Below are 57,671 nucleotides of genomic sequence, written 5' to 3'. Positions count from 1 at the left end.
GGAACTGTTGAATCGATTTCGGAGATCACGGCGGATCACCTGTACGAGTGCTACAATACGTTTTACCACCCATCCAACATGCTCCTGTTCGCCGTCGGTTCGGTCGATCCCGAGGAAATGATGGAGTTTATCCGCAAGAATCAGGCGTCGAAGACATTCGACAAGCCTGAGCGCATCGTCCGGCAGTTCCCTCAGGAAAAGATGGAATCTGCAGTGAAGGAAGGCAGTTTGGAGATGGATGTCTCCAAGCCGAAGGTCCACGTCGGCATTAAACTTCCGGCATTGTCGGAAGAGGGGCTGCAGGGGCTGAAGGAGGAACTGGCTTATCAGATTCTGATCGACCTTCTGTTCGGCAAAACCTCGAAGTTCTATACAGAAGCGTATGAGGAAGGTCTGATCGATGAATCGTTCTCCACAGATTTCACCGCCGAAGAAGGGTTCGCCTTTTCGGTGATCGGCTCAGATAGCGCCAAGCCTGAAGAGCTGACCCGGAAAATCTATGACACGCTGCAGCGGGCATCAGATAAATTTCCATTTGGACAGGACGACCTGGAACGCCAGCGCAGGAGAAGGATCGGCTTCTTCATGCGCGCCTTGAACTCTGTCGAATACATCGCCAATCAGTTTACCCGATATGCATTCAACGGCATGAATCTGTTTGACACCGTAACCGCGTTGGAGGCGCTGGAAGTTAAGGATCTCCAGACAGTTCTCGCTCCGCTTGCCGATGAGCAGGCGCGCACCGTCTTTACCGTAAAACCTCCGGCGAATGGCGGGTGAGCCCGCTCAGGACTGCGGCTGTACTCGGTGCATCCGGAGGCATCGGTACGGCTGTCGCTGAACGGCTTGCCGCCTCAGGGTGGTCGCTATACCTTCATTACAACGCTTCCCGTGAGCCGGCTGAGGCATTGCAGAGCCGGCTAACAGAAGCATTTCCGGACCAAAGATTCGTGGCAGTGCAGGCGGACTTTGCCGTTCCGGACGGAGGAGAGCGCCTGGCCGCGGCTACAGGCGGCCTTCAGGCGGTTGTCTCCTGTACCGGGCAGGGAATGGCCAAGCTGATGTCGGATACGGATATGGATGACCTGGATGCACTTTGGCGTGTGCATGTTGCCAATCCTATGCGGTATATCGGCCTGGTTTCAGAAAAACTCAGGCGCCATCCCGTTTCCCATGTGGTCATGATCGGTTCGATCTGGGGAGACACGGGTGCTGCCGGCGAGGTGGCCTATTCTGCTGTCAAGGGTGCGGTCCACGCATTCGTCAAGGCATATGCCAAGGAAGCAGCCGCCTCCAATTTGCTTGTGAACGCGATCTCGCCAGGTTGGATCGAAACGGAAATGAACAGTCACCTTGATGAAGAAGAGCGGCGGATGGCTTTCGGAGAAATTCCCCTGATGCGTCCCGGTTCTCCGGAGGATGTGGCCGGTGCCGTAGATTTCCTGCTTGGAGAACAGGCGAGGTACATCACCGGGGAAATCATCCGGGTCAATGGCGGCTGGTATATCTGAAAGATGGCGGCAGACTGGAGCAACCGGCTCCGGTCCGCCGCCTTTTGTTGCGAAAACCGCCCGGCTATCTCTTTTCTTCAATAGGCAAATCCGATATGATAGAACTACATTGCGCATCCGGCGCCGATGGAGGCGACCCAAGTTGAGTGAATGGTACATGGAATATGAAATCGAAGTAAACCGGCCGGGGCTTCTGGGGGAAATTTCCTCACTTCTCGGCCTGCTCCGCGTCAATATCGTGACGATCAACGGAGTGGACCAGGGCAGGAGGGGCATGCTGCTCCGGACGGAAAATGATGATGCCATCGAACGGTTTGAGCTGATCGCTTCCACGATGGACATGATTAATGTCAGGAAACTGCGTCATCCCAAGCTCCGCGATATCCTGGCCGTCCGTCACGGCCGATACATTCAGCGGGATGCAGATGATAAGAAGACATTCCGTTTCGTGCGGGATGAGCTCGGCATCCTCGTCGATTTCATGGCGGAGATCTTCAAACAGGAGGGCCACAAGCTGATCGGAGTACGCGGCATGCCGCGGGTTGGCAAGACGGAATCGGTTGTGGCGGCGAGTGTAAGCGCGAATAAGAAATGGATCTTCCTTTCTTCGACGATGCTCCGGCAGACTGTCAGGAGCCAGCTTGCCGGTGATGAATTCTCCCCGGATAATGTCTTTATCCTGGACGGGATTGTAACCCGGAAAGCGTCGGACGAACGGCATATGCAGCTCGTCCGCGAGATTATGCGCCTTCCGGCAATCAAAGTAGTGGAACATCCCGATATGTTCGTGCGTCTTTCCGAATACACGATGGAGGACTTCGATTACATCATTGAGATCCGTCGTGACGAAGATGAAGAGATCACCTATGAGAAGCTGGAAGAGAACGACAGGATGTCGAGCCGGAGCGGGATGGATTTCGGATTCAATATTTGATAGGCAGGTGTTTCGGTTGTCCGAATTGGGCGCTCGGCTAAAACAGGCGAGGCTGGAAAAAGGCTACTCGCTTGAAGATTTACAGGAAATTACAAAGATACAGAAACGCTATCTTGCCGCCATCGAGGAAGGCAAGTTCGGCATCATGCCCGGCACATTCTACGTCCGGGCATTTATCAAGCAATATGCTGAGGCGGTTGGCCTCGACGCGGATGAAATGCTTGCCATGTATAAGGCGGAAGCACCGGAACCGCCTCTGACAAGTGAAGCATCGGGCATGACGGCCCCTGCAATGAGGCGGACCTCCATGAGACGTGCCGGCAAAACAGCCGAAGCGATGCCAAAAGTCATTCTGGCGCTGTTTATTGTCGTGGCAATCGGCATCGTCTGGTTCCTGAAGGCTAACCAGGCTTCAAACACTGAACCGGCTGAGGAAATTGCCGAGACGGAGAGCACGGTGCAGGTCCAGCAGGTGGGTCCTGAGGAAAACGGAGAAGGCGCACCAACGGAAGACGGGGAAGCGGATAAAGAGGAGCCGGCAGAAAAAGAGGCGGAAAAAGAAACAGAAAAAGCCGAACAGCCGGAAGAACCGGAAGCACCCAAGGCCACTCTCGCGGTTGACAGGTCGGAAGGGGAAAACACCTTCTATAACCTCGCCGGTACTGACAAGGCGACCGTAACGCTTACGGGGAAAGGGCGTTCCTGGATTACTGTTACAGACAATACCGGTAAGCAGTACTTCAGCAAAAGCCTCGAAACCGGACAGACAGAGACAATTGAGGCACAAGGGGTCCAATGGCTCCGATTCCGTATCGGTTATGTGCCTGGCGTGGAAATCGCTGTGAACGGCAATCCGCTCACCTATGCAATTCCCGGGGCGGAGCGGGTGACCCAGAACATCATTATCCAGATTGGATCTGTACAATAGTCATCTTCAGGGATGACTTATTTTTTTTGAAAGGCGGAATCATACATGAATTTACCGAATAAAATCACCGTGGCCAGGATTCTGCTGATCCCGGTGTTTATCCTCTTCATGCTTGCCGACTTCGGGATGGGCACCATCAGCGCCGGCGGAGTGGATCTCCCGATTGAGCATCTGATCGGTGGAGTAATCTTCATCATTGCTGCACTGACAGACTGGTTTGACGGCCATCTTGCGCGCAAATACAACCTCGTCACGAATATGGGAAAATTCCTCGACCCTCTGGCTGACAAGCTTCTTGTCTCGTCGGCACTCATCATCCTTGTGGAAATGGGCTTTGCGCCATCTTGGGTTGTCATTCTCATCATCAGCCGCGAATTTGCGGTGACCGGACTTCGCCTGATCCTTGCCGGCGGAGGTGAAGTCGTGGCGGCGAATATGCTCGGGAAGATCAAGACGACCACACAGCTGATCGCCACCATCTTCCTTCTGCTCCATAATGTCTTCTTTGAAGCTGTGGGCATCCCGTTCGGCACGATCATGCTATATATCGCACTCTTCTTCACGGTTTGGTCAGGTGCAGATTACTTCTATAAAAACCGCCGTGTACTGCTGGAATCCATGTAAGGGGGAGTCGTCATGAAAGCGGAAATCATTGCTGTCGGTTCTGAATTGCTTCTTGGGCAGATCAGTAACACGAATGCCCGTCATATTTCGGCAGGCCTTGCCGAAATCGGAATCAGTGTTCATTACCATACTGTGGTCGGTGACAACGCGGATCGGCTTGGCCAAGCCATCCGGATCGCCGAGTCCCGCTCGGATCTGCTGATCTTCACCGGGGGGCTCGGCCCGACAAAAGATGACCTGACGAAAGAAACCATTGCCCGCCATGCCGGAACCCAACTGGTGTATGACGATGAAGCACTCGTCTCGATCCGGGCCTGGTTCGACCGTATGGGGCGCGAGATGACGGAGAACAACAAGAAACAGGCACTGATCCTCGAAGGGTCAACGGTGCTGCAGAATCACCATGGCATGGCTCCCGGTATGCTGTTTTCCGCGGACGGTCATCATTATCTTCTCCTGCCGGGACCGCCCAAGGAAATGGAGCCGATGTTCACCGTTCTGGCGAAACCGCTTCTAGCCCGGCTTGCCGGCTTCTCGGGGCCGATCGCATCAAGAGTTTTCCGTTTTTACGGAATCGGAGAGGCTGAACTGGAACACCGGATGGCCGACTTGCTGGACAACCAGTCCAACCCTACACTGGCACCCCTCGCGTCCGATGGTGAAGTGACGATCAGGGCGACCGCAAAAGCGGCAACGCGGGAAGAAGCGGAGAAGCTGCTGGATGGTTCTGAAACTGAAATCCGCAAGATTGCAGGCAAGCACCTGTATGGCTATGACGATGAGACACTCGTGTCGAAAGCGGCAAGCCTTCTGATCGGAAACGGCCTGACGATATCCGCCGCGGAAAGCCTGACGGCCGGACTGTTTATGTCGGAACTTGCGGAACAGCCCGGCATCAGTGCCGCGTTGGCGGGTGGCGTGGTGACTTATACTGCACAAGCAAAACAAGAACAGCTCGGACTTCCGGAATCCCTTCTGGAGGAGAAGGGGGCAGTCAGTGAGGAGACTGCCACTGCAATGGCGGTGGCAGTAAGAGGGAAGTTCGGCACCGATTTCGGCGTCGGGCTGACCGGGGCAGCGGGACCGGACCCTCATGACGGCAAGCCCGGCGGCACCGTCTGGATTGCCATCGCTTCCGGAGAAGGTATCCGGACACGCCGTCTTCTCCTATCCGGCATGCGCAACACAAATCGGATCCGAGCCGTAAAAGCTGCAATGCATATGCTGATCAATATTATCAGCGAAACGTCTGCCCGCTCTGAATAAAAAAGAAAAATGAGGCGCCGCGAATTTCAATTTCGGCGCCTTTTCTGATGCTGAAATTGAAAAACCGCCTTTTCTAAAGCCTTGAATTTAAAATACGGCATGCATAAAAGTCGAATGGATGTTCGCTTTTTTCTTGTGTTTTTCTCAATAACCGAGTATAGTAGAGACAGTAAGAAAACCAGCATATACCCATGAGGAGGAACAAGTTTGAGCGATCGCAAAGCTGCATTGGATATGGCACTAAAACAGATTGAGAAACAATTCGGGAAGGGTTCCATCATGAAACTCGGCGAGCAGACAGACCGCGAGATTTCCACATCCCCGAGCGGCTCGCTCACACTCGACGCCGCACTCGGCGTAGGCGGGTACCCGCGGGGCCGGGTTGTCGAGATCTATGGACCGGAAAGCTCCGGTAAGACGACGGTTGCCCTGCACGCCATCGCGGAAGCACAGGCGGCAGGAGGCACGGCCGCCTTCATCGACGCGGAACACGCTCTCGATCCGGTCTATGCACAAAAGCTGGGCGTTAACATTGACGAACTACTTCTGTCCCAGCCGGATACGGGGGAACAGGCACTGGAAATCGCAGAAGCGCTCGTACGCAGCGGCGCGATCGACATCCTTGTCGTTGACTCCGTTGCGGCGCTTGTGCCGAAAGCGGAAATCGAAGGCGAGATGGGCGATGCCCACGTAGGCCTCCAGGCCCGCCTCATGTCCCAGGCGCTCCGGAAACTCTCCGGCGCGATCAATAAATCGAAGACCATCGCGATCTTCATCAACCAGATCCGTGAAAAGGTCGGCGTCATGTTCGGTAACCCGGAAACCACACCGGGTGGCCGTGCGCTTAAATTCTACAGTTCTGTCCGGCTTGAAGTCCGCCGTGCGGAAGCGATCAAGCAAGGCAACGACTTCGTCGGTAACCGCACCCGGATCAAGGTCGTCAAAAACAAAGTGGCTCCACCGTTCCGCACAGCGGAAGTTGACATCATGTACGGTGAGGGGATTTCCCGTGAAGGGGAGATCATCGACCTTGGCGCGGAAGAAGATGTCATCCAGAAAAGCGGTTCTTGGTATTCATACAATGGCGAACGCCTTGGACAGGGCCGCGAGAATTCCAAGCAGTTCCTGAAGGAGCATCCTGAAATCCGTAAAGAGATTGCAGGGAAGATCCGTGAAGCCTACGGCTTGAACGGCCCTCAGATTGCTGCACCTGAAGAAGAAGAGTCCGAAGATGAAATCTTTGACCTGCTCGTGGATGACGAAAAGTAAGAAACTGTCCGGTTTCCGACCGGATCCTGCCGGCAGCGGCGCCCGTTCTTTCTGAAGAACTGCGGCCCCGCTGCCGGTTTTTTATAGGGAAGAGCACCATCGCGGAAAAGGACTTCACCCCGGAAGGGAAATGCCCTGAAACAGCATTCGCCCGACCTTGACAGCGCTTTTAACCGCCGGTACAATTGAAGATGGATAGATTTATCCAATGACCATCATGACAGAATTTATGCAAGACCGGCATGAACAGCATGAATGCCCGGCATGACGCCGGACAGGTTTGAACAGACGAATGAAAGCAGGGGGAGGTGACCTCAATGGTTGAAGTGATCATCTCCGCTTTGCTCGGACTCATCGTCGGTGCAGTTGTTGGCTATTTTGCCTTGAAACAAGTGAACGATTCTAAAATGACCGGTGCGAAGCAGTCTGCCGAATCCATCGTGGAAGACGGCAGGCGCGAAGCGGAGGCACTGAAAAAAGAAGCGCTACTTGAAGCGAAAGATGAAACTCACAAACTACGGACAGAAGCCGAATCGGAAATCCGGGAACGCCGTGCGGAACTTCAGCGGCAGGAGAGCCGGCTGTTGCAGAAGGAAGAGAATCTTGACCGCAAGGAGGATGCGCTGAACAAACGTGAAGCGGGTCTGGAGCGCAAGGAAGACGCTTTGGCCGAACGACAACAGCATATCGCACAGATGGAGAGCAAAGCGGAACAGCTCATGAGCGAACAGCAGACTGAGCTTGAACGCGTATCGGCACTTACCAGGGACGAGGCACGGCAGATGATCCTATCGGAAGTGGAAACTGAGCTTTCGACGGATATCGCCGTCATGACCAGGGAAGCCGAACTGCGGGCGAAAGAAGACTCCGATAAAAAAGCCCGCGAGATTCTGTCACTGGCACTGCAGCGTTTTGCTGCCGACCACGTGGCTGAAACGACAGTATCGGTGGTCAACCTGCCGAATGATGAGATGAAGGGCCGGATCATCGGACGAGAGGGCCGGAATATCCGAACTCTCGAAACGCTAACCGGCATTGACCTCATTATCGACGACACACCGGAAGCGGTTATCTTGTCTGGCTTTGATCCGATCCGCCGCGAAATTGCACGGTTGGCATTGGAGAAGCTGGTACAGGATGGACGGATCCACCCGGCCCGCATCGAAGAGATGGTGGAAAAATCCCGCAAAGAGGTCGACGAGCAGATCCGCGAAGCGGGCGAGCAGACGACATTCGATCTGGGAATCCACAATCTCCACCCGGATCTCATCAAGATCATCGGCCGGCTAAAATACCGGACAAGCTATGGCCAGAACGTCCTGAAGCACTCAAAGGAAGTGGCCTATCTTTCTGGTCTGCTTGCAGCGGAGCTCGGATTCAAGGATTCCGACATTGCGCTAGCACGCCGTGCCGGATTGCTGCATGATATCGGGAAAGCGATTGACCACGAGGTGGAAGGCAGCCACGTCGAAATCGGTGTAGAACTTGGCTCGAAGTACAAAGAGCATCCGGTTGTCATCAACAGCATCGCGTCCCACCACGGGGATACCGAGCCGACTTCGGTGATCGCAATTCTCGTGGCGGCAGCCGACGCTCTGTCGGCCGCACGCCCGGGCGCGCGGAGCGAGACGCTGGAGAACTATATCCGCCGTCTTGAAAAGCTCGAGGAAATCGCTGAAGACTATGATGGTGTCGAGAAGTCCTATGCCATCCAGGCAGGGCGTGAAGTTCGCATCATCGTACGTCCGGATCAGGTGGACGACATTACCGCCCACCGGCTCGCAAGGGATATCCGGAAAAGGATCGAAAGCGAACTCGATTATCCGGGTCACATCAAAGTGACTGTCATCCGGGAAACCCGGGCAGTCGAATACGCAAAATAACAGCACGCAAAGGCTTCCCGGGAAAGTCCGGGAAGCCTTTTTCATTGCTGAAACGGAAAGGGGAGAGAACGAATGAAAATATTGTTTATCGGAGATATTGTCGGCGAACCCGGTATGGACATGGTCCGGCGTACATTGCCTGGACTGCGGAGGAAATATTCACCGGATGTGGTCATTGCCAACGGAGAAAATGCGGCATCGGGCAAGGGGCTGCGGCGCCAGGATTATGACGACCTCATCTTCGGAGGGGTGGACGTCATTACGATGGGGAACCACACTTGGGATAAAAAAGAGATTTTTGACTTCATTGACGGGACGGATGCGCTGATCCGGCCGGCAAACTTTTCGGCGGAAGCACCGGGACGGGGAATGACGACTGTCACGAAGGAAGCTGGCCTGCTGACGGTCATCAACCTTCATGGACGGGCGTTCATGCCGCCCCACAATGATCCTTTCGAAGTGGCGGATGAGCTGATCGTTCAAGCCAAAGCCGAGTCGCCGCTTGTGTTCGTAGACTTCCACGCGGAAGCGACAAGCGAGAAGATTGCGATGGGGTGGCATCTGGACGGCCGGGTGACGGCTATGGTAGGAACCCATACCCATGTCCAGACCGCGGACGAGCGGATCCTTCCGGGAGGCACGGCTTATCTTACAGATGCAGGGATGACCGGTCCGTATGACGGAATTCTTGGCATGAGAAAAGAAGAAGTTCTGTACCGCTTCCGCACCAACCTGCCTGCGCGTTTCGAGGTTCCCCAAAAAGGCCGTACCCAATTGGGTGGCTTTTTCGTCGAAGCCGACCCGAAATCCGGAAAGGCCGTCCGGTGTGAAAGAATCCTGATCAACGACGATCATCCGCTAAAAGGGTGAGCAGGCCATTTTGGCCGTCTGTTCATGCGCTATCCGGCAACCGCATACAATATGGCATGGAAGAGTCCGGTTCCATAAGAGCGGAAAAACAGGAGGGATAGGCATGGACTCATTGAAAGTATCCTCACGATCCAATCCGAATTCTGTCGCAGGAGCACTGGTCGCGGTTATCCGGGAGAAAGGATATGCTGAAATGCAGGCTGTCGGGGCCGGAGCACTGAACCAGGCAGTCAAGGCTGTCGCCATCGCACGGGGATTTGTCGCTCCGAGCGGCAATGACCTGACCTGCTCGCCGGCCTTCACAGATATCCTGATTGCCGGAGAGGAACGGACAGCCATGAAACTGCTTGTTGAAAAGAGAAAACGGTGAACTGTCGGCCTCCCGATCCGGGAGGCCGTTCGGTTTGAAACGCGCCCGTCCAGATGTGTCAATGTGCCGACATTCGGACGCCCGGCTTGTCGCATGCATGCCCCGTCTCGTATAATGAGGGAAACCATCCGGTCAACGGCCGGTGAAATTTGTCCGATTGCCGCCCCGGCAAACTGCGGACGGCAGAAAAGGTGGATATGATGGAAAAAACATACACGAAACACGAAATTATCGAGAAGGCGAAAGAACTGGCCGGAATGATCGCCCAAACCGAAGAAGTGGACTTCTTCAAGCGTGCGGAGGCGCAGATCAACGATAACCAAAAGATCCGGGAAAAAATTGCCAGCCTGAAGAGTCTCCAGAAACAGGCGGTCAATTTCCAACAGTACGGCAAGGAGCGCGCACTCGGCCTTGTCGAGAACAAAATCGAACAGATCGAGAAAGAGATTGACGAAGTCCCGATCGTCCAGGAGTTCAAACATTCCCAGATCGAAGTGAACCAATTGCTCCAACTCGTGTCCAATACGATTGCGAATGACGTGACCAACCGCATCATCGAGTCAACCGGAGGAGACGTTCTTCGCGGTGAAACCGGCTCTATGGTACGCAACGCTCCCGGCGGCAAACAATAACCGAAAGTCCGAAGGAAGAATTTCCTTCGGGCTTTTTTCACTTCCTGGGCGAATGATGCATAGGATGGAAGTGAACCGAAGAAGGAGGGTTGACCCTGAAAAACTTGCGGCAGATCGTCACGAAAGCGGTAGTCGCCAAAGGAAAGAAGAGATCGGAGTCGACGGAGGTGCTGCGGCCGCCAAATAAGCCGTCGGGTATCCTGGGCTGCTGGATCATCAACCACACCCATCAGTCCAAGAAGTACGGCAAGTATGTGGAAGTGTCCGGCAAGTTCGACATCAACGTCTGGTACTCCCACCATGATCACTCGAAGACGTCGGTTTACACGGAAACAATCAGCTACCGGGACAGAGTCCGGCTCCATTACCGGGACGGTGCGACCGGCGGACACGAAGAAGTGTACATCAAGGTCATCCAGCAGCCGAACTGCACAGAGGCGGTCATCACCAAGTGCGGAGAGAAATTCAGCGTTTCGGTCGAGCGCGAACTCCTTGCAGAGGTGGTCGGAGAGACGAAGGTATGCGTTCAGGTACATCCGGATGACTTTGAGGAAGAATGGCGTTTTGATGATGAGAGTTCGTCATCTTCTGACGGACATGGGGAAGGAAAAGATTATACAAAAGGATTTGGTCACGAGAAGGGCGAGTCCGACAAGGATTCCAGCTCACTCTAAAAGCCGGGGAGCTTCCCCGGTTTTTTTCTGTTGTCCGGGTCTCTGATATAATTGAAGGAATACTGAGGTTTACGGGAGTTGTGCAACGATGACAGTAAAAACATTGACACCGATGATGAGGCAATACCTCGAGATCAAAGAGGACTACAAGGACGCTTTCCTGTTTTTCAGGCTGGGCGACTTTTATGAAATGTTCTTCGAGGACGCGCTCAAGGCGTCGCAGATTCTTGAAATCACATTGACTGCAAGAGACGGGGGACAATCGGGGAAGATCCCGATGTGCGGCGTGCCGTATCATTCTTCCGCCGGCTATATCGAAACGCTTGTCCGCAAAGGCTATAAGGTCGCGATCTGCGAGCAGACAGAGGACCCTGCGCTTGCCAAGGGGATCGTCAGGCGGGAAGTCATCCAGCTGATCACACCAGGGACCCTCACGGAAGGAAGGACAGTCGGTGAGAAGTCCAACGTATATATCGGATCAGCGGGAAGGACACGGAAAGGCGAATACGCACTGGTGCGCATTGATCTGTCGACTGGAGAAGGAACTGCAACCTATGCAGGCCACGATCCAAAATCGCTTATTTCCGAAGCGGAGGCGCTCCAGATCCGGGAAATTGTCGTTCCGGATGAACTGTACCTGGATCTGCACGAGCAGGCCCAGGCGCGCTCGATCCTGCTTTCTATCGAAAACGACGAATCAGAACAGGAAGGTGAGGCAGTGCTCACCGCCGCATGCCCGGAACCGATCCGGCCTTCTGCGGTGCGTTTGCTCCGGTATCTGGACCGCACACAAAAACGGTCGCTGTCCCATCTCCGCCCGGTTGTTTACCGTGAGCGGAAGTCCGTTTTATCCATAGATCCAAACTCCAGAAGGAACCTCGAACTCGTCCGGTCGATCAGGGGAGGCGGAGAAAAAGGCTCGCTGTTCTGGCTGCTGGACGAAACAGTGACAGCGATGGGCGGGAGAAAGCTTAAACAGTGGATCCATGAGCCGCTGGCCGAGAAGCGCGCTATCCTGGACCGGACAGATGCTGTGGAGGAGCTGATCGGTGATTTCTTTGTCCGGGGCGAAATCCGCGAGCTCCTGAAGGGTGTCTATGATATCGAACGGCTGGCGGGAAAGATTGCACTAGGGAATGCCACCGGCCGGGAACTGGCCCAGCTCCGCAGATCCCTCTCACAGGCCGGGCCGATCCGGAGTGCACTCGGGTCTTCCGGAGGAGATAAGCTGAAGGGAATGGGAGGAGCGATCGATCCATGTACCGCTGTTCTCGGAATTCTGGAAAAGTCCATCACTGATGATCCCCCTCTCAGCAATAAGGAGGGCGGCGTGATCCGTGAAGGTTATCATGAACGGCTGGATGAGCTGCGCGATGCCTCAAGGAACGGGAAGGACTGGATTGCCGCTCTGGAAGCGGAAGAGCGCAGAAAGACCGGCATCAAATCGCTTAAGATCGGCTACAACAGGGTATTCGGGTACTATCTCGAGGTCACCAAGTCGAATGTCCACCTCGTAGATCAGGAGCGCTATGACCGGAAGCAGACGCTGGCCAATGCGGAAAGGTATATCACCCCTGAACTCAAGCAGAAGGAAGCGATCATCCTCAACGCAGAAGAAGAAGCGCTTCTTTTGGAGGCGGAGCTGTTCCAGGCAGTCAGGGAAGAGGTGAAGCAGCATATCCCTCAGATTCAGGGCCTTGCCGACCGCCTCAGCACCCTGGATGTCCTGACCGCTTTTGCGGAAGTATCGGAAAAGTACCGGTTTGCGAAGCCCGCCTTCCACGCCGGCCGTAAGATGAAAATCACTGGAGGCCGCCATCCGGTAGTCGAGAAGATGCTTGATGACGGAACGTACGTGCCTAACGACTGCATCCTGGATGAAGGGGCGAATATGCTTCTTATCACGGGTCCGAATATGTCAGGTAAAAGTACATACATGCGGCAGGTTGCGCTGACTGTCATTATGGCGCAGATCGGCTGCTTCGTTCCTGCAGACCATGCCGAGCTGCCGGTGACCGACCAGATATTCACGCGCATCGGCGCTGCGGACGATCTGGCCGGAGGGCAGAGCACATTCATGGTCGAGATGATGGAATCACGGCTGGCCCTTGCGAATGCGACACCGGACAGCCTGCTGCTTTTCGACGAGATCGGGCGGGGCACCTCCACTTATGACGGGATGGCCCTTGCCCAGGCGATGATGGAATACATTCATGATGAGATCGGTGCGAATACACTCTTCTCCACCCACTATCATGAATTGACCGGCCTTTCCGAGACGCTCGGCCGTCTGCAAAACGTTCATGTGGCAGCAGCCGAACAAAACGGGCGGGTCATTTTCCTTCATAAGGTGAAGGAAGGGGCTGCGGATAAAAGTTACGGGATCCAGGTGGCGGAGCTTGCCGGACTTCCGGAAAGTGTTATCCGCCGTGCTGACGAATTGCTTGGGGAATTCGAAGCCGATCGGCCGGCGAATCCTCCACAGACAGAACCTGCAGGCCAGATGTCATTATTCGATGAGGTCGAGGAAGAAGCCGTGCAGAACGCCAAAGGGCCGGTATCTGACCTGTCGGATGAAATTGAACGGCTGGACCTTCTCCGTATGACTCCGATGGATGCTTTCCAATGGCTGCACGGCATGCAGGAACGACTGAGACAGAACGGAAGGTGATCTGATGGGACATATTGTTCTGATGGATGAGCCGCTCTCCAATAAAATCGCAGCAGGCGAAGTGGTGGAGCGGCCGGCATCTGTCGTGAAAGAACTTGTTGAGAATGCAATAGATGCCGGCGGCAATTCAATCGAGGTGAGGCTGGAGGAAGCAGGACTCACCTCCATCCGGGTGACCGACAATGGAAAAGGGATGGACGCGGAAGACGCCCTGCTCTGCTTTTCCAGACATGCAACAAGCAAAATAGGCAATGAGCATGATCTGTTCAGGATCCGGACGCTCGGTTTCCGGGGGGAGGCGCTGGCCAGTATCGCGGCGGTTTCCAAGGTGGACATGAAGACCTCAGACGGCGAATCCGGCGGATGCCGGATCCGCATCGAAGGCACCCGCATTATCGGTCAGGAACCGGCCGCCTACCGGAAGGGAACAGATATCACCGTTTCCCAACTTTTCTTCAATACACCGGCCAGACTGAAATACATGAAGACGATCCAGACCGAGCTCGGACATTCCATCGACTACATGAACCGGGCCGCACTTAGCCATCCCGGGATCGCATTCCGGCTAATCCATAACGGACAGGAGCATCTGAGGACTTCCGGCAGCGGCAATCTGCTCAAGGTCATCTCGGATATCTATGGTGCCGGGACAGCGAGGAAAATGCTCTCATTCAGTGGAGAGTCTGCCGATTACGAGGTCTCCGGTTATTGCGCGCTTCCTGATATCACGCGGGCTTCGAAAAATTATATGACCGTTTTGGTGAACGGTAGGTGGGTCAAGAGTTTTGCAGTGACGAAAGCTGTAATCGATGCTTATCACACATACCTGCCGATCGGCCGCTATCCGATTGCTGTCATCGACATTAAGGGCGATCCTTATCTGACGGATGTGAATGTACACCCTGCAAAACAGCAGATCCGCCTGAGCAAGGAGCCGGAACTATGCGCACTGATCCGTGATGCGGTGAGGCGGGCAGTTGCCGGTTCCATCGGCGCGCCTGCCGCAAAGCCTCCAAAAGAAGCACGGCCGAAAACAGAGCAGACTTCCCTTTGGCATCAGCAGCAAGAGAATCGGGTTATGCCGGAGGCTGGAAAAACCATTTACCATCCCGTGTCCCCGATATCGGATATTCCCAGGCCGGATCACCCCATATCCGAACCCGAAACTTCTGCAAAGACATTCGGAAGCGGCCTGCAGCTTTCGGTTCAGGAAAGCAATCCAAATAAAGAAGCATCCAAGTTTCCATCGGATGTCCAGATAATCGCCGAACCTTCTGCCCGCACAGAAACAGAGGATCACACGGAACCTGCTTCTGATTTTGTCCGGGATGCCCACGGAACGGACGAGCATTCCAGGAAAGTCCCGTTCGGCGAGCTCGAGGTGGTCGGCCAGATTCACGGCACATATATTGTCGCACAGAGCACGGACGGGTTTTATCTGGTGGACCAGCATGCCGCCCAGGAACGGATCAAATACGAGTATTTCCGTGAAAAAGTAAAGAGGGCGGACGGCAATGAACGCCAGACGCTGATGATCCCGATGACCTTCCATTATCCGCCGGATGACATGGAAAGGATCCGTGAACAGCGCGAGACATTGGCATCGGTCGGAGTGGATATGCAGGAGTTTGGAAACAGGACGTTCGTCGTGCGTGAACACCCTTCCTGGTTCCCTGCAGGATCGGAAGAGGAAATCATTGATGCCCTCGTGGAACAGGCGATGGAAGAACGCAGTGCCGATATCGGCAAATTGCTTGAGGAAACTGCGATTCTGATGAGCTGCAAACGTTCGATCAAGGCCAATCACTATCTGACCCGCGCGGACATGGAGCAGCTTCTTCATGATCTGGGCCAGGCGGAAAGTCCCTATACATGCCCGCATGGCAGGCCGGTCATCATCCATTTCTCCACGTATGAAATAGAAAAGATGTTCAAGCGCGTCATGTAGGACGAAAGGGGAGAGCTGTATGGAAACTTACATTCTTTCAATCGATCAGGGAACAACCAGTTCCCGCGCCATCCTGTTTGACCGTGAGGGCCGGGTGGTCCACTCCGCACAGCAGGAGTTCAGGCAGTATTTCCCGCAGCCAGGATGGGTGGAGCATGATGCCAATGAAATCTGGGGATCAGTCCTGTCCTGCATCGCGGCGGTCATGACCGAAAGCGGCACTTCCCATGATCAGATCGGGGCGATCGGCATCACGAACCAGCGTGAGACTACAGTCGTCTGGGACAGGAAAACCGGACGCCCTGTCCACCGCGCCATCGTCTGGCAATCGCGCCAGACGCAGCCCATCATTAATGAACTGAAGGATGCCGGGCACGAGCGCCTGTTCAGGGAAAAGACGGGTCTGGTGATGGACCCTTACTTTTCCGGGACGAAGGTGAAGTGGGTTCTCGACAAGGTAGAGGGGGCGAGGGAAAAGGCAGAGTCGGGTGATCTTCTGTTCGGCACGATCGACAGTTTCCTGATCTACAAGCTGTCGGGGGGAGCTGTCCATGTGACCGATGTGACAAACGCTTCGCGCACGCTTCTGTTCAACATCCACGATATGAGGTGGGACGAGGAACTGTGCGGCATTCTCGATATTCCAATGAAGATGCTTCCTGATGTTCGGCCTTCATCCGAGGTGTATGCCCACACCGATCCGTCCGTTTTCTTCGGCGGCAAAGTGCCGGTTGCCGGTGCGGCGGGTGATCAGCAGGCAGCACTTTTCGGCCAGGCCTGTTTCGAGAAAGGCATGGCGAAAAACACATACGGTACTGGCTGCTTCATGCTGATGAATACGGGCAAACAGCCGACGGAATCACGTCATGGACTCCTGACGACCGTCGCCTGGGATATCGGTGACGGGCCGGTGTATGCTTTGGAAGGCAGTGTGTTTGTAGCAGGTTCCGCGATCCAGTGGCTTCGTGACGGGCTCCGCATGCTCAGAAAGGCCGGGGACAGCGAGCAGTATGCAGCAAGGGTCAGTTCTGCAGACGGTGTCTATGTAGTGCCGGCTTTCGTCGGCCTCGGGACGCCTTACTGGGATCCGGATGCCCGCGGCGCGATTTTCGGCCTCACACGCGGCACGGAGAAGGAACATTTTATCCGTGCCACACTCGAGTCGCTCGCCTACCAGACAAAAGACGTCCTGGATGCCATGGAGAAGGATGCCGGGATTCCCGTCAAGCGCCTCCGGGCGGACGGCGGAGCCGTCGATAACAGCTTCCTCATGCAGTTCCAAAGTGACATGCTTCAGTCCGAAGTGGAACTGTCCGAGCTAAAAGAGACGACCGCGCTCGGAGCCGCCTATCTGGCGGGGCTGTCAACCGGCTTTTATAAGGACTGCGACGAAATCACATCCATGTGGCGGTCCAGACAAGTGTACGCTCCGGAGATGGATCCCGGGGAGCGGGACCGTCTTTACGGAGGTTGGCAGAAAGCGGTGGAAGCAACGCGTTCGTTTAGAATGTGAGAGGAGTGGCGACCATGTTTTCAACATTGCTCAGGCCGAAGATGAAACAGCATGCTTCCAAATTTCAATTTGATCTTCTGGTCATCGGAGGAGGGATCACGGGTGCCGGTATTGCACTGGATGCCGTGACAAGGGGGATGTCCGTTCTGCTCGTTGACATGCAGGACTTCGCGGAAGGCACGTCCAGCCGGTCTACAAAACTCATCCATGGCGGACTCCGGTACTTGAAGCAGATGGAGCTGAAGATCGTCGCCGAAACCGGACGGGAGCGGAAGATCGTCTATGAAAATGCCCCCCATGTCACCGAGCCGGAACGGATGCTGCTGCCTTTCCACAAGGGCGGCACATTCGGACCGTTTATGACATCCGCCGGACTGGCCATGTATGACCGTCTGGCCGGAGTGGAGAAAAGCGAGCGCAGGACGATGCTTTCGCCGGAGGAAACGCTCCGGCTTGAACCGCTTCTGAACAGGGAGGGTCTGCTCGGGGGCGGCCATTACGTGGAATACCGCACGGATGACGCACGACTGACGTTAGAGGTCCTGAAAAAAGCTGCTGAAAAAGGGGCCCTCTGCCTGAACCACTGCAAGGCAGAAGCATTCATCTATGACAGAGAAGGCAAAGTCGTTGGCGCTCACGTCCGGGACAAGTTGGACAATAGCCGCTTTCGAGCGGAAGCGGAGCATGTGGTCAACGCGGCAGGACCATGGGTGGATGAAGTGAGGGAACTGGATGACGTCAGCAACGGCAAACATCTCCGCCTCTCAAAGGGTGTTCATATTGTCATCAGCCAGTCCCGCTTCCCGCTCAGGCAGGCTGTTTATTTCGACAGTCCTGACGGCAGGATGATTTTCGCCATCCCGAGGGACGGCAAGGCCTATGTCGGCACGACCGATACGTTCTATGATGGTGATCCTGCAAAAGCAGCAGCAACCGAAGAAGATGTTGAGTACCTTCTAAAGGCCGCCAACAGTATGTTTCCGGGAGTCCGGCTGGTCAGGAATGATGTGGAGTCCACTTGGGCGGGAGTCCGGCCTCTGATCCATGCGGAAGGAAAGAACCCTTCGGAAATTTCGCGGAAAGACGAAATCTGGGAATCTCCATCGGGACTCCTTACCATGGCCGGAGGCAAGCTGACCGGGTACAGAAAAATGGCTGAGGATGCCGTCGACCGGATTGTCCGGCGATACAATGGCGGTACGTTCGGTCCGTGCATTACAAGAAACTTGCGCCTGTCCGGCGGAGATTTTGACGATCCGGACCATCTGGAAAACTTCATCAGGGGCAAAGCGAATGAGGCGGAACTATACGGCCTTACGTATGAAGATGGGCTCGAAATTGCCGGTTTCTACGGCACGAATGCCGATCTGGTCTTTCGTTTTGCCCATGCTGCAGGTGACGGTGCTGGTCTCAGTGCCACTGTCAGGGGGCGCATCCTCTATGCGATCCATGCGGAGATGGCCGCAACACCGGCCGATTTCCTCGTACGAAGAACGGGCTGGATGTTTTTTGATGCCGGCCGTGTACAGGAGGAAGGAAGCAAGGTTGCAGCATACATGGCGGACCTGCTATCCCTGAGCTCGGAGGAAAAAGTAAAGATGCTTGATGAGCTTGACCTTGCCATCGGACAGACGGCAGGTCTGCAAGGAGGATGACCGAGTGGAGAGATTGACCATCCAAACGACTGACGGCCATATGGTCAGTGCGTTTGTAGCTGAGCCGGAAGGGCGGCCAAAGGGCCATATACACCTGCTACATGGAATGGCCGAACACATCGGCAGATACGAAGAGTTTGGAGAAGAGTTAAGGAAGGCCGGCTTCATTGTCAGCGGTCATGACCACCGCGGCCACGGGAGGACGGAACGGCTAAACGGCATCAGGGGGTATTTCGCTGAGGAAGACGGATTTGAACGGGTTGTGCAGGACGTCTATGAAGTCGTTTCCCTGATCCGCCAAAACCGGCCATCCCCCGTCTTCACGATATTCGGGCATAGCATGGGTTCTTTTGTGGCAAGGCGCTATACACAGCGCTACGGGGATACTTTGGACCGGGCCGTCTTCATGGGCTCGGGCGATCATCCCGGCCCTGCCATCATGGCGGGGCGACTGGTTGCGAGGGCATTCAGTGCCGCGGGAATGGAAAAAGAGCCGAACCAGTTATTGAACTCTTTGACGTTCGGTGGCTATAACCTTCAGTTTCCCGATGCGGAGACGCCATTTGACTGGCTGACGGATGATGCCGAGGAAGTCAGGGCATACTTGGACGATGAAGAATCCGGATTTGTCTCGACTACGGGATTTTTTTCAGATTTGTTCGACGGACTTGATCTGATCCACAAAGACCGTGAAGTTGCCAGAACACCTGCCGGCTTGCCGATCCTGCTGATTTCAGGATCACAGGATCCCGTCGGCAAAAGCGGGGCGGGTATCTGGAATGTCGCCCGCCAGTATTCGGAGAACGGGATCAAAAACGTCACCGTTTATCTTGTGGATGATGGCCGCCATGAGATTCTGCATTCACCGAAAAAAGGCCGCGTCACCGAATTTATCAGGGAGTGGATCTTGCAATGACCGGAATCTTGTACCCGGAAGTGGTGGCGATCGTAGGACCGACGGCATCGGGAAAAACCGCATTAAGTGTCAGTCTTGCGGAAGCGGCAGGCGGCGAAGTCATTAACGGTGACGCGTTCCAGGTCTACCGCGGCCTGGATATCGGCACGGCAAAAATCACTCCTGATGAGATGCACGGCGTCCCGCACCATCTGTTTGATATCTTGGGCCCGGGTGACGATTTTTCAGTGGCGGACTACCAGAGGCTTGTCCGTGAGAAAATTGCGGAAATCCGTTCAAGAGGTAAGCTTCCGATCATCGCAGGCGGCACGGGCCTCTACATCCAGTCAGTCCTGTTCGATTTCCGGTTCACCGAGCAAAAACACGATCCGGTTCTTAGGGAGCGGCTGGAGGACATCCTGCAGGAACAAGGGCCCGGCCGGCTTCATGAGCTCCTTAAGGAACAGGACCCTGCCGCTGCAAAGGAAATCCATCCAAACAATACGCGCCGTGTATTGCGCGCCATCGAGATTGCATCCCTCACCGGCAAGTCGAAAAAAGAGGCGGAAGGAAGCAAAGGCTCGGAGCCGCTTTACGACCATCTGATCATCGGCCTGGCAATGGACCGGGACATCTTATACGAGCGGATCAACCAACGGGTTGACCTCATGATCCGGGAAGGCTGGACAGAGGAAGTCCTGCGACTCTTGAATGCAGGGTTCGGCGACAGCCAGTCCATGAAGGCAATCGGATATGGCGAGATTGCATCCTATCTGAATGGCGAGACGGATCTGGAGCAGGCACTTGACCTGACAAAACGCAATACGAGGCGCTATGCAAAGCGCCAGCTCACCTACTTCAGGAACAAGCTGGACGTGCACTGGCTTGAGGCATCGGACGGTACACGGCAGAATACGGAAAAAATACTTACAATGATGAAGGATTTCGGGTCGGTGAAAAGGAATACATAAGACAAGGCCCATGCCAACATAAAGAGAGAGCGGAGGAATAGGTGCAATGAAGTCAGCAAACATCCAGGATACGTTCCTGAACCAGATCCGCAAAAACGGGATTTTCGTAACCGTGTTCCTGACCAATGGTTTTCAGCTAAAAGGGCAAGTGAAGTCCTATGACAACTTCACAGTGCTGCTGGAGACGGACGGAAAACAGCAGCTGATCTACAAGCATGCGATCTCCACGTTCGTCCCCGCCCGTCCGGTCAATCTGGCGCCAAAGGAAGAATCAGCAGAAACGGTGTGAACAATGACGGGCTTCCGGGAAGCAGATGTGCGATGCTTCCCGGAAGCCTGTCTGCTGTTTTTACCGGAAAGCCGATGCCTCGTCTTTATCCGCAGCAGTCCGGCAATGCGGTATACTGGTGGATGACTATGCACCAGAGAGGAAAGAGGACGTTTGAACAACATCATGGACATCACAGGACAAATCGGTACTTGGAAAAAGGATGCCGAGCAAAAAATTACCCCCTTCCTGAAGAAGGCGGATGACATCGCGCTCTTTAACCAGGCAAAAGTACTTGCTGCTTTTAGGGAGAATCGGGTTTCCGACCATCATATGAACCCATCGACGGGCTATGGATACGATGACGAGGGGCGCGAGGTACTGGAGCGGGTGTATGCCTCAACTTTCGGTTCGGAATCGGCACTTGTCCGCAACCAGATCATTTCGGGCACCCACGCCATTTCCATCGCCCTATTCGGGGTGCTCCGACCCGGAGATGAACTGTTGTATATCACGGGTGAACCTTATGATACACTTGCCTCGATCGTTTCGGGACCGGAAGGGAAAGACACGGGCTCGCTCCGTGATTATGGGATCTCCTACCGCCATATCGACCTGAAACCGGACGGAACTGTCGATTTCGATGCCGTCAGTGATGCCGTAACCGAAAAGACGGCAATGATTGCCATCCAGCGTTCGAAAGGATATTCCCTGCGTCCGAGTTTTACAGTCGGCCAGATCGGAGAGATGGTGCAGAAGGTCCGGGAGATTGCGCCAAAAGCGATCATTTTCACTGATAACTGCTACGGAGAATTTGTCGAGACTGCAGAACCGACCGAGGTGGGGGTCGACCTGATGGCAGGCTCCCTTATCAAAAATCCCGGCGGAGGTCTCGCCAAAACCGGCGGCTATTTGGCTGGACGTACAGATCTTATTGAAAAATGTGCTTATCGGATGACTTCTCCGGGTATAGGAGCAGAGGCGGGTGCGTCGCTTGGTACGCTCCCCGACATGTATCAGGGCTTCTTCCTCGCTCCTCATGTGACGGCACAGGCCGTCAAGGGTGCGATTTTCACATCGGCGATGCTGGAAGCGGCGGGCATGTCTACTTCCCCGCACTATACTTCGGACCGGACGGACCTCATCCAGTCGGTGTCTTTCAATGATGCTGAACAGATGATCCGTTTCTGCCGGGAAATTCAGGCACATTCACCTGTTAATGCCCACTTTGCACCGGAACCGTCGTACATGCCGGGCTACGAGGATGATGTCATCATGGCGGCCGGCACCTTCGTGCAGGGCTCGAGCATCGAATTGACAGCGGACGGCCCGATCCGCCCGCCCTATACCGCTTATATCCAAGGCGGTCTTACATACGAACATGTACAGATCGCGATTCTTGGCGCGCTTGATGCGCTGATGAAAGAAAACCTGCTTAAAAATTGAAAGGATGGTAACGTGGCTAAAATTACTAAGGAAGATATTAAAAGCGACATACAAAAACAGAATGTGAATTTTATCCGACTGCAGTTCACTGATATCCTGGGGACTATTAAGAACGTGGAGATTCCGGTTTCCCAGATCGACAAGGCGCTGGACAACAAGATGATGTTTGACGGGTCGTCGATTGAAGGGTTCGTAAGGATCGAGGAGTCGGATATGTTCCTGGTTCCCGACATGGACACGTGGACGGTATTCCAGTGGGATACGGGATCCGGAAAAGTCGCCCGGCTCATCTGCGATGTTCACCGCGCAGACGGATCGCCATTCGAAGGGGATCCCCGAAGCAATCTGAAGCGGGTGCTTAAAGAAATGGAAAAACTGGGCTTTACCAAGTTCAATATCGGGCCTGAGCCGGAATTCTTCCTTTTCAAATTGGATATGAACGGCGAACCAAGCCTGGAACTGAACGACTATGGCGGCTACTTCGACCTTGCACCTACCGATCTGGGCGAAAATTGCCGCAGGGACATCGTACTTGAGCTTGAGGCGCTAGGCTTCGAGATTGAGGCATCGCACCATGAGAACGCCCCGGGCCAGCATGAGATCGATTTTAAATACGCAGACGCCATCCGGGCATGCGACAACATCCAGACATTCAAGCTTGTAGTCAAGACGATCGCCCGAAAACATGGACTTCATGCCACGTTCATGCCTAAGCCGCTGTTCGGCGTGGCAGGTTCCGGGATGCATGTCAACATGTCGCTATTCAAAGAAAGCGAGAACGTTTTCGAAGATCCTGAAGGAGAAGAGGGCCTGAGCCAAACCGCTTACCAGTTTATGGCCGGCCTGCTGCAGCATGCGCATGGCTTTACAGCCATCGCGAATCCTACCGTCAACTCTTACAAGCGTCTGGTGCCGGGCTATGAAGCACCTGTATACGTCGCGTGGTCGGGCACGAACCGCAGTCCGCTTATCCGGATTCCGACCTCGAGGGGATTGAGCACACGGGTCGAAGTGCGTTCGGTCGACCCTACAGCCAATCCGTACATGGCGATGGCTGTCCTTCTCGGAGCCGGGCTCGAAGGAATCCGCAACGGCATGGAGCCTCCGGAATCCGTCGACCAGAACATCTATGAGATGAGCCTCCGTGAACGCCGGAGCATGGGCATCGAAGACCTTCCGGCAAGCCTGAAAGAGGCGCTGGGCGCCCTTGCAGACGACAAGGTCATCCAAAATGCCCTCGGCAGCCATATCTACAAGAATTTCATGGACACAAAAGAAGCGGAATGGAACATGTTCCGCACAACAGTCCACCCGTGGGAGCGGGAGCAGTACATGAAGATGTACTGACTGCACGCAGATAAAAAGGGAGCGCAGCCTAATCGGTTGCGCTCCCTTTTCTGTTTAAAGTTGTTCTATGGCTTCCCTGACCGGCGTGTCGCCTGAAACTAGGTCGAAGGAAAGGTTGCGGGTATTCTCCTTGTCCAGCGCTTCAAAGACGGCATGGGCGACATCTTCCCGTGGAATGCCGCCCGGCTCCAGATGTTCTGAAGCGGATACCCGGCCTGTTCCGGGTTCATCCAGCAGCAGGCCGGGACGGACGATCGTATAGTCCAGGCCACTCGCTCGGAGGATGTTGTCGGCGTGGTGCTTTGCCACGTAGTACGGACGGATGGCGTCAGACCAGCGTTCCCTGTCCTCGGCACCGATTGCGCTCACCATCAGGAAACGACCGACTCCCTTTTGTCCGGCGGCTTCGATTGCCTTAGCGGCTCCATCCAGGTCGATCAGCAAGGTTTTGTCAGGGCCGGTATGCCCGCCGCTTCCCGCAGTAAACACAACAGCATCCATATCTGCCATTATCGAAGACAGATCTGCAGTGCTGCCTTCAAGATCGGCAACGACGGTACGTGCTCCCATATTTTCGAAAACTGCCTGCTGCTCTTTTTTTCTGATCATGGCGGTCGGTGTATGCTCACCGCTCTCAACGAGAAGCTTCACCAGCATCTTGCCGATCTTGCCGTTTGCTCCGATGACAAGTACGTTCAAAATGATCCATCTCCCCTCTCATGCTAATGAGTCCACTATATCGGAACGGAGGGGCAGGGGACAATGGAAAGACGTCGGGCTGCAGACATGAAAAAAGCCGGCAGCGCGTCTCCGGAGGATTTCCGGAAAGCGGTGCCGACTGAATGATGAACCGACCCTGCAGGATCTTACTGGATATGGCGGTAGACGCCCACAACTTTACCGAGGATGGATACCTGGTCGACGATGATGGGATCCATCGACGGGTTTTCTGGCTGGAGGCGGAAATGCCCGCTTTCTTTGAAGAAGCGCTTGACTGTCGCTTCATCCTCTTCAGTCATTGCGACAACGATTTCACCGTTATTCGCGGTGCTCTGCTGGCGCACGACGACATAGTCGCCGTTCAGGATGCCGGCCTCAATCATGGATTCCCCCATGATTTCCAGCATGAACAGCTGGTCGTCCGAGCTGCCGTACTGATCGGGAAGAGGGAAATATTCTTCGATGTTTTCGACTGCAGTAATTGGCTGGCCGGCTGTAACCTTCCCGACGACCGGGACCTGAAGAACATCCGCTTTAGGGATGGCGTCGCCGGTTTCAAGAATTTCAATAGCGCGGGGTTTGGTCGGGTCACGGCGGATGAGGCCCTTGTTCTCCAGGCGGGCCAGATGGCCGTGGACCGTCGAACTGGAAGCGAGCCCGACAGCCTCGCCTATTTCACGGACGGAAGGCGGATAGCCTTTCGACCTGACCTCTTCCTTGATGAAAGTCAGGATGGCTTCCTGCCTTTTCGACATTTTCTTCAAACGGATTCACCTCTTCTTTTCACGTATTAGCTTGTTCCAAGTATATCAGCCGTCTCAATGAAATGCAAACATAGGTTCGAGAAAACCGCTTGACAAAAACATCTGTTCGCATTACGATGGGGTTATTATACGAACAAGCATTCGAATTCCTGTTAGGAGGGGCCATTTATGAACCTGATCCGCAATTATTCTTACATTGTATTCTTATTTCTGATCGCCATTGTTTCAGTCGCTATGCTGCCGGGACAGGAAGAGCCGGAGCGTGCCATGACCGCCGAAATCCGCGTGAATGCCGGCGATACACTGTTCGCCCTTCATCAGAAAGCGGAAACTTCGCTTCCCGCTGAATTATGGATAGAGGAAGTGCTCAAGATGAACGGCAAACATGATTCGACCATCCTTGCCGGCGAGACGCTTCTCGTGCCCTCTAAAGTGATGTATTCCGATGATATACAGCTGGCCGGTGAGGGAGAGTGAAGCGGGCCCGGACATGTGCTGTATATTGCCGGGTGAGCACTGAGAAAGAGTCCCAGGACATGTCTCTTGAGCGTCAGGAAGAAGAGCTGCGGGCATTTGCAGAAGAGCTTGACTTTGCGGTGACTTCGGTTTTTAAAGACCGGCACAGCGGCTACGATATGGACAGGGACGGTCTACTGGATCTGATCGACCACGTGCGGGAGGGCGAAGCTGACATCGTCCTTGTCCAGGATGAGACCCGTCTCGGACGCGGCAATGCCCGTGTGGCGGTCCTGCACCTCCTGCAGAAGGCAGGGGCATCCACTTATACATACACGGACAAAGGTCCTGCAGCGTTGGATGAGATGGACACGATGCTGCTTGAGATCCTGGCCATCGTAGAGGAATATCAGAGGAAAATGCATAATGCGAAAATCCGCAGGGGCATGCGCAGGGCGGTGGAAAAGGGGTACCGCCCAGAGCAGAATCTGAAAAAGCGGGGCAATCCCGAAGGCCGCGAACGAATTGACGTCCCGCTTGGGGAAATTGTCAGCCTCAGACAGAAAGGCCTGACATTCGAAGAGATTGCTTCTACACTGAGAGGGCTCGGCCATGATGTCAGCAAAGCGACGGTACATCGCCGCTATAGAGAATATATCGAGGAAGAACAGACGAGCGAATGAGTTGCGCTCGTCTGTTTTTTTACTTATGTTTAGGACAAATGGAAAGGGGAGATTTCATGCTTTCACCCGAAAAGCTCGCCCGTATCAATGAATTGGCGAATAAGAAAAAGACTGTCGGACTGACGATGGAAGAAGCGAAGGAACAGACTTTACTCCGCAAGGAATATTTGGGGGTTTTCCGTTCCAATATGAAGCAGACAATCGAAAACGTAACTGTCATTGACCCGGAGGGCAACGACATTACGCCGGACAAAGTAAAACAGCTCAGAAACAACAAATTTCCGAACTGACATCGCCTTCGCCTGAATCAGGTTGTAAAGACCGCCGGGCTCGTCTAAACTTAAAAAGATTCAACTACTTGTTCGTGAAAGGATGTCGAAAGATGGCGAATCATGCCGATGCACTTGCAATCACCACGATCCGGACTCTGTCCATCGATGCGATCGAGAAAGCGAATTCCGGTCACCCGGGACTTCCGATGGGCGCCGCTCCAATGGCGTACACACTGTGGACCAAACATATGAAGCACAATCCTTCGAACCCGCAGTGGTTCAACCGGGACCGCTTTGTCCTCTCCGCAGGACACGGTTCGATGCTTTTGTATTCCCTTCTTCATCTCGGCGGCTACGATCTGCCGATGGAAGAGATCAAGAATTTCCGTCAATGGGGTTCCAAGACTCCTGGCCACCCCGAATACGGTCACACTGATGGAGTGGAAGCGACCACGGGCCCTCTCGGCCAGGGAATCGGCATGGCAGTAGGCATGGCGATGGCGGAACGCCATCTTGCCGCGACGTACAACAAGGACGGCCATGAGATTGTTGACCATCATACCTTCGCACTTTGCGGGGATGGGGACCTTATGGAAGGGGTAGCCTCCGAGGCGATCTCCCTTGCAGGCCACTTGAAGCTGGACAAGCTGATTGTGCTGTACGACAGCAACGACATCTCCCTTGACGGGGAACTCGACATGAGCTTTTCCGAGGATGTCCGCAAGCGCTTCGAGTCGTATGGATGGAATTATCTTCGTGTCGGAGACGGCAACGACATCGATGCAGTTTCCAGTGCCATTGAAGAGGCGAAGGGGAACACGGGCGGACCGACCCTCATCGAAGTAAAGACGATCATCGGTTACGGTTCTCCGAACAAATCCGGTAAAGCGGATGTCCACGGTGCGCCTCTCGGCGAAGACGAAATGAAGCTCGTCAAGGAATACTACAAGTGGACATTCGAGGAAGACTTCCATGTGCCGGAAGAAGTGTATGACACTTTCCGCAAAGCGGCGGAACAGCAAGGCGAGCAGGCGGAAAAACAATGGAACGAGCGCTTTGCATCCTATGAGGAAGCTTATCCCGAAGAAGCGGCTCAGCTGAAGGCTGCGCTGGAAGGCAAGCTTCCTGAAGGATTTGAGGAAAACCTGCCGGCTTATGAGGCCGGTAAATCGGTTGCAACACGCAGCGCTTCAGGCGATATGATCAATGCCCTCGCTGCAGCCGTTCCTTCCCTGTTCGGCGGAAGCGCGGACCTGGCAGGTTCGAACAAGACGATGATCAAGGGTGCAGGAGATTTCTTGCCCGAAAATTACCGCGGCCGCAACATCTGGTTCGGCGTCCGTGAATTCGCGATGGGTGCAGCACTTAATGGTATGGCCCTTCACGGCGGACTCCGCGTATTCGGAGGCACATTCTTCGTGTTCAGCGATTATGTGCGTCCTGCGGTCCGGTTGTCGGCACTGATGGGTGTCCCGGTCACTTACGTATTCACACATGACAGCATTGCTGTCGGTGAAGACGGACCGACCCATGAGCCGGTTGAACACCTTGCTTCACTTCGCGCAATGCCGGGTCTTTCTGTAATCCGTCCGGCTGACGGAAACGAAACGGCCGCCGCTTGGAAACTTGCGGTTTCATCCGAAAACAAGCCGACGGTTCTCGTGCTTTCCCGCCAGAATCTGCCGGTCCTCGAACACTCGGCAGAGCGTGCGATGGAAGGTGTCAGAAAAGGTGCCTATATCGTATCCGAGGCGCAGGGAGGCAAGCTTGACGGAATCCTTCTCGCAACAGGTTCGGAGGTCAGCCTTGCGGTTGAAGCGCAGAAGCAACTCCTGGAAGAGGGCGTTCATGTACGGGTCGTTTCGATGCCTTCATGGGACCGCTTCGAAGAACAGGAAGCTTCCTACAAGGAAGAGGTGCTTCCGAAATCCGTGACGAAGCGTCTTGCAATCGAGATGGGTGCTTCCCTCGGATGGCACAAGTACACCGGATTTGAAGGCGATGTGCTTGCCATCGATACATTCGGTGCGAGCGCACCGGGCGGCACGGTCATGAAAGAATATGGCTTTACGCCTGAAAACGTAACATCCCGCTTTAAACAGCTTTGATAAAAAGGAGGGCATCCGTTTTGGATGTCCTCCTTTTTGTCGGTTCTATCATACGCCCAACTCCGGACAATTCGACAAAACTAGAGGGGTTCTTCTCCGCACTCTGACATCTTTTTTCCGCATACCGGGATATGATGTTGAAAAAGGGGTGGCAGTCATGCGCGAATACATTATTTATGAAGTAAAAAACGCCCACCAGCCATTTGTATTGGGAAGGGAACGGATGCTGGAGGAACTTCTGGCGGTGGAAGGAGAAGAAAGTCCGGAAGTCCGCTTTCTTTGCCATGAGGTGGATCCCGACCGGGTCATGCTCCAGTTAAAGCACCGGATGGGGAGGAGGTTTCCCGAGGTGGGGCGGGAGGGGGGCCTGCTCCGCCTCCATCATCCGGTAAAAGGGACGATCCGGATCGGTTTCGGCGATTACAGCCTGACTGCCCGCTGCGAGGGAACCAGAATGCTTGATCTTGACCTGTTCGCAGGGTTGTCAGGTCTCAGCGGGGGGTATTTTGCAGTCCGTGGGGGAAGCGGGGAGTGCGGCTGGCTGAAGCCGGTGAAATTCTGGGAAAATGGTGTCGGAACGAGCCGTCAATTGTGCGGAAATAGTAGTATCTGATTCCGGAATGTTGTATACTTCTCCTTGGTGCACATTCCGTGAAACTGATGGCACGAAGGAGGAACCACAATGGCGACCGTTTGGTGGATCGTTCTGCTCATCGTCGCGTTGCTCGCCGGGGTGGCTCTCGGCTTTTTCATCGCTCGCAGATATATGATGAATTACCTGAAAGAGAACCCGCCGATCAACGAACAGATGCTCCGCATGCTGATGATGCAAATGGGAATGAAACCTTCCCAGAAGAAAATCAATCAAATGCTGGCACAGATGAACAAAATGAGCGACAAATAATGACAGCGTCCTTTCCTTTAGGAAGGGCGTTTTTATTAATGAAAAAAGAGAAATGAGCGTCACAGAGAAATTTCTGTGACGCTCATTTTTTTCAGGAATCGCAAAAGAATATGCTCCGGTGAAACATCATTAACAGAGCGTGAGCGTGGACATCTCAAGCGCCGAACGGCAGCGGGAGTGCCACCTCAGCAGGACATTCGCGAAAGTACACCAAGACGCCGCGAAAGTACACTATCGAGTGCCGAAAGTACACTATCGAGTGCCGAAAGTACACTATGCTGCCGGGAAAGTACACCAAACTCCCGAGAAAGTACACCATCCCGAGGCCGCCGCCGTTCAGGCAATCCCCGGCCGGCTGTCGGCACTGTAAGGAAAGAGCCCGTGTTCTTCGAGGAATGCTCTGACAGTCTGTTCATATTCCTCTGTGTTTTCATTAAAGGACTGGGCATGCGCCCCTTTTTCAAACAGCCGGATCGATTTGGGCTCCGGCTTCAGTTCGTAGAGTTCCTTCGTCATCTCCGGCAGGATAAAATCGTCTTCCAGACTGTGGATGAAAAGCACGGGTCTATGGATGCTGGCGACTGACTGCCTCGGGGAGACGAGGTCCAGCGTATAGCCGTCCCGCACTTTCAGGAACACATTGGCAAGCCGGATGGCGAAACCGGTCCGCAGCGGCGTAGATCGTCTCAAGATATGGAGGACCTGCTCGGTAAAGTCAGAAAATGGGCAATCGGCTATGTAGAAGTCAGCTTCATCTCCGACACCGCCCGCGTATAGGAGAGATGTCGCCGCCCCCATGGATTCCCCATGAACGCCGATGATCGCCTCTTGTCCCACAAAATTCCGGAGCTCATCGATGACGGCACCAAGATCTGTCTTTTCATAATGTCCGAAACTGGTCGTACGGCCCTCAGAATCCCCATGCCGGCGGTGATCGTAAATGACGGAATTAAAGCCGAGCCGTTCAAACATCCGGGCATACTTGACCGAATTGATCTTATTTTCCGTTACGCCGTGGGATATGACGACGTAATGGCTGGTTTCCAGCGGTTCCAGCAACACGGCTTTTAGCCGGTAGCCGTTTGGGGAATTCACCCAGCGCTCTGTTTTGCTGACGGCATTGTACCATCCCTCATCAAAGCGCTTTGCTGAAATTTCCCGCTGGAGGATCACATCGTCTTCTTTCTTCTTCATGTACATCAGCCGGTTCGTGGCAAGGAGGCCGACCGCCGATCCGACAGCAGCTGAAATGCCTGTCATGATGCCGGTGACAGTCAGCCAGCGCTTCGTGCTTATCCCCATTGCATAGCCTCCTTCATGTATGGCTGTTACCCCATACGTTGTGCATTCTTATATAGTGTATACATCCCCGTGCCGATTGGGCGCGAAACGTGAGGCGCCACTTCATCGACAGCGCGGCAGATGCCGTCAGCCGAAATACCGGTTTCAATGCCCATGCGTTCCAGCATATTGACAACATCTTCGGTTGCGACATTACCAGTCGCGCCCGGTGCAAACGGACATCCGCCGAGACCTCCGGCAGAAGCATCAAATCTGTCGACACCTGCCTGGAGTGCCGCGAAGATGTTGGCGAGTGCCATTTTCCGCGTGTCGTGGAAGTGTGCAGTCAGCAGCATCTCCGGAAGCTCATCTTTTAGACGTCTGAACAGGTTGTAACTTTCTTCTGGTGTCGCCATACCGATCGTGTCAGCCACACTCAGTTCGTCCGCCCCCAGTTCAGCGAACCGTTTGCACAGACTGAGCGTCCGTTCGGGATCAACAGGTCCTTCAAACGGACAATGGAATGCGGTCGAGATGCAGGCCCTCACAAACAGGCCGTCCTCTTTCATTTTCCGGATTTGCGGAGCCAGCTGTTCCATGCTTTCTTCGGTCGTCCTGTTAATATTTTTCTTATTAAATGCATCCGTGACTCCGACAAACACGGCGATGCTTGCGGCGCCGGCAGCCCTGGCATTATCGATACCGCGCTCGTTTGGCGCCAGCACGAACTGCCTGCCTGTCCGCGCTGCCCCCGCCATGATATCCGCTGAATCCCCCATTTGCGGCACCCATTTCGGAGAGACGAAAGACGTGAGTTCCATTTCACTGACGCCTGCATCCTGCAAGGCGCGGATGAAACGGAGCTTCACCTCCGTCGGAACCTGGTTTTTTTCATTCTGAAGGCCGTCCCTCGGGCCGACCTCGATTATTACTGCTTGTTTTGGTAGACTTAACATGACAAACCCCCTCCTTGTTTTCATTGTAAGGATGAGGGCTGGGCGGGGCAAGGCAAGAAGCATGATGAATGGAAAGGGGACATGGGGAAATGACAAAAGAAGTTGTAATTGTAAGCGCTGTACGGACAGCGATCGGGACATTCCTTGGGTCGCTTAAAGATATTCCGGCAACCGAGCTTGGAGGCATCGCGATCCGTGAAGCACTTTCCCGCGCGGGAGTGGACGGGGAGCATGTCGATGAAGTCATTATGGGGAATGTCCTCCAGGCAGGACTCGGGCAAAACCCGGCCCGCCAGGCATCGATCAAGGCGGGCCTTCCGGAAACTGTACCGTCATTGACAATCAATAAAGTATGCGGTTCCGGACTGAAGGCGGTGCACTTGGCTGCACAGGCGATCAAGGCGGGGGACGCCGATATCATCGTGGCGGGCGGCATGGAAAATATGAGCCAGGCGCCTCATCTTCTTAAAGGCGCGCGTGACGGCTTTAAGATGGGTGACCAGAAGATGATCGACAGTATGATTTCGGATGGTCTCTGGTGCGCGTTCAACGATTATCATATGGGCATCACCGCGGAAAATCTGTGCGACCGTTATGGCATCAGCAGAGAAGAGCAGGACGAGTTTGCGGCACGATCACAGGAACGGGCAGCTGCTGCTATTGAAGCCGGCCGCTTCAAGGATGAAATTGTGCCTGTTGAAATCCCGCAGCGCAAAGGAGATCCCATAGTCTTTGACACTGATGAACACGTGAAAGCGGGTTCCACGGCGGAGAAACTGGCGAAACTCCGGCCTGCCTTCAAAAAAGAGGGCAGTGTCACTGCAGGAAATGCTTCCGGAATCAATGACGGTGCAGCGGCGTTTGTCGTAATGTCAAAAGAGAGGGCAGATGAGCTGGGAATTGAGCCGCTAGCAATCATTTCGGCAAATGGAAATGCCGGCGTAGATCCGGCCGTGATGGGCATCGGTCCGGTCCAGGCAGTGAAAAATGCGCTTGGAAAAGCAGGGCTGGAGCTGAAGGACATGGACCTGGTCGAAGCGAACGAGGCGTTTGCAGCCCAGTCCATTGCCGTCGACCGTGAACTTGGGTTCGATCATGATAAACTGAATGTGAACGGCGGCGCGATTGCACTCGGACACCCGATCGGCGCGAGCGGTGCCAGGATACTTGTCAGCCTGCTTCATGAAATGAAGCGGCGGGACGCAAAGACCGGCCTTGCCACCCTCTGCATCGGGGGCGGACAGGGTGTCGCGACGGTAGTGCGCCGTCCCTGAACTTTAGGAAGAAGGTGACTCGATGGCCAAAAAGAAGCCACAACAGCGTAAGCCGGCTGCCACAAAGCAGGACAGCCATCCGACTCTCGCCGACAGTCTGGGCGGAGATACGCTGGACAAGCTTAAAGAGGCAAAGCAGGCTCTTCTCAGAAACGAAAAGGAAGAAGAGGAAAAACGCCTCGCCCAGAAGGCAAAAGAACGCCGTGATCGGGAAAAGAACATGTCGTTCGGTGAATTGCTGGAAAAATACGGCGACGGGCCGTCCAAGTATTGACGGAACTGATGAATACAGGGAAGCACCGGGAAATCATTCCCGGTGCTTTTCATATTGCTGTTCGGTTGTCAGGGCGGCATATGCCCGAACAGTGTCACTGTCCGGCAGATTGTCATAGGCCCGGAGGGTTTCTTTGAGCTGCTCTTCACTGCTGGCACCTGTGATGGCGGAAGCCACTGTTTTGTTTTCCAGTACAAAACCAAGAGCCGCCCCATGGAGATTGCCCGGAAGCAGCCGGAATTGAGCCGACAGTTCACGGAGTTCACCGGAAGTGAACGAGAGGTAACCGTCCATTTGTTCCGCCCGTTGTTCAGACTCGGCTGTCAGCAGGCCTTTGGCTAGTGGCCCGCGTGCGACGACCGATGCGCCCGCACCGCTGATGTCGCCGAACCATTCCTCCGGCCGGCGGTCAAGCAGGCTGTACTGCATCATATTCGAAACTGCGGAGCTCTTTTTGAGAAACGGCAGGAATACATTCGGACGGATGGATGAGATGCCGTAATGCCGGATCAGTCCTTCCCGCTTCAGTTCTTCGAATACGTCGACCACGGCTTCCAGGTCATCATCGGCCGTCCCGCCGTGGAGCTGGTACACATCAATATAGTCGGTGCCGAGCCGCTTGAGGCTTTCCCTGACGGATTTATGGATATGCGCAGGAGATGGGTCCCAATCCCATCCGTCTTTACCGTCTGTCCACCGGTTTCCGACCTTTGTGGCAAGGACAATGTCCGCCCGACGGCTTCCGAGCGCCTTGCCGAGCAGTTCCTCATTCCGTCCCTTCATATAGAGATCCGCCGTGTCAAAGTAATTGATGCCTGCATCGAGAGCGGCTGAGACAATCCGTTCCGCCTGCAAGGCATCGTCCGGAAGCGACATGCATCCCAGACCGATTTCCGAAATGTCCGGACCTGTTTTTCCGAGTTTCCGTGTCTTCATCGTATCCCCTCCCGAATCCATAGTATAATGAATGCGCAAAGACGACCAACAGAAAGGGATGGGCCAATGGATAAGTTTGAAGAACGGACGGTACATACAGAGACGATCTACGACGGCAAGATTATCCGTCTTGAAATCGATGATGTCATCCTGCCGGACGGCAAGCCCGCGAAAAGGGAACTCGTCCGGCACCCGGGGGCTGTGGCACTGATCCCGGTCACCGATGATGGCAAGCTTGTCATGGTTGAACAGTACCGGAAGGCGCTCGGAACAACACTCCTTGAAGTGCCTGCAGGGAAGCTCGAACCCGGAGAAGCACCCGAAGTAACGGCCCGACGGGAATTGGAAGAGGAGACCGGCTATGCATGCAGGAACCTGGAGCCGGTGACAACATTTGCAACCTCACCCGGATTTGCAGATGAAACGATCCATCTTTTTGCCGCAACCGGGCTCCGGAAAATCGACAATCCGGCAGCCGGTGATGAAGACGAGTTTGTCGAGCTGCTTGAAATTACTGTGGAGGAAGCGGCGGCGATGCTGGATCAAGGGAAAATCCGTGACGCAAAAACCGCTTTCTCCATTTTATGGGCGGAGCGTGCCGGGATAGGGAAATGACATGTCGGGGAGCGGACAGGCATAGGTTGTACAAATCCTCCGGAGGTGCAGCCCATGCAGCGATCGCTCCCTTTTCTTTACCTGCTCACACTACTCATCATCGGGTTTACGGGCGGGACCATCCTGTTCCGCTATGCGGAAGCGGGCATGGCGGAAACGGTAACCGTATTCCTAGATCCGCGGCTCGACCTCGCGGCTCCGGCAAAGCCGTATCGTGCTCTGCTTTCTTTTCTGGCATTCCATGTGCTTGCCCTGTTCCTGGCATCCCACGCCGCGCTCCGTCATGCGGTCATGTTCATCGCCGGCCTAAGGGCGGTTTTCTTCGGTTTTGCTTCGACTTATCTGATCAGCCAGGAAGGAGCGCTCACTTTTTACGCGGCGTGGTGGTTTCCGGCACAGTTGCTTCTGACACTGCTGTTCACCCTGTTCTGCATGAACCTCTCCCCCCCGTTCATGCTGAAAAATTATTTCAGCAGGCACCGGAAAGAGGCGGTGATCAGAATCGCGGCCCTGTCGGCTGCCATACTTGCAGCGGAAATCGGGATGTTCATATTCCTTGATAATTGAAAATGATTATCATATTGTAATGATTGTTGTTAATTAACTGGAACTCTTGTAACCATCCGACCAGGTTGATATAATAGGGACAGTTTGAGGGGGGCGTCTCATGGAAAGCCGGATTGAACGCATAAAAAAGCAGCTCCACAATGCTAAATACAAACTGACGCCCCAGCGCGAAGCCACGGTCACTGTACTGCTGGAGCATGAGGAAGACCATCTCAGCGCAGAGGATGTCTATCTGCTCGTCAAGGATAAGTCGCCCGAAATCGGGCTGGCGACAGTATACCGGACATTGGAGCTGCTGACCGAACTGAAAGTCGTTGACAAAATCAACTTTGGAGACGGGGTTTCCCGTTTTGATTTGCGGCAGGAAGGCGCTGCCCATTTCCATCACCACCTGGTCTGCATCGAGTGCGGCGCGGTGGATGAGATTCAGGAAGACCTGTTGGGTGACGTCGAGCAGATCGTCGAAGACCGTTGGAACTTCCGAATCAAAGATCACAGGCTTACTTTCCACGGCATCTGCAGCCGTTGCAGCGATGAAACAAAAGAAAACGAACCGGAATAACAGAAATGGACAGGATGGCGAAAGCTGTCCTTTTTTCATATTGGAAAAGCCGGAAAGGGGAGAGAACATGAAAGAGGCGGAAGATGCGCTGAATGACTACTTGCATTTTCTCAGAGTCGAGCGCCAGCTGGCGGATAACACGATCGGATCGTACAAAAGGGACCTGCTCGGGTATATCCGCCATCTTGAAAAGGTGGAGCTGCCCGGCAGCCTGGACAACGTATCGAGACCTGATATCCTGCGCTATCTGCAAGTCCTGGAAGAATCCGGGAAGTCACCCCGTACGATCTCCCGGCACATTTCTTCCATCCGCTCTTTCCATCAGTTTCTGGTAAGGGAGCGGATTACCTCTGCCGACCCGACAATCCAGCTGGACCTGCCGAAGCTCGAGATGAAACTGCCGCGTGTGTTGTCCGTAGGGGAAGTTGATTCCCTTATCGCGGCCCCGGACCGTTCCAAGCCCGCGGGTGTGCGGGATCGTGCGATGCTGGAAATGCTGTACGGAACCGGCATGCGGGTCAGCGAGTGCATAGGGATGAATACAGGAGATGTCCATCTTTCCATGGGGTTTGCCCGTGTATTCGGAAAAGGCGGCAAGGAGCGCATTGTCCCGCTCGGAAGAACAGCGATTGATGCCATCACTGAGTATATTGGCCAGGCGAGGCCTACAATGATGAAAGGGGATCGTGCCCAGGACGCGCTGTTTGTCAATGCGAGGGGTGGCCGTCTGACCCGCCAAGGGGTCTGGAAACTATTAAACCAGCATGCCCGAAAGGCCGGAATCACGAAAGAACTCACACCGCACATTCTGAGACATTCATTCGCCACACACTTGGTGGAAAACGGTGCGGATCTGCGTGCAATCCAGGAAATGCTCGGTCATGCCGACATCTCGACGACGCAAATTTACACTCACGTCAGCAAGAATCGGCTTAAAGACGTTTACAGCAAATTTCATCCGCGGGCATGAAGCGGGAAAATGTGACGTCAGACCTCTGATTTGTGGTACAGTATTCTTGTAAAGGGTATACGTAGTGCCAAGGAGGTTATGCGACAATGACAGCGCAACCATTTAAACGAATTCATCTGATCGTACTTGATTCTGTAGGCATCGGCGAGGCACCGGATGCCGCTGATTTCGGTGACGAAGGATCAGATACGCTCGGCCATATCGCCGAAACGACCGGCGGACTCAATATGCCGAACATGGCAGGCCTCGGCCTGGCTAACATCCGCCCTCTTAAAGGACTTGAGGCTGCGGAAAACCCGGCCGGCTATTTTGGCCGTATGCAGGAAGCATCGGTCGGCAAAGATACGATGACCGGACATTGGGAAATCATGGGCCTGAACATCGATAAGCCATTCAAGGTCTACCCGGATGGATTCCCGGAAGGGCTTGTGAAGGAACTTGAGGAGCGGACCGGCCGCAAGGTGATCGGAAACAAGCCGGCAAGCGGCACAGCCATTATTGACGAGCTTGGCCCGCTGCATATGGAGTCCGGCGGTCTCATCGTCTATACATCGGCGGATCCTGTGCTGCAGATTGCTGCACATGAAGGTGTCATCCCGATCGGGGAACTCTATGAAATCTGCGAGATTGCAAGAGAGATCACCCTAAAGCCGGAATACCTTGTCGGCCGGGTCATTGCCAGGCCGTTTATCGGGGAACCGGGCAACTTCACCCGGACGACCAACAGGCACGACTACGCTCTGAAGCCATTTGGCCGCACGGTTATGAATGAGCTTCAGGATGGCGGTTTTCAAGTTATCGCAGTTGGCAAAATCTCAGATATTTTCAATGGTGAAGGCGTGACCGATTCGGTCAGGACGTCATCAAACATGGATGGCGTAGACAAGCTGCTCGAAGTGATGGGCCGTGATTTTGAAGGGCTGTCGTTTACGAACCTGGTTGATTTCGATGCGCTGTTCGGCCATCGCCGCGATCCGGAAGGCTACGGAAACGCACTTGCCGAATTCGACGCGAGGCTGCCTGAGATCATGGATGCCCTTGGCGAAGATGACCTGCTGATCATCACCGCTGACCACGGCAACGACCCTACAGCTCCGGGAAGCGATCATACGCGGGAGTATGTACCGATCATCATGGCTTCCCCGAGATTCAATGCAGGAGGAGAGCTGCCTCTGCAGAAAACTTTCGCCTCAGTCGGTGCGACGGTTGCCGATAACTTCGGCGTGAAGAAACCGGAGTTCGGCAAAAGCTATCTTCCAGTTTTGAAATGAAAGCAGGTGGACAGACATGAGAATGGTTGACATCATCACAAAGAAAAGAGACGGCGGCAGACTATCGGAAGAGGAGATCCGGTTCTTCATCAATGGAATTACGGATGATTCGGTACCTGACTATCAGGCGAGCGCCCTGCTGATGGCCATCTACTTCGAAGGAATGGCTGAAGAAGAGCAGGCATTGCTTACCGAAGCAATGGTGGATTCGGGAGACCGGATCGACCTTTCGGGAATAGAGGGCACGCTTGTCGACAAGCACTCCACTGGAGGAGTGGGCGACACAACGACACTCATCCTGGGCCCGATGGTTGCGGCCTGCGGCGTGCCGGTCGCCAAGATGAGCGGCCGCGGACTCGGCCACACCGGCGGAACATTGGATAAGCTTGAATCGATCGACGGCTTCCATATCGAACTGACTGAAAAACAGTTCGCTGACCAGGTGAACAGCCTGAAGCTTGCAGTGATCGGGCAAAGCGGAAACCTTACTCCGGCGGACAAAAAGCTGTATGCGCTCAGAGATGTGACCGCGACTGTGGACAGCATTCCGCTGATCGCAAGTTCAATCATGAGCAAGAAAATCGCAGCGGGAGCGGATGCCATCGTCCTTGACGTCAAGACGGGCGAAGGGGCGTTCATGAAGACCGAAGAAGATGCCAGAAGGCTTGCTGAAGCAATGGTGGGCATCGGCAACGCCGTCGGACGCAAGACGATGGCGGTCATCTCGGATATGAGCCAGCCGCTTGGCTACGCAATAGGCAACGCGCTTGAAGTGAAAGAGGCGATCGATACTCTGAAAGGCGAAGGCCCGGATGATCTCACCCGGCTCTGCATCGAGCTTGGCAGCCGCATGGTCGTAGCTGGAGGAAAAGCCGGAAGCATCGAAGAAGCGGAAGGCATGATCCGGCAAGTGATCAATGACGGTTCGGCACTTGCCCTGTTCCGCAAGTTCATTGAGGCTCAAGGCGGCAATCCGGATATTGCGGATGACCCTTCGAAGCTTCCGTCGGCATCTGAAGTTATCGAGTTCCAAGCCGAGACGGATGGTTATGTCCAGTCCATCGGTGCTGATGACATCGGACTGGCTGCGATGCACCTGGGAGCGGGGCGTGCGACCAAGGATGAACAGATTGACCTTGGCGTCGGGATCGTCCTTAAGAAAAAGGTTGGAGATGCTGTTCAGAAAGGTGAGCCCCTTGCTGAGATCCATACAAACGGCAAAGGCACCGAAACCGCGATTCGCATGCTCAAAGAGCACATTATCGTCGGTTCAGAAAAAGCAGACGCACCTGCGCTCATCCACGGTGATATCCAATAATTCAATCCATCTAGCAAACACTCCGGAAAGAGACCTTTCCGGAGTGTTTTTTCGTATATAAGGATTTTAGTTAAGATTGGGCGTCTGAGAGCTAAGAAAGTCCTATGGGACGTCGGACCATCCAATTACAAAACATATCTTATAACTGTTATTTCCACGTATAAATCCGTTTCCGGAAGGGCAGGCTTGGACGGCGAAGGCTGCCGTGGCCGAAATTTGCCGGATTTCCACTAGTTTCGTCGAGTGCAAGGAGTCCGGGAGGCGGCCGTTGAATTACGAGCCAAAAGGGGGCATCCATATGAATCATATGACATTGGCACCAGGCGGTATTGTAATTGTCCGCCCAGCAGGAGAATTGGATCACCATACAGCAGACAGCATTAAACGGGAAGTCAGCAGGCTGATTTTTGGGGGGAAGGCGACAGGCATCATTTGGGATCTCGGGAACCTCCAATTCATGGACAGCGCAGGCATCGGACTGATCTTGGGGCGGATGAGGGATCTCGGTGCGGTCGATGGTGGGACGGTCATCCTGAACCCGTCACCGACGATGCGGAAAATGTTCGAACTTTCAGGACTGGGCAGCCATTTGGCAGAAGGCACGGAAGAAGATGCGATGAAACGGTTGGGAGGGATCCTTCATGGAAAATGAAATGACGCTATCGTTTGCGGCGATCAGTGAAAACGAAGCACTTGCCCGCATGACGCTCACCTTCTTTGTGGCACCGCTTGATCCGACACTGGAGGAAATCTCGGAGTACAAGACGGTCATCTCGGAAGCGGTGACGAATGCCATCATTCACGGGTATGAGGAGCAGCGTACCGGAATCGTCCGGGTCCATGCCATCCTGGACGGAAGGGAAGTGACTGTCACCATCAGCGACGAAGGCGGCGGGATCGACAATGTGGAAGAGGCGATGCAGCCGATGTACACATCCAAGCCCGAACGTGAGCGCTCAGGGATGGGCTTTACGATCATGGAGAGCTTTACGGACAATCTGACGGTCGATTCCCGCCGGGGCAGCGGAACCACCGTCACCTTCAAGAAAAAATTCTCTCCCGTGCAGGAAGCCTGCTCGTCGGTGGGATGACGGATGCAGGAGCATGTAGAACAGCGAAAACCGCCACTCTTGACACAGGAGACGATGAGAGAACTGATTCAGGAAGCCCAGTCCGGAAACTCCGAGGCGCGGCGGGTCATGGTCGAAGGCAATACGAGGCTCGTCTGGTCCATCGTACAACGATTTTCATCGAGGGGCGTGGAGCTGGACGATCTTTACCAGATTGGCTGCATCGGGCTGCTGAAGGCGGTCGACAAGTTCGACCTGAGTTTTGAAGTCAAGTTCTCAACATATGCCGTTCCGATGATTATCGGGGAGATCCAGCGCTTTCTCCGCGATGACGGCATGGTTAAAGTAAGCCGGTCGATCAGGGAACTGAACTTCAAGATCCGCCATGCGACCGATGACTTCCTGAAAGAACATGAGCGCTCCCCGACCATTTCAGAAATCGCTGCGGTCCTGGAAGTTCCCGTTTCCGATGTCATCGTCGCAATGGACGCGATGAAGGACCCGGCATCTCTCCAGGAACAGCTGTATGAAGGCGAGGGGGACTCGGTCACACTGATGGACCAGGTCCGTGACGAACGTTCGGAAAAAGGGTTTGAGCACATTCCGCTAAAAGATATCATCTCAAGGCTTGACCCGAGGGACCGGACGATCATCATCATGAGGTTTTATATGGACTGCACGCAAAGTGACATCGCAGAACGGCTGGGCATTTCCCAGGTGCAGGTGTCGCGTCTTGAAAAGAAGATTCTTTCGAAAATGAAATCGTATATGAGGCCTGACCTCGTGAAGGAGCCTGTGGAGTCGAAAGGAGAAGGGTGACGATCGAAAGGCTATATGACAGCAGAGAACTGGCAAAAGAAGAGCTCGGCGGCTTATTCGGCAAGGGAGAGTCCTATGATTTCGTCATGTTGGACATTCATATCCGCCAGGAGCCTGCCACGATCGTCTTTATGAACGGATTGATCAGCTCAGACGTCACAGCACAGCTTCTGACCTCCATGCAGATGTCGGATATCTGGGATGAGCTGGAGGAGAAGATCACCCGGGAAAATTTTCTGACCTATTTCCCGTTCCATGCAGTCGAGCCGGCGAAGGACAAAAATGCCATGATCGACTCGATTCTGAGCGGACAGATTATCTTCATCATGGAGGACGGTTCTGTTTTCCAGGTCGACGTCCGGGAGTATCCGGGCAGGCAGCCGGAAGAGCCGGATAATGAAAAAGTCATACGTGGTTCAAGAGACGGCTTCACGGAAAACATCATCCTGAATACAGCCCTAATCAGAAGGCGTCTTCGTGATCCGCAGCTGCGTTTTGAAATTCAGCGGGTGACGGAGCGGGGCCGGACGGATATCGCGATCGGCTATCTTAAAGGTGTCGCAAGCGAGGAGCATCTCGACATGCTCAAGAAGCGGCTGGCGGAAATTGACCATGACGGGCTGACGATGTCGGACAAACAGCTGGAAGAGCTGCTGTTCAAGCAGAAATTCCACCCGGTACCGTTTGTGCGGTTTACCGAAAGGCCGGATATCGCTGCAGCCCATCTGCTGGAAGGCCATATCGCGATTGTCGTTGATACGTCTCCGTCGGTCCTCCTCATTCCGGTGACCATTTTTCATCACCTTCAGCACGCGGAGGAATTCCGCCAGGCACCGCTCATCGGAACAGGTGTTCGCGCAATCCGCTTTTCCGGGATCCTGATGGCCGTCTTTTTACTTCCGTTCTGGTATCTGCTTGTCAAGCATCCGGAGTTCGTGCCGAAAGCGCTGGATTTTGTCGGGCCGAAGGAGAGTGGAGAAATTCCGCTGCTGTTCCAGATTATCGCGGCAGACATTGGAGTTGAATTCATGCGTCTCGCCGCAATTCATACCCCGACGCCTCTGTCCACGGCACTCGGCCTGATCGCGGCTGTAATTCTGGGGCAGATGGCAGTCGACGTCGGACTGTTCACCGCAGAAGTCATCCTGTATGTCGCACTGACGGCTGTCGTAACATTCGCGATCCCCTCGTATGAGCTAAGCATTTCCGCGAAGATTTTCAGAACGGTGCTGCTCATACTGACGGCTCTGGCAGGGCCTCCCGGCTTTTTTGCGGGAGGAGTCATCCTATTCTGGTATCTCTGCTCCATCAAGCCGATGGGCGTTCCGTATCTCTGGCCTCTCGCACCGTTTTTCCCGAAGGCGTTCGGCCGGGTGATTGTCCGGTATCCTATGATCGGAAGCTCGCTGAGGCCTTACATTACGGATTCTCCGAGAAGACAGCGCAGCTGATGACCGATTGCACGTTCGCCCCCTTCATGGTAAAGTTTTAATAGACTAAGCCGGAAGGATGAGGCCTTGTGCATCTATACGGAACACAGAAGATTAACAGCAACGGACATCTGGAAATCGGCGGGGTCGATGCGGAAGAACTTGCACGCATCTACGGCACCCCGCTGATTGTCTATGATATCGCGCTCGTCCGGGACCGTGCCCGGTCGTTCCTGAAAGCATTTGAAGAAGAAGAGGTAAGCGGCCAGGTCGCCTATGCGAGCAAAGCGTTCTCGAGCATTGCGATGTTCCGGATTGTCCGCGATGAGGGCCTTTCACTCGACGTTGTGTCCGGAGGGGAACTGTATACCGCAATCCGCTCCGGCTACCCCGCGGAACGCATTCATTTCCACGGGAACAACAAAAGTGAAGATGAGATCCGCATGGCTTTCCGGGAAGGTGTCGGCTGCATCGTGGTGGACAACTTCCATGAGATCCGTACAATCGGGCAAATCTCCGAAGAGCTGTCACTGCCGATGGATGTTCTGATCCGTGTCACCCCGGGCATCGAAGCTCATACACACGACTTCATCACAACAGGCCAGGAAGACTCGAAATTCGGCTTTGACCTGAACAACGGTCAGGCGGACGAGGCATTCCGCCTGCTGTCCGGGATCAGCCGCGTACGGGTCCTCGGCCTGCATTGTCATATCGGTTCCCAGATCTTCGATACGGCGGCATTCAACCTGGCTGCCGGCTCCCTGATGAGGAAAGTTGCGGCTTGGCGGGAGGAGCACGGCTACACATGCACGGTCCTGAACCTGGGGGGCGGTTTCGGGATCCGCTATACAGAGGAAGACCATCCGCTCGAACCTGAGGAATATGTGCGCGCCATGATCCGCACAGTCAAGGAAGCCGCTGCGGAATCGGACTATCCGGTTCCTGAGCTCTGGATTGAGCCGGGCCGTTCTCTTGTCGGTGAAGCGGGTACGACTCTTTACACCGCAGGTTCCGAAAAGGAAGTTCCTGAAACCCGTACTTACCTGTCCGTCGACGGCGGCATGAGCGACAATATCCGGCCGGCGCTCTACGGCGCGACCTACTCGTCCGCTGCGGCACTCCGTATGGACGAGCCGCACACTTCGGCGTATACGATCGCCGGAAAATGCTGTGAATCCGGTGACAGACTGATCGAGCAGGCACTGCTTCCTGACATGGCGGCGGGCGATCTGATCGCAGTATTCTGCACGGGGGCCTATGGTTATGCCATGGCGAGCAACTATAACCGGATGACCCGTCCGGCAGTGGTCTTTGCGGAAAACGGGGAGCACCGTATAGCCATCAGGCGTGAAACATACGACGATCTGATCCGCCTTGAGCTGGAGACAGCCGGCATCGGAAAGGAAGAAGTGCGGTGAAGAAGAGGAACATCCTCCTGTTCATAGTCATCCTGCTGATGGCGCTGGCCTGGGGGGCAGTGTACTGGATTTTTGTAGCCCCGAATTTCGGGCCTCCGACAAGCTGACAGCGAGCGGAGAATACGGAAAAGAGGGAGCCGAAGATGTTACTGCGCTATAAAAAATCACTTGAAAAAATCGCAATGGGCCTCCTGTCCTTCATGCCCGGCGAAAAAGACGTGAAAAAACTGAAGGAAACGATCACACGATACGAAACAGATGACCAGAGCCAGCTTTATCTTTGGAAAGCGGGTGAAGACTATATCGGCCTGGTCGGTGTAGAGCTTGACGGCGACAATGTCTCCGTCTGCCACCTTTCTGTCAACCCGTCGCATAGAGGCGAGGGGGTCGGGAAAGAGATGGTCTCGAAATTGGCGGCGATCATGCCCGGAAAGACCATTGTCCCGACGGAAGCCACCCGGCCGTTTCTAGAGAAGTGCCAGGAAATTATTAAAGGAGGAGCAGACCGTCAATGACGACTGCTCCTCCTTTTTTCGCGTTCCAGCAGAATATGGCTCCTGTCACGTAGCATATGTTTATGAATGAGACGGGCCCCGGTGAGGGTAGGGACACCTCCGCTCGCGATCAGCTCCATGACAGCCGACCGGATCGCGGAGTCGTCCACGGCAATAAGGAACGGCTTAAAAGGCTGTTCTTTTTCGACAGCGTTTCTTGCATCGATGATATTCCGGAGAAGGGAAGGAACGTCCACACCGTTAGAAAAGGGAGACTCCTCTTCATGAGCTGCCCGGAGCAGACGCTCTGCCTTTGCAAACAGTTTGGCGGCGCCGCGGAAGTTATCGCGCCGCCAGTGATAAAGGGCGACAGCCATCTGAATATATCCGACGAGCGGATGGGTGCGATCTCGCGGTGCAACAGCATTCCAGTAATCTTCCAGAACTTCGTGGCACTCAAAATAATCTTGATTCTCATTAAAGTACGCAATAAACTTGATGAACAGCGGATGATGGAGCGGATCCACGGATCTTCCTCCCTTCCGCAAAGAATCGACTGCAGGTGAATCCATGTCCTATTTAGTGAAGTTGGAGGCGTTTGAAGGCCCCCTCGACCTATTATTGCACTTAATCAACAGGATGGAAATCGATATCTACGACATACCAATGGCAGAACTGACCCGCCAGTACATCGACCACATCCATACAATGCAGGTGCTGGAACTGAATGAAATGAGCGAGTACCTCGTCATGGCTGCAACGCTACTGGCCATCAAGAGCAAAATGTTGCTGCCTGTACACGAAGAAGAGGCTCCGGATACCGATGAGTTTGTGGAAGATGGTCCGGACCCCCGGGACGAGCTTGTGGAGCGTCTGATCGAATACAGGAAATACAAGGAAGCGGCGGCTACTCTGAAGGAATACGGGGAAGAACGCGGCAAAAGCTTCACAAGGCAACCGGCGGAGCCTTCTCTCACGGAGGGAACCGCCGCCGCACTGCCGGAAGAGGGGCTGAACGTCCATGATATGATTGCGGCTTTCCGAAAAATGATGGAACGCAAAAAACTTAGGGCGCCTCTTATGACAAGGGTCACCCGCCAGGAAATTTCCATTGCGGAAACCATGGAGAAATTGGTCGGTAGGCTTGGGGGGTCCGGGGGCCGGGCCGTATTCTCCGACCTGTTCGAAACAGGCGAACGTTCTGAGTTGGTGGTGACATTCCTTTCATTGCTGGAACTGATGAAACAACAGCGGATCACCGTCGAGCAGGAACGGAATTTTGACGATTTGACCGTCGTCCTCAGGAAGGAAGTTTTGTAGTTTTGGAAAATGGAAATCTGCTGGCCGGACAGGTCGAAAGCCTGCTGTTCGTAGCGGGCGACGACGGCCTGACGGCCAAACAGCTGTCCGAGCTGACGGAGAGCGATCGGGAAGCCGTTGAGCGTGCGCTTGCACAGATTGATGAGGCATGCAGGCTGGAGGGCAGGGGGCTGCGCGTTGTGGAATTGGCAGGCACATTCCGGCTTGCGACAAAACCCGAACACGCGGATGCGGTCCGCCGCCTGCTTGAAAATCCGACATCTCAGGCACTCACACAGGCATCCCTGGAAGTGCTCGCGATCATCGCGTACCGCCAACCGATCACGCGCGTCGAAGTGGAGGAAATCAGGGGGGTAAAGTCTGAACGGCCGATACAGACCCTTGTGGCGCGGGGACTGGTGAAAGAAGCTGGCCGCGCCCAAGGGACAGGCAGGGCGATCCTGTACGGAACCACGGATATTTTTCTGGATTACTTTGGCCTGGCAAGCCTGGACGATCTTCCTCCGCTCGCCGGCAGGGACGATGAAGCAGCCGATGAAGAGTTGGACCTGTTCATGACGAGTTTCACAGAAACATTCGATGAAGAAGGATCAGAAGAATAACGACGGAAGGCGGTGGACCTTGATAAAGCGGATATCCGCAATGATGGCGGTGCTCCTGTTTGTCTGTACCTTTCCGGCTGCAGCTTCTGCAGCGCAGGCCTATGCGGTAATTGATGCTGAGACCGGCAGACTTCTGAAGGGAGCCAATGAGGACGCCCGTCTGCCGATAGCGAGCCTGACGAAAATCTGGACAGCGCTCACATATATCGATGCGGCCGGGACAGATGCTGCGGTCACGGTTTCCAAAAACGCCTCGAATCAGGAGGGTTCATCCATCTATCTCCGTTCCGGCGAAGAGGTTTCGGCAGAGAAACTTCTGTATGGACTGATGCTGCGCTCGGGTAATGATGCGGCGACTGCGCTGGCCGAAGATGCGGGCGGATCGGTAGAGGGGTTTGTGGACATGATGAATGAGAAGGCACGGTTGGCCGGCCTGGAAAGCACGGTGTTTACGAACCCCTCGGGCCTGCATGATGACCTGCATCTCTCAACGGCCTATGAAACGGCACTTATGCTGAAGCATGCAATGGATAACAATGGCCTGAAAAAAATTTCTTCCACTACCCTTTATAATTACGGGGACGGAGCCTGGCAGAACAAGCACCGGCTTGTCAGGGGGCAGGGAGAGGCGGTGGCCGGTAAGACGGGTTTCACCAAGACTGCAGGCCGTACGCTTGCAACCCTTTTCGAAAAGGACGGCAAACGGGTAATTGTTGTCACCCTGAATGACGGTGATGACTGGAACACTCATCGGAATCTGTCTGCGGAAGTTTTCCGGTCTTATAAAAAAGTCATTGTCGCGGAACAAGGAACCTATCAGGTTCTTCCTGGAATCCGCGCAGAGCTCGAGAAGCCGCTTGCGGTCCTGCTTTCGGAAAAAGAGATGGAGGATGTTTCTCACGCCGCCATCATTCCTCGCGGTGCGGGGGACGGCATCTGGCAGGTGCGCCTGGATGGAGTGCCGATTACCGCTGCAAAACTGAAGATTGAACGGAGATGACCGCCTCGTTGCCGATGCGGTCTTCTTTTCATTTCCCCATGGTTGTGACATAATTTTGTGCAGTAAATGTGATGGGGTGACCAGATGGAAAGACTTCAGAAAGTAATCGCGGCGGCGGGTATTGCGTCCCGGCGAAAGGCAGAGCAGCTGATCGCTGACGGAAGGGTGACAGTGAACGGCAAGACCGTCACGGAACTCGGAACCAAGGTCAGCGGTTCTGACAAGATAGAAGTGAACGGTGTACGTCTCGAGCGGGAGGAAAAAGTGTACTATCTGCTTTATAAGCCGCGCAGTGTCCTGTCTGCGGCATCCGACGACAAAGGCCGGAAAACGGTCGTCGATCTATTCCCGGAGGTCGAGGAGCGGCTTTATCCGGTCGGCAGGCTCGACTACGACACTACAGGGATCCTTCTGCTTACGAACGATGGGGAATTCGCCTATCAGATGACCCACCCGAAATTCGAAATCGAAAAAACATATGTAGCACGTACCAAAGGAATCCCGACGAAAGAGCAGCTGAAACAACTTGAGCGTGGCATCGTCCTGGAAGACGGAAAGACCGCTCCTGCAAAGGCCAAATTGCTCAGCATGGACAAAAAGACCGGCAAAGGGATCGTCCAGCTGACAATCCACGAAGGGAAGAACCGGCAGGTGAAGCGCATGTTCGAAGCGATCGGTTGCCCGGTACAAAAGCTGAAGCGGGAATCGTTCGGCTTTTTGGACCTGCATGGATTAAATGCCGGTGACCGGCGGGAGCTCACGGCACACGAAGTGAAGCAGCTGCGCGTTCTTGCTGAAACAGGAAAGCTCCGGTAAGCCGCAACGTTCACAAACCCTTCATATGTCACGATTTTGGCATGTTGCGCCTTTGTTATAATGGAGAATGAACTGTCCCATCCTGGAAATACCGAAAGAGAGGTGACTTCGGATGTCATCGCAGCAAGACCGGGAAAAAAAGAAGAAAAGACAGCAGATCATCCGGACCGCCATTCTGGGCGTACTGGCGATTGCGATCATCTATACCATCGTGGTCAATGTAACCGCAAACGAAGACATTGTGGAAGTCGGTGACGAAGCCCCGGACTTCATGCTCGTCGACCTTGAAGGCAATACTCACCAATTGTCCGACTACCGCGGTGAAGGAGTTTTCCTGAACTTCTGGGGTACATGGTGCGGTCCCTGCAAAAAAGAAATGCCGCATATGGAAAAGTACTACAATGAGTTCAAGGACGAGGGCGTCAACATTCTGGCAGTCAATATCGCCGAATCGGATCTTAAAGTACAGTCTTTCGCCAACACCTACGGACTCAGTTTTCCGATTGTGATCGATAAAACGAAAAGTGTCCGGGATGCCTATAACATCCGCCCGCTGCCCACCACACTCCTTATCGGACCGGACGGCAAGGTGAAGAAGATCATCCAGCAGGAGATGAGCGAAGAAGAGATCAAGACCTACATGGAAAGCATCATGCCCAGCTAAGGAGTCCTGACAACCATGAGTTTCATTAAATGCGAATGCGGCCATCAAAACCCCGAAGGCACAGATATATGCCAGAACTGCGGTCGGCCGCTTTCAAAAGAAGAGAAATCAAAGCGTCTTGCTGATATGCGCTACGACGGAGCAGCGATCCGTTCGAAAACACATAAACGCTCAATTGTGGACAAGATATGGAACTTTTTCTCCAGTGTCAAGATCGGCGTCAGCATCATTATCGCCATTCTGGTCGCATCAGCGATCGGGACGATCCTGCCGCAGGTGTTTTATGTGCCGGCGACCAGTGAGGCGCAGGCAGCACAGTACTACGAGGACAACTACGGTCTGTTCGGCAAGATCTACAACGCGCTCGGACTAAGTGATCTGTACGGCTCCTGGTGGTTCATGACACTTGTCGGCATGCTGGGCATTTCGCTTGTCGTCGTCAGCCTGGACCGCGGGATCCCGCTATACAAATCTCTGAAAAATCAGCGTGTCGACAGGCACCCGAGTTTCCTGAAGCGCCAGCGCCTTTACGGTGAGGGGAACGTTCAGGATCCTGATGCGGTCATGCAGAAGGCAGCTGAAAAGCTGAAGGAAAAAAGGTACAAGATCCGTGAGAAAAACGGCGCACTGCTTGCTGAAAAAGGGCGCTGGGCCAGGTGGGGGCCCTACGTAAACCACCTTGGCCTGATCCTTTTCCTGTTCGGTGTCATGCTCCGGGCGCTTCCCGGATTCTACGTGGATGAATCCATGTGGATCAGGGAAGGTGAAATCTCGGCGGTCAAGGGTGCGCCGGGACTGTACCTCGAGAACAAGGGCTTCTCATTCGACATGTATACACAGGAAAATACGAATGAAGTCTTTAGCGAGGCAATCGACCGGGTAGGATCTGTGGCATCCAATTACCAGACAGACGTCGCGCTATATGAGACGCCTGAGGGGGCTCTGCCCGGCTCCACGAATGCCGAACTTGTCAAAGAGTATTCAATCGTCGTCAACAAGCCGCTGAAACATGAAGGGTTCCATATCTTCCAGATGGATTTTAAGCTGGATGAGCTAAGCGCGATGACATTTGCGCTGGAACAAAAAGAATCCGGGGAATCCCTCGGGGAACTGACAGTCAATCTCGCCGATCCGCAAAAGGAATACGACCTGGGGAACGGAGCGAAGGTTGAGCTGCTGGATTATTACCCGGACTTCAGCGGTTTTGAAGACGGAGAGCCGCAGACAGCGACGCCTGTCCCGAACAATCCGGCTTTTCTCTTCAAGATGACCACGCCTGAAACACCGGAGGGAGAGACAAGCTTTGTGGCCATTCGCCAGACACTTGAACCTCTCGGTGAAAACACCTACAAGCTCGCCTTCCAATCGGCCGATACCCGCGACGTATCCGGTTTAACAGTCAGGAAAGACAAGACAATTCCGGTCATCGCGCTTGGCGGTCTGATCTTTATGATCGGTGTCGTGCAAGGCTCCTACTTTAACCACCGCCGTTTCTGGATCAGGAAGTCGGATGACGGCCGGATCCAGGTTGCCGGCCATACAAGCAAGAACTGGGTGGCCTTGCAGCGCGAACTGGATGCGGTGACGGAACATGCGGGATTGCCTGCTTATACCGACCAGCGTGACAAGGAAGGGCACTCGGATAAATCGGAAGGAGTTTCCAATACATGAACTTAGTAGATCTTAGCGGAAATCTCCTCTTCACCGCGTTTGTTGCATATCTTGCCGGGACGATTTTGTTCGGCGGTGCGGTGAAAGGATCAAAAAATGAGGCATCAGCCTCGAACAAGCGTTGGGGCAAACTTGGCATCACGGTGACCATCATCGGATTCCTGGCGCACCTGAGTTACTTTATCACCCGGTGGATCGCATCAGGACATGCGCCGGTCAGCAACATGTTTGAATTCACAACGGCATTCGGGATGCTGCTTGTAGGAGCGGCCATCCTGTTCTACTTCCTTTATAAGTCGCCTCTCGTCGGACTGTTTGCGCTTCCGATCGCTATCGTCATCCTCGGATATGCGGCGATGTTCCCGCGGGATATCCAGCCGCTGATCCCGGCTCTGCAGAGCCACTGGCTGACAATTCACGTTATCACCGCGGCACTCGGCGAGGCGATTCTTGCGATCTCTGCGGTCGTCGGCCTGATCTATCTGCTTAAGAATATCGACCTGACTAAGAAATCGAAGGAACGGACTTGGCTGGAATTCATTATGTTCACTCTTGTGCTCGTCCTCGGTTTTATCGTGGTCACAGTCGGTTTCCGGGCAGCGGGCTATGAAGCGGCATTTGACTATGTCGACAAAAACGGCGCGCAGGCCGAAGTGGTCTACCATATGCCGGCGCTGTTCGGAATGAACGAATACAGCGCGAAGACAGAGGGCACGATGCAGCCGCTTGCGGAAATGCCTGCAATCATTAATGCAAAAACGCTCACGACATTTACTTGGTCGGTCATCACAGGAATCATCCTGTACTTCTTGATCCGACTGATTTCCCGCCGCCGCATCGCCGAGCTTGTAAAGCCGCTTGCGGTCAAGGCCAATTCCCAGCTGATGGATGAAATCGGATATCGCTCCGTCCTGATCGGCTTCCCGGTCTTCACGCTCGGTGCACTCATCTTCGCAATGATCTGGGCACATGAAGCCTGGTCGCGCTTCTGGGGTTGGGACCCGAAGGAAGTCTGGGCGCTCATCACCTGGCTGTTTTATGCCGCTTATCTCCATCTCCGCCTCTCGAGGGGCTGGGAAGGCCGCAAATCGGCCTGGCTGGCGGTTATCGGCTTTGCCATCATCATGTTCAACCTGGTGGCCGTCAACCTCGTCATCGCCGGCCTCCACTCCTATGCCTGATAAAGAACAGATCCTCCGGTTTATGCCGGAGGATCTTTTTTGCGTATTATTCTCTACAGGGACTGTCCGGTCACAGCGATTCGTTTTCAATTTTCTGCTCCGGACGGTACAATAGTAAGAGAAGAGCAGTGCAGTTGAAAGGGGAAATGGTTTGTGACTGAACAGGTTTCCATCCTCGTCGTCGATGATGAAGAACGCATCCGGCGATTGCTTAAAATGTATCTGGAGCGAGAGGGCTACGAAGTCGAGGAAGCGACTGACGGTGACGAGGCACTGGAGATGGCGCTGGGCCGCGATTATGATTGCATCCTTCTTGATATCATGATGCCCGGAAAAGATGGCGTGGAAGTGTGTACCGCGCTTCGCGAAGAAAAGATGACACCGGTCATCATGCTGACTGCCAAAGGTGAAGAAGCAAACCGGGTACAGGGCTTTGAAGCAGGCGCTGATGACTATATCGTCAAGCCGTTCAGCCCGAGGGAAGTCGTTCTCCGCGTTAAGGCGGTTCTCCGCCGATCCGCAAATTATGCTTCGGTTGATCCTCAGGCTCCGAAAGATTTGGTCGTCTTCCCTCACCTGATGATTGACAACGATGCACACCGCGTCACGGCAGAGGGCAAAGAAGTGAATCTCACCCCGAAGGAATATGAGCTGCTTTACTTCCTCGCCAAAACACCTGACAAGGTGTTCGACCGTGAGCAACTGCTGAAGGAAGTATGGCACTATGAGTTCTTCGGGGATCTCAGGACGGTGGATACGCATGTGAAGCGGCTGCGCGAGAAACTGACAAAAGTCTCTCCGCGTGCAGCGAAGATGATCGTGACCGTATGGGGCGTCGGCTACAAGTTCGAGGCCGGCAATGAATAGGATATGGAACAGCATCGTCGGGAAGCTATGGGCAACCATATTGCTTCTCGTTTCATTTGTTCTGTTCATTGTGAGTGTGCTGCTCCTTGAGTTTCTTGGGAATTTTTACGGAAACCAGGCGGAAAGCGCTCTTCGCCAACAGGCGCTCACGATTTCAAAGATCGTCGATCAGCATGAAGACCCCTCCAACTCACTTTTCGTCATAGATGATCTTCTCGGCGAAGATACGAGTGCGTTGATCACCTCGCCTTCGGGAGAAGTGGTCAGCGCCTTCCATGAAGAAGGAAACGGCGAGGAAATCCGTGAAATCCTCCTTGGGGACAAGGATCTTACAAAAGTGTTCAATGTAGATGAGCCGGTGATCAAGGAGATGAATCTTCCTTCGCCGTCGGAGGCGGACCGGATGGAGTCATATTCAGTCCTGGCAGCCCCTCTCCATGAGGCAGAAGAACTGAATGGTGCGGTGTTCGTCTACCAGAGCATGCAGGCCGTGCATGATACGGTCCGGCAGACAACCTATATTGTCCTTTTGTCTGCATTTATCGCATTTGTCCTGACGACATTCTTCGCCTTCTTCCTGTCCTCGAGGATCACCTCCCCGCTTCGGAAACTGAAGGAAGCAGCGAACAGCCTTGCAGAGGGCCGATATGATACAGAAGTGCCTACGCCGCAACATGATGAAATCGGGGATCTGGCCGTGGCCTTCAATAAGATGGGCCGCCAGGTAAAGCACAATCTGGAAGTGATCGGACAGGAAAAAGAGCAGCTCCAGAACATCCTCACTTCGATGACGGATGCCGTCATCTCTTTTAACCGGGACCGTTCAATCCTGCTGACAAACCCGCCTGCGGACCGTCTTTTGAAGAAATGGCGGGATGCGAGAAAAGACCAGGAGGGAGATCTCCCTGACGAAATCACGGGCATGCTTGACCACGCCGCCATGTACTCGGAAGAAGTCGAGGATGAATTGGCTCTGGACGGCCAGTATTTCGACATCACGATCAGCCCGCTGTACAGCGGAAACAACATCCGTGGTGCGGTAGCAGTGTTCCGGGACATGACGGAGCAGCACAGACTGGATAAAGTGCGGACTGATTTCCTCGCGAACATCTCCCACGAGCTGAGAACGCCGATATCGATGCTGATTGGTTACTCCGAAGCACTCAGTGACGGGATTGTCGATACGGATGAAGAACGTGAAGAAATGATGAAAATCATACGGGACGAGGCGACACGGATGGGCCGTCTCGTCAATGACACGCTCGATCTGACCCGTCTGGAGTCCGGCTATATGAGGCTCTACAAGGAACCGGTAGCCGTCAGGCCGATGGTGGAAAGAATTGCATCCAAATTTATACAGAAGGCGAAAGATGCAGAAATCACCCTGGCTGTTTCTGCAGAAGGAGCCGGCAGTGCAATCGTCGAACTGGATGAAGACCGGATCGAACAGGTGATGACCAATCTGATCGATAACGCCATCCGCCATACTCCTTCCGGCGGCAGTGTTGAAGTCAGATCTTCCGTTTCGGACGGACTGCTTGAAGTGGCGGTCGCCGATACCGGATCCGGCATCGCAGAGGAAGACCTGACGTATGTGTTCGAGCGGTTCTATAAGGCCGACAAAGCAAGAACAAGAGGAAAAGGCGGCACGGGACTCGGGCTCGCCATCGCGAAAAACATTGTTGAGTCACATGGCGGATGGATCCGGGCTGAGAGCAGTCTCGGCAAGGGAACGACGATGACATTCAGCATCCCATATGACGGACAATGAAACTTTTTCGGCCTGAGTTCGACCAATAACAGTGAACGGAGGGCAGCCGATGGATGAATCCGTATTTCATCGGATCTACGAGGAATACCACCAGGATGTCTACCGGTTCCTCATCTACCTGACAAAAGATCGGGCGCTCTCCGAGGATCTGCTGCACGAAGTTTATGTGCGCGTTCTGAAGTCATATGGAAGTTTTCAGGGCAGAAGCAGTGAGAGGACCTGGCTTTTCTCAATTGCTAAAAATGTAGCGTTCGATCATTTCAGAAAAGCAAACGTCAGGAAAAAAAGGACAGATGATTCGTACGACTGGGAGATTGCCCAGCCTGCGGACAAAGGGCCCACCCCTGAGGAGGCCGCCTTGCATTCAGACGAGATGAGCCGCCTGTTCGGAGTGCTTGATGCATGTACAGACGATCAGAGGGCTGTACTTATCATGAGATATTTGCAAGAGCTGTCGATCGCCGAAACGGCTGATGTGCTCGGCTGGACAGAGGCGAAAGTCAAGACGACCCAACACAGGGCCGTCAGAAAAGCTAGGGAATTGCTGGAGAAATCGGGCGGACTGGGAGGTGGCTGACGATGAGCAAAGACAAAAAAAGTGAAGATGAAGTCGGCCGCTGGATGACTTCCGTAACGAAACCAGTAGACAACAGGAGCCGTGAAGAGATCCTGGCGCGTCTGAAAAACGATCCCCGTCTGAAACGGCCATCACCAATCCGAAAGTGGTTTCCGGCCGGAGTGGCCGCTGCGGCGCTCCTGGCTGCCGGCATACTTATCCCTTCGATGATGGATGAAGGCCGGGATATGAGCATCCAGGACGCGGCAACCGAGCATTCAGAGGATGCGGCACAGATGACTGCTGAATCGGATAGCCGGCCGGAATCCGGTGCAGTGGAAGAAAACAGTGCGTTGTCGGATAAGGGACCGGAAGAAACGGCTGATCTTTACAGTGCGAACTTGTCCATGTCCGGACCTGTCATCGGAGCGGTTTATCCTGATAAATTGGAAGGTCTCGTTCCATTCCGTATCGGCCTTGTCGAAGCGGCGAATGTGATACCCGTGACATTCCTGATCTCAGAAGAGACGATAAAGTCGGATTTTGGCGGTGATATACCCGGACAGGTCGACCTCTATAACCGGTATGCACCACAGATTGATGAAGAGGGCCTTGGTTTTGATGACTACCATCCGTATGACGGAACGATCAGTGGCGTGGATGGGGAAGTGACACTGAACCTGACCGACACACATTCCTACGACATCGCAAGCGCTGCAATCGGGGCATTCACAGAGTCGGTGCAGGCTACGTTCAGAACTGAAAAGTCGGTGTTCCTGATGGAGGACGGAACTCCTGCAGAATTCGGCCAGGTCGGCCCGCTGCCGGAAATTCCTCCGGATAAGGAGGGGGCAGTGTACTTCGCCTATGAGAAAAGTGACGGCTCCACTGTCCTTGCACCGGACCGGCACCTTGACGCTGCTGATGCAGCCGAGGCGATCAGCCTGATGAAGGACCGGACAAATGATCTGTATAAGCCGGTCGTTCCGGAAAATGCCGATTTTACAGTAGACCTGCCCGTTGATGCCGATGTTCTGACAGTAAGCTTCAAAGAACCGTTTGATTTCAACGGGATGGAAGAACAGGATGCCGCAAAGATGATCGACGGCATGGCATTGACCGCGGCAGAATATGATCTCCGTATCCGCTTTGAGAATGCCATTAATCCTCCTGGCGGATACCGCCTTGAAGAAACGCTTCCGCTTCCTGCTGGTCCAAACGGAATAAATTTGAATATAGACAACTGAAACGAGCACGTTTTCCATTATTATTTGCTTAATTTAGGACAGAACAGTTTACAAATCATTTGCTTTTTCGTATGATAGGTTTGTAATAAAAAATAACCATATATGATTCATCTTCGGGGCTGGGTGAAATTCCCGACCGGCGGTGATGGGGCATATGCCCCTAAGCCCGCGAGCCGCAAGGCAGGATTTGGTGCGATTCCAAAGCCGACAGTAAAGTCTGGATGGGAGAAGGTGAAGGCACGGCCGTTTCTGTCTGTATTTTATACGGATAGGTAACGCCTATTAAGCTTGCCTTTCTCCCCTGGACGGATTACCGTTCAGGGGTTTTGATTTGGGGCAGGTGTTTGGGAGCCGTCGTCCTTCCTTCGTTGAAGAGGATCAACAGAAGGAGAGAAAGTGTCATGAAGAAAAATTTGCGCCTGCGGTCCATGATCGCGATCGCCATGCTGAGCAGCATCTCGTTTGTGCTCATGCTGTTCAACTTCCCGCTGCCGCCGTTCCCTGCATTCCTGCAGGTCGACTTCAGTGAAGTGCCGGCCATTATCGCGGCAATCACAATGGGACCGGTTGCCGGTATCCTCGTTGAACTGCTTAAGAACGTCCTCGACTGGCTTTTCTCGGGAAGCCCGACAGGTGTACCCGTCGGCCATATGGCCAACTTCGCGACAGGCGTCCTGTTCATCCTGCCGGTCTGGTGGGTGTACCATCGCCTCTCGAATGCAAAAGGCATGACCACCGGCCTGATTCTAGGCACGATTTCGATGGCGGTCGGCATGAGCCTGCTGAACTACGTGCTCTTCCTCCCGCTGTATGTGAAGTTCATGAACTTCCCTGTTATGTCGGGTGAGGAGCTTTACCAGATGATCGTACTCGGAATCCTGCCATTCAACCTGCTGAAGGGGATTATCCTCGCAGCCATCATCCTACTGCTGTTCCGCAGCATGCATCGGTGGATCGAAAAACAGCGCGCCGTTTACCTGGGGTAATCCTCCTGAGCGGCCAGCATCAACTTTACCTAATCAAGGACTGATCCGGATAACACCGGATCGGTCCTTTTTCATTTTGACCGGGTGATCTCCCTGAACCCAAGCGAGAAGAGGCGTGCCCTCAAGTTTGCGTACGAAACCGGGAAGTTCGCG

At 54.2% G+C, this 57,671-nt stretch carries 59 protein-coding genes and 1 riboswitch (1 of these 60 cut by a window edge); of the genes, 53 read left to right on the top strand and 6 right to left on the bottom strand.

Going from position 1 to position 57,671, the window contains the following annotated elements; genetic code table 11:
- The 21 genes from yfmH to glnA form a co-directional block, all read left to right on the top strand.
- Positions 1 to 780, top strand: the 3' portion of a protein-coding gene (gene yfmH / locus BMX91_RS00830) for an EF-P 5-aminopentanol modification-associated protein YfmH (RefSeq protein ID WP_092048873.1). The gene continues 519 nt to the left of window position 1, outside the view; only the last 780 of its 1,299 coding nucleotides appear in the window; its start codon lies beyond the left edge, outside the window; its stop codon occupies positions 778 to 780.
- Positions 777 to 1,511: an elongation factor P 5-aminopentanone reductase gene (gene ymfI, locus BMX91_RS00825; RefSeq protein ID WP_092048871.1), complete on the top strand. Its 735-nt coding sequence runs from the start codon at positions 777 to 779 to the stop codon at positions 1,509 to 1,511. Before yfmH ends, ymfI begins: the two co-directional genes overlap by 4 nt.
- Before the next feature lie 142 nt (positions 1,512 to 1,653).
- Positions 1,654 to 2,445 (top strand): DUF3388 domain-containing protein, encoded by a 792-nt coding sequence (locus BMX91_RS00820; protein WP_092048868.1) that lies wholly within the window; start codon positions 1,654 to 1,656, stop codon positions 2,443 to 2,445.
- 16 nt (positions 2,446 to 2,461) lie between these two features.
- Positions 2,462 to 3,373 carry a helix-turn-helix domain-containing protein gene (locus BMX91_RS00815; RefSeq protein WP_177168215.1) on the top strand — a complete coding sequence of 304 codons (912 nt, stop codon included), beginning with the start codon at positions 2,462 to 2,464 and terminating at the stop codon, positions 3,371 to 3,373.
- Between the two features lie 45 nt (positions 3,374 to 3,418).
- Positions 3,419 to 3,997, top strand: a complete 579-nt coding sequence (gene pgsA / locus BMX91_RS00810; protein ID WP_092048863.1) for a CDP-diacylglycerol--glycerol-3-phosphate 3-phosphatidyltransferase — start codon at positions 3,419 to 3,421, stop codon at positions 3,995 to 3,997.
- A gap of 12 nt (positions 3,998 to 4,009) precedes the next feature.
- Complete coding sequence (locus tag BMX91_RS00805) at positions 4,010 to 5,263, top strand: competence/damage-inducible protein A (protein WP_092048861.1); 1,254 nt, start codon at positions 4,010 to 4,012, stop codon at positions 5,261 to 5,263.
- A gap of 207 nt (positions 5,264 to 5,470) precedes the next feature.
- The gene (recA, locus tag BMX91_RS00800; protein WP_092048859.1) at positions 5,471 to 6,532 is read left to right on the top strand and encodes a recombinase RecA; all 1,062 of its coding nucleotides are present in this window, start codon (positions 5,471 to 5,473) and stop codon (positions 6,530 to 6,532) included.
- A 317-nt stretch (positions 6,533 to 6,849) separates the two neighbouring features.
- Positions 6,850 to 8,415: a ribonuclease Y gene (gene rny / locus BMX91_RS00795; protein WP_092048857.1), complete on the top strand. Its 1,566-nt coding sequence runs from the start codon at positions 6,850 to 6,852 to the stop codon at positions 8,413 to 8,415.
- Between the two features lie 72 nt (positions 8,416 to 8,487).
- Positions 8,488 to 9,285: a TIGR00282 family metallophosphoesterase gene (locus tag BMX91_RS00790; RefSeq protein WP_092048855.1), complete on the top strand. Its 798-nt coding sequence runs from the start codon at positions 8,488 to 8,490 to the stop codon at positions 9,283 to 9,285.
- A gap of 103 nt (positions 9,286 to 9,388) precedes the next feature.
- Complete coding sequence (locus BMX91_RS00785; protein WP_008297102.1) at positions 9,389 to 9,655, top strand: stage V sporulation protein S; 267 nt, start codon at positions 9,389 to 9,391, stop codon at positions 9,653 to 9,655.
- Between the two features lie 200 nt (positions 9,656 to 9,855).
- On the top strand, positions 9,856 to 10,287 hold the full coding sequence (locus tag BMX91_RS00780) for a RicAFT regulatory complex protein RicA family protein (protein ID WP_177168214.1): 432 nt from the start codon (positions 9,856 to 9,858) through the stop codon (positions 10,285 to 10,287).
- Between the two features lie 95 nt (positions 10,288 to 10,382).
- Positions 10,383 to 10,961: an outer spore coat protein CotE gene (gene cotE, locus BMX91_RS00775; protein ID WP_177168278.1), complete on the top strand. Its 579-nt coding sequence runs from the start codon at positions 10,383 to 10,385 to the stop codon at positions 10,959 to 10,961.
- Between the two features lie 88 nt (positions 10,962 to 11,049).
- Positions 11,050 to 13,632: a DNA mismatch repair protein MutS gene (gene mutS / locus BMX91_RS00770; RefSeq protein ID WP_092048852.1), complete on the top strand. Its 2,583-nt coding sequence runs from the start codon at positions 11,050 to 11,052 to the stop codon at positions 13,630 to 13,632.
- Positions 13,633 to 13,636: 4 nt separating this feature from the next.
- Positions 13,637 to 15,580: a DNA mismatch repair endonuclease MutL gene (gene mutL, locus BMX91_RS00765; RefSeq protein ID WP_092048850.1), complete on the top strand. Its 1,944-nt coding sequence runs from the start codon at positions 13,637 to 13,639 to the stop codon at positions 15,578 to 15,580.
- A 19-nt stretch (positions 15,581 to 15,599) separates the two neighbouring features.
- On the top strand, positions 15,600 to 17,093 hold the full coding sequence (glpK, locus tag BMX91_RS00760) for a glycerol kinase GlpK (protein WP_092048847.1): 1,494 nt from the start codon (positions 15,600 to 15,602) through the stop codon (positions 17,091 to 17,093).
- A gap of 14 nt (positions 17,094 to 17,107) precedes the next feature.
- Positions 17,108 to 18,748, top strand: a complete 1,641-nt coding sequence (locus tag BMX91_RS00755) for a glycerol-3-phosphate dehydrogenase/oxidase (protein WP_092048844.1) — start codon at positions 17,108 to 17,110, stop codon at positions 18,746 to 18,748.
- Between the two features lie 4 nt (positions 18,749 to 18,752).
- Positions 18,753 to 19,664, top strand: a complete 912-nt coding sequence (locus BMX91_RS00750) for an alpha/beta fold hydrolase (protein WP_177168213.1) — start codon at positions 18,753 to 18,755, stop codon at positions 19,662 to 19,664.
- Positions 19,661 to 20,614, top strand: a complete 954-nt coding sequence (gene miaA, locus BMX91_RS00745; protein WP_092048839.1) for a tRNA (adenosine(37)-N6)-dimethylallyltransferase MiaA — start codon at positions 19,661 to 19,663, stop codon at positions 20,612 to 20,614. The genes BMX91_RS00750 and miaA overlap by 4 nt, the downstream gene beginning before the upstream one ends.
- Before the next feature lie 46 nt (positions 20,615 to 20,660).
- The gene (gene hfq, locus BMX91_RS00740) at positions 20,661 to 20,903 is read left to right on the top strand and encodes an RNA chaperone Hfq (RefSeq protein WP_092048837.1); all 243 of its coding nucleotides are present in this window, start codon (positions 20,661 to 20,663) and stop codon (positions 20,901 to 20,903) included.
- A gap of 165 nt (positions 20,904 to 21,068) precedes the next feature.
- Positions 21,069 to 22,328: a methionine gamma-lyase family protein gene (locus BMX91_RS00735; RefSeq protein WP_092050674.1), complete on the top strand. Its 1,260-nt coding sequence runs from the start codon at positions 21,069 to 21,071 to the stop codon at positions 22,326 to 22,328.
- Between the two features lie 12 nt (positions 22,329 to 22,340).
- Positions 22,341 to 23,675, top strand: a complete 1,335-nt coding sequence (gene glnA / locus BMX91_RS00730; RefSeq protein WP_092048835.1) for a type I glutamate--ammonia ligase — start codon at positions 22,341 to 22,343, stop codon at positions 23,673 to 23,675.
- 54 nt (positions 23,676 to 23,729) lie between these two features.
- Here the strand turns inward: glnA and BMX91_RS00725 are convergent, their stop codons facing one another.
- Together BMX91_RS00725 and lexA are read right to left on the bottom strand one after the other, a co-directional pair.
- On the bottom strand, positions 23,730 to 24,374 hold the full coding sequence (locus BMX91_RS00725) for an SDR family oxidoreductase (RefSeq protein ID WP_092048833.1): 645 nt from the start codon (positions 24,372 to 24,374) through the stop codon (positions 23,730 to 23,732).
- A gap of 167 nt (positions 24,375 to 24,541) precedes the next feature.
- Positions 24,542 to 25,159 (bottom strand): transcriptional repressor LexA, encoded by a 618-nt coding sequence (lexA, locus tag BMX91_RS00720; RefSeq protein WP_092048831.1) that lies wholly within the window; start codon positions 25,157 to 25,159, stop codon positions 24,542 to 24,544.
- Positions 25,160 to 25,327: 168 nt separating this feature from the next.
- Here lexA and BMX91_RS00715 point away from each other — a divergent pair, with 168 nt between their 5' ends.
- From BMX91_RS00715 to BMX91_RS00690, 6 genes are all read left to right on the top strand, one after another.
- The gene (locus BMX91_RS00715; RefSeq protein WP_092048829.1) at positions 25,328 to 25,636 is read left to right on the top strand and encodes a hypothetical protein; all 309 of its coding nucleotides are present in this window, start codon (positions 25,328 to 25,330) and stop codon (positions 25,634 to 25,636) included.
- Positions 25,633 to 26,298: a YneB family resolvase-like protein gene (locus BMX91_RS00710; RefSeq protein WP_092048826.1), complete on the top strand. Its 666-nt coding sequence runs from the start codon at positions 25,633 to 25,635 to the stop codon at positions 26,296 to 26,298. Before BMX91_RS00715 ends, BMX91_RS00710 begins: the two co-directional genes overlap by 4 nt.
- A 56-nt stretch (positions 26,299 to 26,354) precedes the next feature.
- Positions 26,355 to 26,588: a DUF896 domain-containing protein gene (locus tag BMX91_RS00705; RefSeq protein WP_092048824.1), complete on the top strand. Its 234-nt coding sequence runs from the start codon at positions 26,355 to 26,357 to the stop codon at positions 26,586 to 26,588.
- A 92-nt stretch (positions 26,589 to 26,680) separates the two neighbouring features.
- The gene (gene tkt, locus BMX91_RS00700) at positions 26,681 to 28,678 is read left to right on the top strand and encodes a transketolase (RefSeq protein WP_092048822.1); all 1,998 of its coding nucleotides are present in this window, start codon (positions 26,681 to 26,683) and stop codon (positions 28,676 to 28,678) included.
- A 157-nt stretch (positions 28,679 to 28,835) separates the two neighbouring features.
- On the top strand, positions 28,836 to 29,291 hold the full coding sequence (locus BMX91_RS00695) for a hypothetical protein (RefSeq protein ID WP_092048819.1): 456 nt from the start codon (positions 28,836 to 28,838) through the stop codon (positions 29,289 to 29,291).
- A gap of 69 nt (positions 29,292 to 29,360) precedes the next feature.
- On the top strand, positions 29,361 to 29,582 hold the full coding sequence (locus BMX91_RS00690; protein WP_092048818.1) for a YneF family protein: 222 nt from the start codon (positions 29,361 to 29,363) through the stop codon (positions 29,580 to 29,582).
- Positions 29,583 to 29,918: 336 nt separating this feature from the next.
- On the opposite strand, the gene BMX91_RS00685 is transcribed toward BMX91_RS00690, so the two are convergent.
- Both BMX91_RS00685 and BMX91_RS00680 read right to left on the bottom strand, forming a co-directional pair.
- Positions 29,919 to 30,884, bottom strand: coding sequence for an alpha/beta hydrolase (locus BMX91_RS00685; RefSeq protein ID WP_092048817.1), 966 nt, complete (start codon positions 30,882 to 30,884; stop codon positions 29,919 to 29,921).
- Positions 30,885 to 30,910: 26 nt separating this feature from the next.
- Positions 30,911 to 31,819 carry a hydroxymethylglutaryl-CoA lyase gene (locus tag BMX91_RS00680; protein WP_092048815.1) on the bottom strand — a complete coding sequence of 303 codons (909 nt, stop codon included), beginning with the start codon at positions 31,817 to 31,819 and terminating at the stop codon, positions 30,911 to 30,913.
- Between the two features lie 89 nt (positions 31,820 to 31,908).
- On the opposite strand from BMX91_RS00680, the gene BMX91_RS00675 reads away from it, so the two are divergent.
- Positions 31,909 to 33,093: an acetyl-CoA C-acetyltransferase gene (locus BMX91_RS00675; protein ID WP_092050672.1), complete on the top strand. Its 1,185-nt coding sequence runs from the start codon at positions 31,909 to 31,911 to the stop codon at positions 33,091 to 33,093.
- Between the two features lie 22 nt (positions 33,094 to 33,115).
- Entirely contained in the window at positions 33,116 to 33,367 is a 252-nt protein-coding gene (locus tag BMX91_RS00670; RefSeq protein ID WP_092048813.1) for a YqkE family protein, read from the top strand.
- A 33-nt stretch (positions 33,368 to 33,400) separates the two neighbouring features.
- Here the strand turns inward: BMX91_RS00670 and BMX91_RS00665 are convergent, their stop codons facing one another.
- Positions 33,401 to 34,303, bottom strand: coding sequence for an aldo/keto reductase (locus BMX91_RS00665; protein WP_092048811.1), 903 nt, complete (start codon positions 34,301 to 34,303; stop codon positions 33,401 to 33,403).
- Positions 34,304 to 34,369: 66 nt separating this feature from the next.
- Between BMX91_RS00665 and BMX91_RS00660 the strand changes: the two genes are divergently transcribed.
- From BMX91_RS00660 to BMX91_RS00605, 12 genes are all read left to right on the top strand, one after another.
- Positions 34,370 to 34,918, top strand: coding sequence for an NUDIX hydrolase (locus BMX91_RS00660; protein ID WP_092048809.1), 549 nt, complete (start codon positions 34,370 to 34,372; stop codon positions 34,916 to 34,918).
- A gap of 54 nt (positions 34,919 to 34,972) precedes the next feature.
- Entirely contained in the window at positions 34,973 to 35,485 is a 513-nt protein-coding gene (locus BMX91_RS00655) for a hypothetical protein (RefSeq protein WP_092048806.1), read from the top strand.
- 100 nt (positions 35,486 to 35,585) lie between these two features.
- Entirely contained in the window at positions 35,586 to 36,047 is a 462-nt protein-coding gene (gene fur, locus BMX91_RS00650; protein WP_092048804.1) for a ferric iron uptake transcriptional regulator, read from the top strand.
- 67 nt (positions 36,048 to 36,114) lie between these two features.
- A complete protein-coding gene (gene xerD / locus BMX91_RS00645) occupies positions 36,115 to 37,017 on the top strand; it encodes a site-specific tyrosine recombinase XerD (protein WP_092048802.1) in 903 nt (300 codons plus the stop codon).
- 86 nt (positions 37,018 to 37,103) lie between these two features.
- The gene (deoB, locus tag BMX91_RS00640; protein WP_092048800.1) at positions 37,104 to 38,288 is read left to right on the top strand and encodes a phosphopentomutase; all 1,185 of its coding nucleotides are present in this window, start codon (positions 37,104 to 37,106) and stop codon (positions 38,286 to 38,288) included.
- 16 nt (positions 38,289 to 38,304) lie between these two features.
- On the top strand, positions 38,305 to 39,606 hold the full coding sequence (locus BMX91_RS00635; protein ID WP_092048798.1) for a pyrimidine-nucleoside phosphorylase: 1,302 nt from the start codon (positions 38,305 to 38,307) through the stop codon (positions 39,604 to 39,606).
- 298 nt (positions 39,607 to 39,904) lie between these two features.
- Entirely contained in the window at positions 39,905 to 40,258 is a 354-nt protein-coding gene (locus BMX91_RS00630; RefSeq protein ID WP_092048796.1) for an STAS domain-containing protein, read from the top strand.
- Complete coding sequence (gene spoIIAB, locus BMX91_RS00625; RefSeq protein ID WP_092048794.1) at positions 40,248 to 40,697, top strand: anti-sigma F factor; 450 nt, start codon at positions 40,248 to 40,250, stop codon at positions 40,695 to 40,697. Before BMX91_RS00630 ends, spoIIAB begins: the two co-directional genes overlap by 11 nt.
- A 3-nt stretch (positions 40,698 to 40,700) precedes the next feature.
- A complete protein-coding gene (locus tag BMX91_RS00620; RefSeq protein ID WP_092048792.1) occupies positions 40,701 to 41,495 on the top strand; it encodes a SigF/SigG family RNA polymerase sporulation sigma factor in 795 nt (264 codons plus the stop codon).
- A complete protein-coding gene (locus BMX91_RS00615) occupies positions 41,492 to 42,946 on the top strand; it encodes a spore germination protein (protein WP_092048790.1) in 1,455 nt (484 codons plus the stop codon). The genes BMX91_RS00620 and BMX91_RS00615 overlap by 4 nt, the downstream gene beginning before the upstream one ends.
- Before the next feature lie 68 nt (positions 42,947 to 43,014).
- Positions 43,015 to 44,343 carry a diaminopimelate decarboxylase gene (gene lysA, locus BMX91_RS00610; RefSeq protein ID WP_092048788.1) on the top strand — a complete coding sequence of 443 codons (1,329 nt, stop codon included), beginning with the start codon at positions 43,015 to 43,017 and terminating at the stop codon, positions 44,341 to 44,343.
- Positions 44,344 to 44,486: 143 nt separating this feature from the next.
- Positions 44,487 to 44,858, top strand: a complete 372-nt coding sequence (locus BMX91_RS00605; protein WP_092048786.1) for a GNAT family N-acetyltransferase — start codon at positions 44,487 to 44,489, stop codon at positions 44,856 to 44,858.
- Here BMX91_RS00605 and BMX91_RS00600 read toward each other — a convergent pair.
- Entirely contained in the window at positions 44,852 to 45,364 is a 513-nt protein-coding gene (locus BMX91_RS00600; RefSeq protein ID WP_177168211.1) for a DUF309 domain-containing protein, read from the bottom strand. The two genes, BMX91_RS00605 and BMX91_RS00600, sit on opposite strands and share 7 nt — an antisense overlap.
- A gap of 43 nt (positions 45,365 to 45,407) precedes the next feature.
- On the opposite strand from BMX91_RS00600, the gene BMX91_RS00595 reads away from it, so the two are divergent.
- The 12 genes from BMX91_RS00595 to BMX91_RS00540 all read left to right on the top strand — a co-directional run bounded on the left by BMX91_RS00595 (position 45,408) and on the right by BMX91_RS00540 (position 57,518).
- The gene (locus tag BMX91_RS00595; protein ID WP_092048782.1) at positions 45,408 to 46,157 is read left to right on the top strand and encodes a segregation/condensation protein A; all 750 of its coding nucleotides are present in this window, start codon (positions 45,408 to 45,410) and stop codon (positions 46,155 to 46,157) included.
- A 2-nt stretch (positions 46,158 to 46,159) separates the two neighbouring features.
- Positions 46,160 to 46,759 (top strand): SMC-Scp complex subunit ScpB, encoded by a 600-nt coding sequence (gene scpB, locus BMX91_RS00590; protein ID WP_092048780.1) that lies wholly within the window; start codon positions 46,160 to 46,162, stop codon positions 46,757 to 46,759.
- Positions 46,760 to 46,778: 19 nt separating this feature from the next.
- The gene (locus BMX91_RS00585) at positions 46,779 to 47,759 is read left to right on the top strand and encodes a D-alanyl-D-alanine carboxypeptidase family protein (RefSeq protein ID WP_092048778.1); all 981 of its coding nucleotides are present in this window, start codon (positions 46,779 to 46,781) and stop codon (positions 47,757 to 47,759) included.
- Between the two features lie 84 nt (positions 47,760 to 47,843).
- Complete coding sequence (locus BMX91_RS00580) at positions 47,844 to 48,575, top strand: pseudouridine synthase (protein WP_092048776.1); 732 nt, start codon at positions 47,844 to 47,846, stop codon at positions 48,573 to 48,575.
- 112 nt (positions 48,576 to 48,687) lie between these two features.
- A complete protein-coding gene (resA, locus tag BMX91_RS00575) occupies positions 48,688 to 49,239 on the top strand; it encodes a thiol-disulfide oxidoreductase ResA (RefSeq protein WP_092048773.1) in 552 nt (183 codons plus the stop codon).
- A gap of 15 nt (positions 49,240 to 49,254) precedes the next feature.
- On the top strand, positions 49,255 to 50,910 hold the full coding sequence (gene resB / locus BMX91_RS00570; RefSeq protein ID WP_092048771.1) for a cytochrome c biogenesis protein ResB: 1,656 nt from the start codon (positions 49,255 to 49,257) through the stop codon (positions 50,908 to 50,910).
- The gene (ccsB, locus tag BMX91_RS00565; RefSeq protein WP_092048768.1) at positions 50,907 to 52,091 is read left to right on the top strand and encodes a c-type cytochrome biogenesis protein CcsB; all 1,185 of its coding nucleotides are present in this window, start codon (positions 50,907 to 50,909) and stop codon (positions 52,089 to 52,091) included. Before resB ends, ccsB begins: the two co-directional genes overlap by 4 nt.
- A gap of 153 nt (positions 52,092 to 52,244) precedes the next feature.
- The gene (locus BMX91_RS00560; RefSeq protein WP_092048766.1) at positions 52,245 to 52,958 is read left to right on the top strand and encodes a response regulator transcription factor; all 714 of its coding nucleotides are present in this window, start codon (positions 52,245 to 52,247) and stop codon (positions 52,956 to 52,958) included.
- A complete protein-coding gene (locus tag BMX91_RS00555) occupies positions 52,951 to 54,729 on the top strand; it encodes an ATP-binding protein (RefSeq protein ID WP_092048763.1) in 1,779 nt (592 codons plus the stop codon). Before BMX91_RS00560 ends, BMX91_RS00555 begins: the two co-directional genes overlap by 8 nt.
- 49 nt (positions 54,730 to 54,778) lie before the next feature.
- Positions 54,779 to 55,306: an RNA polymerase sigma factor SigX gene (locus BMX91_RS00550; RefSeq protein ID WP_092048761.1), complete on the top strand. Its 528-nt coding sequence runs from the start codon at positions 54,779 to 54,781 to the stop codon at positions 55,304 to 55,306.
- A gap of 2 nt (positions 55,307 to 55,308) precedes the next feature.
- Positions 55,309 to 56,532 carry a hypothetical protein gene (locus BMX91_RS00545; RefSeq protein ID WP_092048758.1) on the top strand — a complete coding sequence of 408 codons (1,224 nt, stop codon included), beginning with the start codon at positions 55,309 to 55,311 and terminating at the stop codon, positions 56,530 to 56,532.
- Positions 56,533 to 56,637: 105 nt separating this feature from the next.
- Positions 56,638 to 56,769: riboswitch (FMN riboswitch) on the top strand.
- Between the two features lie 164 nt (positions 56,770 to 56,933).
- Positions 56,934 to 57,518, top strand: a complete 585-nt coding sequence (locus BMX91_RS00540; RefSeq protein ID WP_092048755.1) for an ECF transporter S component — start codon at positions 56,934 to 56,936, stop codon at positions 57,516 to 57,518.
- Positions 57,519 to 57,671 lie beyond the last annotated feature (153 nt).

This window comes from Bhargavaea ginsengi, from assembly GCF_900109165.1.
Lineage (GTDB): Bacteria > Bacillota > Bacilli > Bacillales_A > Planococcaceae > Bhargavaea > Bhargavaea ginsengi.
This window is presented reverse-complemented; position numbering and strand designations above follow the sequence as displayed.

What these genes read in the sequence shown, in the direction of transcription:
- pgsA (WP_092048863.1), top strand. Translation starts at nt 3,419, where the DNA reads ATGAATTTACCGAATAAAATCACCGTGGCCAGGATTCTGCTGATCCCG.
- BMX91_RS00805 (WP_092048861.1), top strand. Translation starts at nt 4,010, where the DNA reads ATGAAAGCGGAAATCATTGCTGTCGGTTCTGAATTGCTTCTTGGGCAG.
- rny (WP_092048857.1), top strand. Translation starts at nt 6,850, where the DNA reads ATGGTTGAAGTGATCATCTCCGCTTTGCTCGGACTCATCGTCGGTGCA.
- BMX91_RS00790 (WP_092048855.1), top strand. Translation starts at nt 8,488, where the DNA reads ATGAAAATATTGTTTATCGGAGATATTGTCGGCGAACCCGGTATGGAC.
- BMX91_RS00785 (WP_008297102.1), top strand. Translation starts at nt 9,389, where the DNA reads ATGGACTCATTGAAAGTATCCTCACGATCCAATCCGAATTCTGTCGCA.
- BMX91_RS00780 (WP_177168214.1), top strand. Translation starts at nt 9,856, where the DNA reads ATGGAAAAAACATACACGAAACACGAAATTATCGAGAAGGCGAAAGAA.
- mutS (WP_092048852.1), top strand. Translation starts at nt 11,050, where the DNA reads ATGACAGTAAAAACATTGACACCGATGATGAGGCAATACCTCGAGATC.
- mutL (WP_092048850.1), top strand. Translation starts at nt 13,637, where the DNA reads ATGGGACATATTGTTCTGATGGATGAGCCGCTCTCCAATAAAATCGCA.
- glpK (WP_092048847.1), top strand. Translation starts at nt 15,600, where the DNA reads ATGGAAACTTACATTCTTTCAATCGATCAGGGAACAACCAGTTCCCGC.
- BMX91_RS00755 (WP_092048844.1), top strand. Translation starts at nt 17,108, where the DNA reads ATGTTTTCAACATTGCTCAGGCCGAAGATGAAACAGCATGCTTCCAAA.
- miaA (WP_092048839.1), top strand. Translation starts at nt 19,661, where the DNA reads ATGACCGGAATCTTGTACCCGGAAGTGGTGGCGATCGTAGGACCGACG.
- hfq (WP_092048837.1), top strand. Translation starts at nt 20,661, where the DNA reads ATGAAGTCAGCAAACATCCAGGATACGTTCCTGAACCAGATCCGCAAA.
- BMX91_RS00735 (WP_092050674.1), top strand. Translation starts at nt 21,069, where the DNA reads ATGGACATCACAGGACAAATCGGTACTTGGAAAAAGGATGCCGAGCAA.
- BMX91_RS00715 (WP_092048829.1), top strand. Translation starts at nt 25,328, where the DNA reads ATGAACCTGATCCGCAATTATTCTTACATTGTATTCTTATTTCTGATC.
- BMX91_RS00705 (WP_092048824.1), top strand. Translation starts at nt 26,355, where the DNA reads ATGCTTTCACCCGAAAAGCTCGCCCGTATCAATGAATTGGCGAATAAG.
- tkt (WP_092048822.1), top strand. Translation starts at nt 26,681, where the DNA reads ATGGCGAATCATGCCGATGCACTTGCAATCACCACGATCCGGACTCTG.
- BMX91_RS00695 (WP_092048819.1), top strand. Translation starts at nt 28,836, where the DNA reads ATGCGCGAATACATTATTTATGAAGTAAAAAACGCCCACCAGCCATTT.
- BMX91_RS00690 (WP_092048818.1), top strand. Translation starts at nt 29,361, where the DNA reads ATGGCGACCGTTTGGTGGATCGTTCTGCTCATCGTCGCGTTGCTCGCC.
- BMX91_RS00685 (WP_092048817.1), bottom strand. Translation starts at nt 30,884, where the DNA reads ATGGGGATAAGCACGAAGCGCTGGCTGACTGTCACCGGCATCATGACA.
- BMX91_RS00680 (WP_092048815.1), bottom strand. Translation starts at nt 31,819, where the DNA reads ATGTTAAGTCTACCAAAACAAGCAGTAATAATCGAGGTCGGCCCGAGG.
- BMX91_RS00675 (WP_092050672.1), top strand. Translation starts at nt 31,909, where the DNA reads ATGACAAAAGAAGTTGTAATTGTAAGCGCTGTACGGACAGCGATCGGG.
- BMX91_RS00670 (WP_092048813.1), top strand. Translation starts at nt 33,116, where the DNA reads ATGGCCAAAAAGAAGCCACAACAGCGTAAGCCGGCTGCCACAAAGCAG.
- BMX91_RS00665 (WP_092048811.1), bottom strand. Translation starts at nt 34,303, where the DNA reads ATGAAGACACGGAAACTCGGAAAAACAGGTCCGGACATTTCGGAAATC.
- BMX91_RS00660 (WP_092048809.1), top strand. Translation starts at nt 34,370, where the DNA reads ATGGATAAGTTTGAAGAACGGACGGTACATACAGAGACGATCTACGAC.
- BMX91_RS00655 (WP_092048806.1), top strand. Translation starts at nt 34,973, where the DNA reads ATGCAGCGATCGCTCCCTTTTCTTTACCTGCTCACACTACTCATCATC.
- fur (WP_092048804.1), top strand. Translation starts at nt 35,586, where the DNA reads ATGGAAAGCCGGATTGAACGCATAAAAAAGCAGCTCCACAATGCTAAA.
- xerD (WP_092048802.1), top strand. Translation starts at nt 36,115, where the DNA reads ATGAAAGAGGCGGAAGATGCGCTGAATGACTACTTGCATTTTCTCAGA.
- deoB (WP_092048800.1), top strand. Translation starts at nt 37,104, where the DNA reads ATGACAGCGCAACCATTTAAACGAATTCATCTGATCGTACTTGATTCT.
- BMX91_RS00635 (WP_092048798.1), top strand. Translation starts at nt 38,305, where the DNA reads ATGAGAATGGTTGACATCATCACAAAGAAAAGAGACGGCGGCAGACTA.
- BMX91_RS00630 (WP_092048796.1), top strand. Translation starts at nt 39,905, where the DNA reads ATGAATCATATGACATTGGCACCAGGCGGTATTGTAATTGTCCGCCCA.
- spoIIAB (WP_092048794.1), top strand. Translation starts at nt 40,248, where the DNA reads ATGGAAAATGAAATGACGCTATCGTTTGCGGCGATCAGTGAAAACGAA.
- BMX91_RS00620 (WP_092048792.1), top strand. Translation starts at nt 40,701, where the DNA reads ATGCAGGAGCATGTAGAACAGCGAAAACCGCCACTCTTGACACAGGAG.
- BMX91_RS00605 (WP_092048786.1), top strand. Translation starts at nt 44,487, where the DNA reads ATGTTACTGCGCTATAAAAAATCACTTGAAAAAATCGCAATGGGCCTC.
- BMX91_RS00595 (WP_092048782.1), top strand. Translation starts at nt 45,408, where the DNA reads ATGTCCTATTTAGTGAAGTTGGAGGCGTTTGAAGGCCCCCTCGACCTA.
- BMX91_RS00580 (WP_092048776.1), top strand. Translation starts at nt 47,844, where the DNA reads ATGGAAAGACTTCAGAAAGTAATCGCGGCGGCGGGTATTGCGTCCCGG.
- resA (WP_092048773.1), top strand. Translation starts at nt 48,688, where the DNA reads ATGTCATCGCAGCAAGACCGGGAAAAAAAGAAGAAAAGACAGCAGATC.
- resB (WP_092048771.1), top strand. Translation starts at nt 49,255, where the DNA reads ATGAGTTTCATTAAATGCGAATGCGGCCATCAAAACCCCGAAGGCACA.
- ccsB (WP_092048768.1), top strand. Translation starts at nt 50,907, where the DNA reads ATGAACTTAGTAGATCTTAGCGGAAATCTCCTCTTCACCGCGTTTGTT.
- BMX91_RS00555 (WP_092048763.1), top strand. Translation starts at nt 52,951, where the DNA reads ATGAATAGGATATGGAACAGCATCGTCGGGAAGCTATGGGCAACCATA.
- BMX91_RS00550 (WP_092048761.1), top strand. Translation starts at nt 54,779, where the DNA reads ATGGATGAATCCGTATTTCATCGGATCTACGAGGAATACCACCAGGAT.
- BMX91_RS00545 (WP_092048758.1), top strand. Translation starts at nt 55,309, where the DNA reads ATGAGCAAAGACAAAAAAAGTGAAGATGAAGTCGGCCGCTGGATGACT.
- BMX91_RS00540 (WP_092048755.1), top strand. Translation starts at nt 56,934, where the DNA reads ATGAAGAAAAATTTGCGCCTGCGGTCCATGATCGCGATCGCCATGCTG.